Origin of the sequence: Pseudomonas sp. SL4(2022) (assembly GCF_026625725.1) — a bacterium.
Taxonomy (GTDB): Bacteria; Pseudomonadota; Gammaproteobacteria; order Pseudomonadales; family Pseudomonadaceae; genus Aquipseudomonas.
The window spans coordinates 1168838-1225039 of record NZ_CP113060.1 but is presented as its reverse complement, the minus strand read 5'-3'; the positions used below and the strand labels follow the sequence as shown (position 1 = coordinate 1225039).

General features: G+C 61.8%; 54 protein-coding genes and 2 pseudogenes (2 of these 56 only partly in view). 35 read left to right on the top strand and 21 right to left on the bottom strand.

Annotation, left to right across the window (positions count from 1 at the left end):
• The 5 genes from OU997_RS05905 to OU997_RS05885 form a co-directional block, all read left to right on the top strand.
• Positions 1-127: the final stretch of an HD-GYP domain-containing protein gene (locus OU997_RS05905; RefSeq protein ID WP_108485967.1), read on the top strand. 1100 nt of this gene lie to the left of the window's left edge; 127 of the gene's 1227 nt are visible here — the last part of the coding sequence; its start codon lies beyond the left edge, outside the window; it ends in the stop codon at positions 125-127.
• A gap of 165 nt (positions 128-292) precedes the next feature.
• Complete coding sequence (locus OU997_RS05900) at positions 293-2323, top strand: methyl-accepting chemotaxis protein (RefSeq protein WP_267809396.1); 2031 nt, start codon at positions 293-295, stop codon at positions 2321-2323.
• 139 nt (positions 2324-2462) lie between these two features.
• Positions 2463-3161 (top strand): two-component system response regulator CreB, encoded by a 699-nt coding sequence (gene creB / locus OU997_RS05895; protein WP_108485969.1) that lies wholly within the window; start codon positions 2463-2465, stop codon positions 3159-3161.
• Between the two features lies 1 nt (position 3162).
• Entirely contained in the window at positions 3163-4596 is a 1434-nt protein-coding gene (creC, locus tag OU997_RS05890) for a two-component system sensor histidine kinase CreC (RefSeq protein WP_267809395.1), read from the top strand.
• 147 nt (positions 4597-4743) lie between these two features.
• Entirely contained in the window at positions 4744-5181 is a 438-nt protein-coding gene (locus OU997_RS05885; RefSeq protein WP_108485971.1) for a CBS domain-containing protein, read from the top strand.
• Positions 5182-5191: 10 nt separating this feature from the next.
• Here the strand turns inward: OU997_RS05885 and OU997_RS05880 are convergent, their stop codons facing one another.
• The 4 genes from OU997_RS05880 to OU997_RS05865 are packed head-to-tail and all read right to left on the bottom strand — an operon-like array spanning position 5192 to position 7260.
• The gene (locus OU997_RS05880; protein WP_267809393.1) at positions 5192-5701 is read right to left on the bottom strand and encodes a DinB family protein; all 510 of its coding nucleotides are present in this window, start codon (positions 5699-5701) and stop codon (positions 5192-5194) included.
• Entirely contained in the window at positions 5698-5955 is a 258-nt protein-coding gene (locus OU997_RS05875) for a DUF2834 domain-containing protein (protein WP_267809392.1), read from the bottom strand. The genes OU997_RS05880 and OU997_RS05875 overlap by 4 nt, the downstream gene beginning before the upstream one ends.
• Before the next feature lie 20 nt (positions 5956-5975).
• Positions 5976-6809, bottom strand: coding sequence for an alpha/beta fold hydrolase (locus OU997_RS05870; protein ID WP_267809391.1), 834 nt, complete (start codon positions 6807-6809; stop codon positions 5976-5978).
• 10 nt (positions 6810-6819) lie between these two features.
• Positions 6820-7260, bottom strand: a complete 441-nt coding sequence (locus OU997_RS05865; RefSeq protein ID WP_108485975.1) for a DUF2628 domain-containing protein — start codon at positions 7258-7260, stop codon at positions 6820-6822.
• A 175-nt stretch (positions 7261-7435) separates the two neighbouring features.
• Here OU997_RS05865 and creD point away from each other — a divergent pair, with 175 nt between their 5' ends.
• Genes creD through OU997_RS05840 form a run of 5 tightly spaced genes read left to right on the top strand, consistent with a single transcriptional unit; the run spans position 7436 to position 10084 of the window.
• Complete coding sequence (gene creD, locus OU997_RS05860; RefSeq protein WP_108485976.1) at positions 7436-8785, top strand: cell envelope integrity protein CreD; 1350 nt, start codon at positions 7436-7438, stop codon at positions 8783-8785.
• A 46-nt stretch (positions 8786-8831) separates the two neighbouring features.
• Entirely contained in the window at positions 8832-9134 is a 303-nt protein-coding gene (locus tag OU997_RS05855; RefSeq protein ID WP_420713246.1) for a hypothetical protein, read from the top strand.
• The gene (locus OU997_RS05850) at positions 9131-9274 is read left to right on the top strand and encodes a hypothetical protein (protein WP_158271578.1); all 144 of its coding nucleotides are present in this window, start codon (positions 9131-9133) and stop codon (positions 9272-9274) included. Before OU997_RS05855 ends, OU997_RS05850 begins: the two co-directional genes overlap by 4 nt.
• Complete coding sequence (locus tag OU997_RS05845) at positions 9271-9537, top strand: hypothetical protein (protein ID WP_267809390.1); 267 nt, start codon at positions 9271-9273, stop codon at positions 9535-9537. The genes OU997_RS05850 and OU997_RS05845 overlap by 4 nt, the downstream gene beginning before the upstream one ends.
• 22 nt (positions 9538-9559) lie before the next feature.
• Positions 9560-10084, top strand: coding sequence for a hypothetical protein (locus OU997_RS05840; protein ID WP_267809389.1), 525 nt, complete (start codon positions 9560-9562; stop codon positions 10082-10084).
• A gap of 11 nt (positions 10085-10095) precedes the next feature.
• On the opposite strand, the gene OU997_RS05835 is transcribed toward OU997_RS05840, so the two are convergent.
• From OU997_RS05835 to OU997_RS20960, 5 genes and pseudogenes are all read right to left on the bottom strand, one after another.
• Positions 10096-10725, bottom strand: a complete 630-nt coding sequence (locus OU997_RS05835) for a glutathione S-transferase N-terminal domain-containing protein (protein ID WP_108485979.1) — start codon at positions 10723-10725, stop codon at positions 10096-10098.
• A 134-nt stretch (positions 10726-10859) separates the two neighbouring features.
• Complete coding sequence (locus tag OU997_RS05830) at positions 10860-12518, bottom strand: cation acetate symporter (RefSeq protein WP_108485980.1); 1659 nt, start codon at positions 12516-12518, stop codon at positions 10860-10862.
• Entirely contained in the window at positions 12515-12826 is a 312-nt protein-coding gene (locus OU997_RS05825; protein ID WP_108485981.1) for a DUF485 domain-containing protein, read from the bottom strand. The genes OU997_RS05830 and OU997_RS05825 overlap by 4 nt, the downstream gene beginning before the upstream one ends.
• A gap of 151 nt (positions 12827-12977) precedes the next feature.
• A complete protein-coding gene (locus tag OU997_RS05820; RefSeq protein ID WP_177480023.1) occupies positions 12978-13115 on the bottom strand; it encodes a hypothetical protein in 138 nt (45 codons plus the stop codon).
• Positions 13076-13309, bottom strand: a pseudogene (locus OU997_RS20960) (hypothetical protein); the annotation flags it as partial. The pseudogene OU997_RS20960 and the gene OU997_RS05820, both read right to left, overlap by 40 nt.
• Before the next feature lie 316 nt (positions 13310-13625).
• On the opposite strand from OU997_RS20960, the gene yegQ reads away from it, so the two are divergent.
• Positions 13626-14942, top strand: a complete 1317-nt coding sequence (gene yegQ / locus OU997_RS05805; RefSeq protein ID WP_267809388.1) for a tRNA 5-hydroxyuridine modification protein YegQ — start codon at positions 13626-13628, stop codon at positions 14940-14942.
• 9 nt (positions 14943-14951) lie between these two features.
• Here yegQ and OU997_RS05800 read toward each other — a convergent pair whose 3' ends face one another.
• The 3 genes from OU997_RS05800 to OU997_RS05790 all read right to left on the bottom strand — a co-directional run bounded on the left by OU997_RS05800 (position 14952) and on the right by OU997_RS05790 (position 19935).
• Positions 14952-15659, bottom strand: coding sequence for a PolC-type DNA polymerase III (locus OU997_RS05800; RefSeq protein ID WP_108490103.1), 708 nt, complete (start codon positions 15657-15659; stop codon positions 14952-14954).
• Positions 15656-17587 carry a putative nucleotidyltransferase substrate binding domain-containing protein gene (locus OU997_RS05795; protein ID WP_267809387.1) on the bottom strand — a complete coding sequence of 644 codons (1932 nt, stop codon included), beginning with the start codon at positions 17585-17587 and terminating at the stop codon, positions 15656-15658. Before OU997_RS05795 ends, OU997_RS05800 begins: the two co-directional genes overlap by 4 nt.
• A 170-nt stretch (positions 17588-17757) precedes the next feature.
• Positions 17758-19935 carry a malate synthase G gene (locus OU997_RS05790; protein WP_267809386.1) on the bottom strand — a complete coding sequence of 726 codons (2178 nt, stop codon included), beginning with the start codon at positions 19933-19935 and terminating at the stop codon, positions 17758-17760.
• 296 nt (positions 19936-20231) lie between these two features.
• On the opposite strand from OU997_RS05790, the gene OU997_RS05785 reads away from it, so the two are divergent.
• Both OU997_RS05785 and OU997_RS05780 read left to right on the top strand, forming a co-directional pair.
• Positions 20232-20678, top strand: a complete 447-nt coding sequence (locus OU997_RS05785) for a GNAT family N-acetyltransferase (protein ID WP_108490106.1) — start codon at positions 20232-20234, stop codon at positions 20676-20678.
• Positions 20679-20699: 21 nt separating this feature from the next.
• A complete protein-coding gene (locus OU997_RS05780) occupies positions 20700-21218 on the top strand; it encodes a glycine cleavage system protein R (protein ID WP_267809385.1) in 519 nt (172 codons plus the stop codon).
• A gap of 356 nt (positions 21219-21574) precedes the next feature.
• On the opposite strand, the gene rarD is transcribed toward OU997_RS05780, so the two are convergent.
• From rarD to OU997_RS05765, 3 genes are all read right to left on the bottom strand, one after another.
• Positions 21575-22468 (bottom strand): EamA family transporter RarD, encoded by an 894-nt coding sequence (rarD, locus tag OU997_RS05775; RefSeq protein WP_267809384.1) that lies wholly within the window; start codon positions 22466-22468, stop codon positions 21575-21577.
• A gap of 190 nt (positions 22469-22658) precedes the next feature.
• On the bottom strand, positions 22659-23633 hold the full coding sequence (locus OU997_RS05770; RefSeq protein WP_267809383.1) for a serine/threonine protein kinase: 975 nt from the start codon (positions 23631-23633) through the stop codon (positions 22659-22661).
• 222 nt (positions 23634-23855) lie between these two features.
• Positions 23856-24590, bottom strand: a complete 735-nt coding sequence (locus tag OU997_RS05765; RefSeq protein ID WP_267809382.1) for a ComF family protein — start codon at positions 24588-24590, stop codon at positions 23856-23858.
• A gap of 80 nt (positions 24591-24670) precedes the next feature.
• Here OU997_RS05765 and bioB point away from each other — a divergent pair, with 80 nt between their 5' ends.
• The 16 genes and pseudogenes from bioB to hutC all read left to right on the top strand — a co-directional run bounded on the left by bioB (position 24671) and on the right by hutC (position 44394).
• On the top strand, positions 24671-25726 hold the full coding sequence (bioB, locus tag OU997_RS05760; RefSeq protein ID WP_108490111.1) for a biotin synthase BioB: 1056 nt from the start codon (positions 24671-24673) through the stop codon (positions 25724-25726).
• Positions 25727-25848: 122 nt separating this feature from the next.
• A complete protein-coding gene (gene bioF / locus OU997_RS05755; RefSeq protein WP_108490112.1) occupies positions 25849-27030 on the top strand; it encodes an 8-amino-7-oxononanoate synthase in 1182 nt (393 codons plus the stop codon).
• A complete protein-coding gene (locus tag OU997_RS05750; RefSeq protein WP_108490113.1) occupies positions 27023-27754 on the top strand; it encodes an alpha/beta fold hydrolase in 732 nt (243 codons plus the stop codon). The genes bioF and OU997_RS05750 overlap by 8 nt, the downstream gene beginning before the upstream one ends.
• Positions 27747-28553, top strand: coding sequence for a malonyl-ACP O-methyltransferase BioC (bioC, locus tag OU997_RS05745; protein WP_108490114.1), 807 nt, complete (start codon positions 27747-27749; stop codon positions 28551-28553). The genes OU997_RS05750 and bioC overlap by 8 nt, the downstream gene beginning before the upstream one ends.
• Positions 28554-28616: 63 nt before the next feature.
• Positions 28617-29306, top strand: a complete 690-nt coding sequence (gene bioD, locus OU997_RS05740) for a dethiobiotin synthase (protein WP_108490115.1) — start codon at positions 28617-28619, stop codon at positions 29304-29306.
• Positions 29307-29402: 96 nt separating this feature from the next.
• A complete protein-coding gene (locus OU997_RS05735; protein ID WP_108490116.1) occupies positions 29403-29702 on the top strand; it encodes a hypothetical protein in 300 nt (99 codons plus the stop codon).
• 153 nt (positions 29703-29855) lie between these two features.
• Positions 29856-30545, top strand: coding sequence for a putative metalloprotease CJM1_0395 family protein (locus OU997_RS05730; RefSeq protein WP_324288934.1), 690 nt, complete (start codon positions 29856-29858; stop codon positions 30543-30545).
• 165 nt (positions 30546-30710) lie between these two features.
• Positions 30711-32516, top strand: a complete 1806-nt coding sequence (locus OU997_RS05725) for a phenylacyl-CoA dehydrogenase (protein WP_267809381.1) — start codon at positions 30711-30713, stop codon at positions 32514-32516.
• A 184-nt stretch (positions 32517-32700) separates the two neighbouring features.
• A complete protein-coding gene (locus tag OU997_RS05720) occupies positions 32701-33993 on the top strand; it encodes a sensor domain-containing diguanylate cyclase (protein ID WP_267809380.1) in 1293 nt (430 codons plus the stop codon).
• 113 nt (positions 33994-34106) lie between these two features.
• On the top strand, positions 34107-35903 hold the full coding sequence (locus OU997_RS05715) for an acyl-CoA dehydrogenase C-terminal domain-containing protein (RefSeq protein WP_108538068.1): 1797 nt from the start codon (positions 34107-34109) through the stop codon (positions 35901-35903).
• A 170-nt stretch (positions 35904-36073) separates the two neighbouring features.
• The gene (locus tag OU997_RS05710; protein WP_267809379.1) at positions 36074-37852 is read left to right on the top strand and encodes an acyl-CoA dehydrogenase C-terminal domain-containing protein; all 1779 of its coding nucleotides are present in this window, start codon (positions 36074-36076) and stop codon (positions 37850-37852) included.
• 190 nt (positions 37853-38042) lie between these two features.
• Complete coding sequence (gene hutI / locus OU997_RS05705; RefSeq protein WP_267809378.1) at positions 38043-39278, top strand: imidazolonepropionase; 1236 nt, start codon at positions 38043-38045, stop codon at positions 39276-39278.
• Positions 39268-40266 carry a formimidoylglutamase gene (hutG, locus tag OU997_RS05700; RefSeq protein WP_267809377.1) on the top strand — a complete coding sequence of 333 codons (999 nt, stop codon included), beginning with the start codon at positions 39268-39270 and terminating at the stop codon, positions 40264-40266. The genes hutI and hutG overlap by 11 nt, the downstream gene beginning before the upstream one ends.
• Positions 40263-41924: pseudogene (gene hutU, locus OU997_RS05695) on the top strand (urocanate hydratase); the annotation flags it as partial. The gene hutG and the pseudogene hutU, both read left to right, overlap by 4 nt.
• Before the next feature lie 18 nt (positions 41925-41942).
• Positions 41943-43478: a histidine ammonia-lyase gene (gene hutH / locus OU997_RS05690; RefSeq protein WP_267809866.1), complete on the top strand. Its 1536-nt coding sequence runs from the start codon at positions 41943-41945 to the stop codon at positions 43476-43478.
• Positions 43479-43680: 202 nt separating this feature from the next.
• Positions 43681-44394: a histidine utilization repressor gene (gene hutC / locus OU997_RS05685; RefSeq protein ID WP_267809376.1), complete on the top strand. Its 714-nt coding sequence runs from the start codon at positions 43681-43683 to the stop codon at positions 44392-44394.
• Positions 44395-44400: 6 nt separating this feature from the next.
• Here the strand turns inward: hutC and OU997_RS05680 are convergent, their stop codons facing one another.
• The 4 genes from OU997_RS05680 to OU997_RS05665 all read right to left on the bottom strand — a co-directional run bounded on the left by OU997_RS05680 (position 44401) and on the right by OU997_RS05665 (position 47365).
• Positions 44401-45057, bottom strand: a complete 657-nt coding sequence (locus OU997_RS05680; protein WP_267809375.1) for an endonuclease I family protein — start codon at positions 45055-45057, stop codon at positions 44401-44403.
• Between the two features lie 401 nt (positions 45058-45458).
• Complete coding sequence (locus OU997_RS05675) at positions 45459-45866, bottom strand: PaaI family thioesterase (protein ID WP_108488528.1); 408 nt, start codon at positions 45864-45866, stop codon at positions 45459-45461.
• A gap of 27 nt (positions 45867-45893) precedes the next feature.
• Complete coding sequence (locus OU997_RS05670; protein WP_108488529.1) at positions 45894-46778, bottom strand: alpha/beta fold hydrolase; 885 nt, start codon at positions 46776-46778, stop codon at positions 45894-45896.
• The gene (locus tag OU997_RS05665; protein ID WP_108488530.1) at positions 46775-47365 is read right to left on the bottom strand and encodes a TetR/AcrR family transcriptional regulator; all 591 of its coding nucleotides are present in this window, start codon (positions 47363-47365) and stop codon (positions 46775-46777) included. The genes OU997_RS05670 and OU997_RS05665 overlap by 4 nt, the downstream gene beginning before the upstream one ends.
• Positions 47366-47562: 197 nt before the next feature.
• Here OU997_RS05665 and OU997_RS05660 point away from each other — a divergent pair, with 197 nt between their 5' ends.
• The 3 genes from OU997_RS05660 (at position 47563) to OU997_RS05650 (ending at position 50490) form a co-directional block, all read left to right on the top strand.
• Positions 47563-48159: a LemA family protein gene (locus tag OU997_RS05660; protein WP_108488531.1), complete on the top strand. Its 597-nt coding sequence runs from the start codon at positions 47563-47565 to the stop codon at positions 48157-48159.
• Between the two features lie 12 nt (positions 48160-48171).
• The gene (locus OU997_RS05655) at positions 48172-50109 is read left to right on the top strand and encodes a M48 family metallopeptidase (protein ID WP_108488532.1); all 1938 of its coding nucleotides are present in this window, start codon (positions 48172-48174) and stop codon (positions 50107-50109) included.
• A gap of 177 nt (positions 50110-50286) precedes the next feature.
• On the top strand, positions 50287-50490 hold the full coding sequence (locus tag OU997_RS05650; RefSeq protein ID WP_108488533.1) for a hypothetical protein: 204 nt from the start codon (positions 50287-50289) through the stop codon (positions 50488-50490).
• Here the strand turns inward: OU997_RS05650 and OU997_RS05645 are convergent.
• Positions 50487-51401, bottom strand: coding sequence for a LysR family transcriptional regulator (locus OU997_RS05645; protein ID WP_267809373.1), 915 nt, complete (start codon positions 51399-51401; stop codon positions 50487-50489). The two genes, OU997_RS05650 and OU997_RS05645, sit on opposite strands and share 4 nt — an antisense overlap.
• Positions 51402-51514: 113 nt before the next feature.
• Here OU997_RS05645 and OU997_RS05640 point away from each other — a divergent pair, with 113 nt between their 5' ends.
• Positions 51515-52594: a polyamine ABC transporter substrate-binding protein gene (locus tag OU997_RS05640; RefSeq protein WP_108488534.1), complete on the top strand. Its 1080-nt coding sequence runs from the start codon at positions 51515-51517 to the stop codon at positions 52592-52594.
• A 10-nt stretch (positions 52595-52604) separates the two neighbouring features.
• A complete protein-coding gene (gene speB / locus OU997_RS05635; protein WP_108488535.1) occupies positions 52605-53576 on the top strand; it encodes an agmatinase in 972 nt (323 codons plus the stop codon).
• Between the two features lie 209 nt (positions 53577-53785).
• On the opposite strand, the gene tyrS is transcribed toward speB, so the two are convergent.
• Entirely contained in the window at positions 53786-55027 is a 1242-nt protein-coding gene (tyrS, locus tag OU997_RS05630) for a tyrosine--tRNA ligase (protein WP_267809372.1), read from the bottom strand.
• 297 nt (positions 55028-55324) lie between these two features.
• Here tyrS and OU997_RS05625 point away from each other — a divergent pair, with 297 nt between their 5' ends.
• Positions 55325-56202 carry the 5' portion of a GGDEF domain-containing protein gene (locus OU997_RS05625; RefSeq protein WP_108488537.1) on the top strand. 220 nt of this gene lie beyond the right edge of the window, so only the first 878 of its 1098 coding nucleotides appear in the window; its start codon is at positions 55325-55327; its stop codon lies off the right edge, out of view.

The window sequence follows — 56202 nt, the reverse complement described above, 5'->3', positions numbered from 1 at the left end:
CCCGATCCCCCAGGAAGTGCTCGACCTCAACAAGCTGGTGGGCCGCGACAAAATTGTCGGGCGTGAGTCAGCCGAGAACTGGGGGTTTCGCAACGTCGATGAATTGTGGAGCGGCATCACGGGCTGATACCTCGGGGTGCCAGGCATGTTGTCATCAGCTGTGAGCCCCCGGTCACTCAACTATGCTCACCGCAGCATGAGATTTTATTGCCAGGTAATCAGGCGTGTTTTTGCCTTGTGTATGCAATTGGCACGCTATTGACGCTGGCGTGCTCTACAGGCTGAGGTGTGTATGACTGGAGTACTCAAACCCGGTATGCGTTTGCTGGAACGGTTCAGCTTCGCCCGCAAATTTCAGTTGGTGTTTGTCTTGTTTGCCTTGCCACTGATGTTCTCCCTTTGGGTGATCAGCAGCAACTTCAAGTCTCGGCTCACGTTTATCGACAGTGAGCTGGAAGGGATCAGTGCGTTGCAGCTGATGGCCGGTGTGCAGCAGGAGTTGATTGATCAGCGCACCTTGCTGTCACGCTGGAAGGGCACCGATAAACCGGCCGAAGCCCTGTTGCGTGCTCGCACCGATGAACTGGACAATGCCTTGTTGAAGCTCGATGAGCCGCTCAAGTCTGCCTTGTACGGGGATCATGCCCGCCAGCGCTTGCAGAGTCTTAATAACGAAAAGGCCGGGCTTTCCGTGGATGTGTTGGGCAAATTGGCATTACCCGATGCGCTGGAGAGTTATCAGAAGGGGTTGCTAAATCTGTTGGCCCTGCGTGAACAGGTGGCCACTGACAGCGGCCTGATTCTCGATCCGCATATCGACACGTACCTGATGATGGAGCAACTCACCTACACCTTGCCGCGCCTGCTTGAGCAATTGGGCAGCTTTGCCAGCCAAGGCTATGGTGCGGTGGTGTCAAAGCATTTCACGCTGCAGAGTCGGGTATTGATTCGCGATTTGCGTCGCAATCTGGATGAGTCACGCAGCCAGTTGCGCAAGGCCCAGTCGACCCTGGGTATTGAAGCGCCCCAGGCGATGCGCCAGATGAAAGCTCCTTATGACGAAGCGCTGCAAGGCTACGAAGCCTTCCTGGCAGGCATTGACCGTGACATGTTCGAGTCCAGCCCGATGGCGCTGACCCCAGAGCAGTTTGTGCAACGCGTCAGTGAACTCGAAACGCAGCTACGTGATCTGCAACGTGCGCTTTATACGCAGTTCGCGCTGAGCCTGGGCGAGTACCGGCACAAAGCGTTGGTCGGCATGATTGAAGTGATCATTGTGTTCAGCCTGCTGACCCTGCTGGCGCTCTATGTGCTGTTCTGTCTCAACGCTTCGATTCGGCGCGGCACCGCCGGCATTATCGAGGCGGCTGAAGGTTTGCGTGATGGTGATCTGCGTGTACGCATGCAGGTGTATGGTTTAGACGACCTGGCCAACATTGCCCAGGCCCTGAATACCGCGGTTGGCCAGTTGCGTGGATCCATGCTCGGGGTCAATCAACAGAGCCAGCAGCTGGGAAGCACCGTGCAGGTGCTTAATGGTGAGGCGCGCAACGCTTTGCAGTCGGTTGAGCAGCAGCGTTCGCAAATGAGCCAGATTGCCGCCGCCGCCACGCAGATGGCGGCTACCGCGCAAAGTGTGGCGCAGAGTTGTGAGCAGGCGGCGGTTGAGGCCAGCCAGACCCGCGAAATCGCCAGCCAGAGCAACCAACGCAGCGCCCGTACCAGCCAGAGCATGCGCCAGCTCAGCATTCGTCTGGGCGACAGCGCCACCACGCTGCAACAGTTGCGTAGCCAGACCGAGCAGATCACCCGGGTGGTGGATGTGATCAAGGGGATTGCCGAGCAAACCAACCTGCTGGCGCTCAATGCGGCGATCGAGGCTGCGCGTGCCGGTGATCAAGGGCGTGGTTTTGCCGTGGTCGCCGATGAAGTGCGCTCACTGTCGCAGCGCACGCAGAACTCCACCGCCGAAATTGCCGATACCGTGGCTAATCTGCACCGTGTGGTGGGGCAGTCGGTCACCCAGATGGAAGATGCCGTGCGTCAGGCTGAAGGCGATGTCGGCAGCGTGCTGGCCATGGGCGAGGATCTCAGTGCGATTGTTGAATCGGTGCAGCTGGTGACCGATCGCCTGGCCCAGATTGCTACGGCGGCGGAACAACAAGCGGCCACGGCCGATGAAGTCAACGACAGCATTCAGCAGGTCGATCAGGCCGCCAACGTGTTGCTTGAGGGGGCCCAGGCTGTCAGCACGGCGGCCGAGCAGTTGGGGCAGGGTAGCCGGGTGTTGGCACAGAACACGGCACGCTTCAAGCTGGACTAAAGCAGATCGGCCCATGTTCGCGCTGCACTTGTCTATTTAGGTGCGCGTATGGGCCTGCAGCGCGCCCAGCCTAGGCTGCCCTTGACGCTTTGCACAGCCTGCCGCAGGCTCCCCGCCGAGTTGTCACGAGCAGGACGCCATGCCGCATATTCTGATTGTCGAAGACGAAGCCGCGATCGCCGACACCCTGATCTTTGCCCTGCAAAGCGAAGGCTTCACCACCACCTGGCTGAGCCTCGCCGAGCTGGCGCTGGCCGAGCAACAGCGCAACCCTGCGGATTTGCTGATTCTCGATGTCGGCCTGCCGGATATCAGCGGTTTTGAGGCTTGCAAGCGCCTGCGCCGGTTCTCCGAGGTGCCGGTGATGTTTCTCACCGCGCGCAGTGAAGAGATTGATCGTGTGGTCGGTTTGGAAATCGGCGCGGATGATTACGTGGTCAAACCCTTCAGCCCGCGCGAGGTGGCCGCAAGGGTTAAGGCCATCCTCAAACGCATGGCCCCGCGTGAAGCGCCGGCCGTCAGCCCGGTTGTGAACGTGATCAGTGGGCCGTTTCAGGTGGACAGCGAACGGGTACAGATTCATTACCATGGCCAGTTACTGAGCCTGACGCGCCATGAGTTTCGCCTGCTACAAAGCCTGCTGGCGCAGCCTGAACGGGTGTTCTCCCGCGAGCAATTGCTTGATGGCCTGGGCGTGGCCGCCGATGTTGGCTACGAGCGCACCATCGACAGCCACATCAAGAGTCTGCGCGCCAAATTGCGTCAGGTGGCCGCTGCGGCCGAGCCGATCCAAACTCATCGTGGCCTGGGTTACAGCTATTCGCCGAGGCACGCCTGAGATGCCCTTGGGGATTCGCATCTTTCTCGTCTACTTCCTCTTTGTTGGCCTGGCCGGTTGGTTTGTGCTGAGCACGGTGATGGACGAAATCCGCCCCGGCGTAAGGCAAAGCACCGAAGAAACCCTGGTCGATACCGCCAACCTGTTGGCGGAGATTCTGCGTGATGAGGTTAAGGCAGGCAGCCTGCAACAGAGCCGCTTGCCTGCCTTGTTGCAGGCCTACGGCCAACGTCAGCCCAAGGCGCAGATCTGGGGCGTGGAGAAAACCCAGGTCAACCACCGCATCTATGTCACCGACGCCAAGGGCATCGTCCTGCTCGACTCCAGCGGTGCGGCGGTGGGCCAGGATTATTCGCGCTGGAACGATGTGTTGCTGACCCTGCGCGGTGAATACGGCGCACGCTCGACCAAGGAAGACCCGAACGACCCCGACTCCTCGGTGATGTACGTCGCCGCGCCGATCAAGGATGGCGAGCGCATCATCGGCGTGGTCTCGGTGGCCAAGCCCAACCGCACCCTGCAGCCCTATATCGAACGCTCCGAACAGCGCCTGGCCTGGCTCGGCGGCGGCCTGATTGTGCTCGGTCTGCTGGTCGGTGCACTGCTGTCCTGGTGGCTCAGTGGTGCATTGCGCAAGCTGACTCGCTACGCCCAGGCGGTCAGCGCCGGGCAACGTGCCGAACTGCCCAGCGTGCGCGGTGGCGAGCTGGCGCAACTGGCTGAGGCCATCGAGCGTATGCGCACCGAGTTGGAAGGCAAAGCCTACGTCGAACGTTACGTGCACACCCTGACCCACGAGCTGAAAAGCCCGCTGGCTGCGATTCGTGGCGCAGCCGAGTTGCTCGACAGCGAGATGCCGACGGCGCAACGGCAGCGTTTCGTGGCCAATATCGAGCAGGAAAGCGCGCGTATGCAGCAACTGATCGAGCGCCTGCTGCACCTGGCTCAAGTCGAACAACGCCAGGGCCTCGAAGAGCAAGTGGCAGTGCCTTTGCGCGCGCTGGTCGAGTCGCTGTTGCAGGCACAAATGGCGCGCATCGCAGCCGCCGGTCTGCAGATTGAAAACACCATCGGCGCTCAATTAAGCGCCTGCGGCGAGGCCTTTTTGCTGCGCCAGGCACTGGCCAATCTGCTGGATAACGCGCTGGATTTCACCCCGTCGGGCGGGCTGATTCGCTTTAGCGCTCAAGCCCTTGGCGGGCAGGTCGAGTTATGCCTGTTCAACCAGGGCGAGGCGATTCCCGATTACGCCCTGGCGCGCCTGAGCGAGCGGTTCTACTCGCTGCCGCGCCCCGGCAACGGTCGCAAGAGCACCGGTTTGGGGCTGAACTTTGTTGAGGAAGTTATGCAGCTGCATGGCGGCACGCTGCACATTGGCAATGTCGCGGGAGGGGTTGAAGCACGTCTGCGACTGCCGGCATCATCGGGCAACTGACGTACAGCTTGGCACTGACTTTGCTCGTTTGTAATGGTTGCGCTGAGCGCACACAGATGCTCTGATCGGGCTGTCGGGTTGCCAGGCAACACTCGCCCCGCGCACTATCCTCAGAGTCTCAATAAGAAACAGAGCAGGAGCCGCCGCATGAGAACAGTTGCCGAGATTCTTCGTAACAAACCCCAGGCTGCCGTCTACAGCGTGACCCCCAGTACCTCGGTTTTGGACGCGGTTAAGCTGATGGCCGAGAAGGGCATTGGTGCGTTGGTGGTGCTGGATGAGAAAGGCCGTTTGGCCGGTATCGTCAGTGAGCGCGACTATGCGCGCAAAGTCGCGTTGCTGGAGCGTTCTTCGTTTGATGTGGCGATCAGCGAAATCATGACCGCCGATGTGCTGACCGTCACCCCGCGTGACACATCAAGTTACTGCATGCAACTGATGACCGACCGCCACCTGCGGCATCTGCCTGTACTGGCTGACGGCGAGCTGATTGGTCTGTTGTCGATTGGTGACCTGGTCAAACACACCATTGCTGACCAGGCCAGCCTGATTCAGCAGCTGGAGCAGTACATTCGTGGCGGTTGATTCTCCCGTCTCATTGCTGTTTCCGCCGCTGCGGCTGGTCCTCATGCAGAAAGCGCGTGTAGATATCGCGCGGCGGCGCCAGTTGCAGCTGCGCCATGATCCGGCCGACCGCGCCACGGTGGTAGCCGCCATGGGTGACGATATGCGCGAGCATTTCCTCGCGGCTCATGCAGCCGGCATCGCCATCAACAAACGTGAAGCTCAGGCGTTCGGCCAACTGTTCGGCGCTTAGTCCTGCGGCATAGTCCAGATACCAGCGATCAGTTTCCTCCACCGCCTGTTGCAGTGCTGCCAGCGTGGGCGTTTCGTGGGTGTTGGTAGCGCTGTAGCGGTGCTCGATGCCCTGCAGATTGGCGACAAAGATCCGTTCGACCACATGGATGTGGTTGAGAATGCGCAGGGCCGCGTGCAGTTCGCTGTGCTGGGTAATGGGGTCAAGGCGTTGTAGTTCCGCAAAGAGTTCCTGGTCGGCCCAGGCCTTGTAGCGCAGCAAGGAGCTGAGCAGTGCGTGGCTACTCACTGGCATTCTCCGTTTGCTGTATCAGTGTGCGGCCAGGCGCGGAGCACCAAGTAAAGTAAGAGACCGACTGACACAAAAACTGCCGTCAGGGTGAAGAATGGCGCCAGGTAGGCCAACGATTTGCCCCGCGCGCGACCGTCGCGGTACATCCACACACCGGCCAGCGCCGCAAGGATATACAGATCGATCACCCCCTGAACGGTGTCGGCGCTGAGTGTCAGCAGGTTGATCAGCGGCAGTGCGAGTGTGCTCATGCTCCATCCTTGGCGGGTGTTCAGCGGGGTAGAGGGTGGTCTGCTCGGCCTTGCACGCAGGCCATCGCGGCTGCGGCGTTTTCCAACAGGCACGTGTAATGAGCTTGGCCGGCGCAGCGGGTAAAGGCTGTGACCACAGGCAACTGCTGCTGCAGGTAAATGGACATGGCAATCGGTGCCCAGTTGTCAGCTTCGCCATGCCACAGGTTGACTGCGGCCGTGACGTTACGCAACTCGGCGGCCCAGGGCTCGACATACAGGTGGATGTCCCGTGCGTAAGAGTGGATGCCGTGTCGGAAGCAGTCGCGCTGGATTGTTTTCAGCCAGTCCACTGTCGCGCTCTGGCGCAGCAGCTCGCGGTCTTTGCCGCCGGCACCGGCGAACAGCAGATTGAGCAACAAGCGCGGGCTGACATTCGCCAGCAGTGCCTGGTAGCTGGCAAAGGCGCGAAAGAGTCGTGGGGAATGCTGCGCCCAGCCAAAGGTGTAACGCCCGGCGCCCATGCCGACGCGGTTGCTGGCCACTTCCCAGGGTGCGGCGGCGGAGAGCAGGTGAACGGCGGCCACCTGCTCGCCCAGGCGTGTAGCGACACGCAACGCCAGGCAGGCGCCGATGGAGAAGCCGAGCAGGTGAATCGGCTGGCCTGCCGCGTGCTGCATGACCTGTTGCGCCAGCTGTTGCAGGTAGTCCTCGCGGTCGAGTTCGCCCGGCAGGTTGCGCGCCACCACCAGCAGCTTGATGCCCTGCGTCAAGGCGGCTTGATGCAGCATCGCCGCTTCGACCGCTGCGCCTGGCACACCATGAAAATAGAACAGTGGTCGCCCATGAGGACTGCCATATACCCTGGGGATCATGCGCGGACCTCTACCACCAGCCGTTATCGTTTAGCAGCATCTTCTTGTAGTAATCGATATTGGCGCGTACGGCGAATACCGCACCAATGCCATAGCCCAGCGCGTTGGCGATCTTGCTGTAACCGAGGTAGTCCAGGCCGATGCCGAGGGTGATCACCACCACTGCGCAGACCAGGAACAGTGCCAGGCCCTTTTTCCACATGCCCTTGATGGCGTAGTAGATCGGCCCAAAGAAGAACGCCAGAAAGTTGAAGCTGAAGGCCATGCGCCGCTCCTCGGCGGGCAGCTGCTTGAACTTGGGCATCTTGATGCCACCGGCATGGTGGATCGCGCTAAAGCGCTGTTTCCATTTATCCGAGATGGGGAGTGCGGCGATCTGCTCGTCGGATACCCGTGATTCTGCGTCGACGACGCTGGCTTGCGGGCTGGCGTAGGGGTTGTGCTGGGTCATGGCCGTTCATCCTTACTTGGCGATCAGCGGCACGCTACGCATTTCCCTGACGGCTGTCTATTGGCCTGCTTTGCAGCTGTGCGGTATCTCCACACACTCTCCATCTGCTCTCCATAAAGCCACCATTTGCGCCGCCCAGACTCTGCCTACCTTAACCGTCGCGGAGAGTTGCACCATGAGCCGTATCCTGGGTTTCAAGCTGGGCGCCATTGCCCTGCTGATTTTGTTGTTGCTGGTGCCGTTGTCGATGATCGGCGGGCTGGTGAGCGAGCGGCAGTACCAACGCGCCGAGGTGCTGCAGGACATCGCGCGCAGTTCCAGCTACCGCCAGCAGCTCACCGGGCCGATTCTGGTGATGCCTTACACCAAGGTATGGAACCAGTGGAAGACCCACGCCAAGACCGGCGAGCGTTACCTGGAAGAGCAGAAGAGCCGGGGGCGCCTGTACTTCCTGCCGGAGCGTTTTGTGCTCAATGGTCAGGTCAGCACCGAGGAGCGTGCGCGCGGTATCTACAAGGCGCTGTTGTACCGCAGCGACAACCAGATCAATGGCGCCTTCAAGTTGCCGGCGCGTCTGGGGCTGGGCGATGAGCTGGGTCTGTATCAGTTCGATCAGCCGTTTCTCTCGGTCGGCATCAGCGATATCCGCGGGATCAGCAATGACCTGCAGCTGCGCTTCAACGGCATGACCCTGAGCTTCGCCCCCGGCAGCGCCGAGGAGCGTTTCGGTGCCGGTGTGCATGCGCCGCTGCCGCCGCTGGATACCCAGGGCGGGCAAACCCTGGAGTTCGCCTTCGACCTGAAATTGCAGGGCACTGAGCAGTTGAGCATCACCCCGGTGGGGCGCGATAGCCGAGTCGAGCTGACCTCCGGCTGGCCTCACCCGAGCTTTGTCGGCGAATACCTGCCGAGCAGCCGTGAAGTGACAGACAAGGGCTTCAAGGCGCACTGGCAGACCAGTTTCTTCGCCACCAACCTGGAGGAAGCACTGGCCGACTGTGTTCGCGGTGACAGCTGCAATGCCCTGACCGCACGCCACTTCGGCGTGAGCTTTGTCGACCCGGTGGACCAGTACCTGAAAACCGAGCGGGCGATCAAATACGCGCTGCTGTTTATCGGCCTGACCTTCGCCGTGTTCTTCCTCTTTGAAGTGCTCAAACGTATGGCGGTGCACCCGGTGCAATACGCCCTGGTCGGCATGTCGTTGGCGTTGTTCTACCTGCTGCTGTTGTCGTTGTCCGAGCACCTGAGTTTCGCCACTGCCTACGGTATTTCGGCGCTGGCCTGTGTGGCGCTGATCGGTTTCTACGTCAGCCATGTGTTGCACAGCGCTGTGCGTGGCGGTGCCTTCGGCCTGTTGCTGGCGGCGTTGTACGGCTTGCTGTTCGCCCTGTTGAGTGCCGAGGACTACGCGCTGCTGATGGGCTCGATCCTGGTGTTCGGCGTGCTGACCGGCGTGATGGTGCTGACCCGCAAACTCGACTGGTACGGCGTAGGCAAAGCCAGCCCGGCTAGCAGCCTTTGATCAACCCGGGCGCAGTCCAGGCTGCGCCCATCTTGGAGAGCCAATCATGATGCGTTTACTGGTGCAGTTTGCCGCATGCAGCACCCTCGGCCTGGCGGTCGCGTTACTGGTGCTGTTGGGTTTGATGTTCTGTGGTCAATTTGGCGTGATCGATACGCTGATACTCAGCGGCAAGCCGCTGGCGCTGCTCAGCCTGCAACTGCCGCAAGGCTTCTGGTTCGAACTGACCGGCCTGAGCGATGCGGCGCAGAACGCTACGCTGCAATCCTTTCTCAGCCTGTGTGCGGGGCTCGGGCAAATCGGCCTGCTGCTGGCCGCCGGGTTTTTTCGCCTGTGGTACGTACGATGAGCGGGCATATTGGTTTGCGCGAAGAGTCGCGCGCCGGGCACCTGCTGGCGCGGCGGATTGCCCGCTTGTTTGCCCCGGCGGTGTCGACACGACGTTCATGCGTGCGTCTGCCAGTGTTGCCTGCAGGTTCGCCGCGATGAGCCGGCGCTGGGGCGTTCTGCAAGGGCTGCTGATGGGGCAGCAGGCGGGTTATCTGTTGGCGCTGTTGCTCGGGGCTTTGCTGCCGTCCTGGCCGTTCAATACGCTGTTCACCCCGCTGGCGCTGCTTGGCTTGTGGTTGCAGCGGTTGTCTTACCGCTGGCTGGCTACGGCTGATCGTGAGGCTTACGTCGGCGCCGCGGGCCTGGGTGGGCTAAGCATGGCTGGCCTGTGGCTGTTCTATTTCTATGCGGGAGCCTGGTGAGGTGACGACGCATCGGTTATCCATGGAGTCGAGCAAACGTGGGTTGAAGGCCCTGTATCGCGGCACGGTGTATGGCTTACAGCTGTTGATCTGGCTACTGCTGGGGCTGTACCTGGCCTATAAGCTGTTTGAGCGACAGCACATGGTCGATGTACTGCCGGCATCGCTGGAGCCGACTTCGGTGTTATTGATCGATGGTGAAAGTGGCGTGCGCGAAGGTTGTGGGGTCGCAGTGTGGCGCATGTCGGCGCACACCCGTTTGGCCTTGCACCAGGACGCGCTGGGGTTTCTCGCTCAGGCCCGGCAGGCCCGTGGCTATAGCGAGCCTTATTACCGCTTCGATCCCTGGCAGCCGAGCCCGGTGCCGGACGAGCTAAATGCTGATGGCGGCTGGCTGTCCTTGGCCTGCGCCTCACCCAGTGAGCGCCTGGAGCAGCTGATCAATGTGGCGATGCAGAGCCCAGGCAGTTTCTACAGCATCAAGCCCGAGGGCATCCTGCTGTTGATTCCGGCCCAGGGCCTGATCGTTTTTGGCTACTACGGTTGAGCCGACGTGGCTCATTGCTGAGGTACGGTCGCCTGCATCGACGGCAACTGACTGACGTCGGCATACCAGCCGGCCAGTTGTGGGTAGCGTTCACGCCAGTTCAGCTCGGGCTGGCGCAGGTCGAGGTAGCCGAAGACGCAGGCCAGGGTGATGGCGGCGATATCGAAGTGGCTGGCCAGCTCGGCAACCGCCTCGCTTTCAAACTGCTGCAGGGCGCGTTCGATTTTCTCCTGCTGCGCGGCCTGCCATTGATCCCAGCGTTTTTCTTCGGGGCGCAGAAAGGTTTCGTAGCGGATCAGCACGGCGGCATCGAGGACTGCATCGGCCAGTGAGGCCAGGGTCAGGCGCCGCCAGCGGGCCGGGCCATCGTGCGGGATCAGGGGTTCGCCGACATGCTGGCGGTCGAGGTAGTCGAGTATCACCCGGCTGTCGTGCAGCACCGAGCCGTCAGCCAGACGCAGGGCGGGAATCTTGCCGGCCGGGTTGCCGGCATTAACCACACTGCTGGGGCTGGTTGGGCTGAGTTGCACTTCTTCTAGTTGCACGCGGCCCAGCTGGCCAGTCTCGTGCAGCAGCACCATGACTTTGCGCACAAAGGGCGAGGTGGCGGTGTAGAACAGGGTCATGCTCGGGTTGGACATTGTGGGTTCCTGAAGTGTGGGGTGGCTGCGCATGGTAATGATCGTAGAAGTTGTAGCCTGGAGTGAACCACGTACGGCGCGCAATAAAAAAGGGCAGCCCTGAGGCTGCCCTTTTTGTACTGCATCACCCCTGTTTAGTGGGCGCTGGCACCGCTGGCACCCAGGCCCGTTTGCGAGCGTACGAACTGTGGGATAAAGCGGGCACGGGCATCGCCGGCCGCCACAGATTTATCCGTCACCGAGAAGAACCAGATACCGATGAAGGCGATGGCCATCGAGAACAGCGCTGGGTACTCGTAAGGGAAGATCGCCTGAGCATTACCCAGCACCTGCACCCAGACGGTTGGGCCGAGGATCATCAGGGTCACTGCGGTGACCAGGCCCATCCAGCCGCCGATCATGGCACCACGGGTCGTCAGGTTCTTCCAGTACATGGAGAGAATCAGCACCGGGAAGTTGCAACTGGCCGCGATGGAGAAGGCCAGACCGACCATGAAGGCAATGTTCTGCTTCTCGAAGGCGATGCCCAGGCCGATGGCCAGGACGCCGAGGGCCACAGTGGTGATCTTCGATACGCGCAGCTCATCCTTCTCGTTGGCTTTGCCTTTCTTCAGCACGCTGGCGTACAGGTCGTGGGACACCGCCGAGGCACCGGCCAGGGTCAGACCGGCTACCACCGCGAGGATGGTGGCGAAGGCCACGGCCGAGATAAAGCCGAGGAACCAGCTGCCGCCCACGGCGTTGGCCAGGTGCACCGCCGCCATGTTGTTACCGCCGAGCAGAGCGCCGGTGGCGTCCTTGAAGTCCGGGTTGGTGCTGACCAGCAGGATCGCGCCGAAGCCGATGATGAAGGTCAGGATGTAGAAGTAGCCGATAAAGCCCGTGGCGTAGAACACCGACTTACGCGCTTCCTTGGCATCGCTCACGGTGAAGAAGCGCATGAGGATGTGCGGCAGGCCAGCGGTACCGAACATCAGCGCCAAGCCGAGGGAGATTGCCGAAATCGGGTCTTTCACCAGGCCGCCGGGGCTCATGATCGCCTCGCCTTTGGGGTGCACGGCGATGGCTTCGCTGAACAGCCGGGCGAAGTCGAAGTCGACGTGTTTCATCACCATCAGGGCCATGAATGAGGCACCGGAAAGCAGCAGTACGGCCTTGATGATCTGTACCCAGGTGGTCGCCAGCATGCCGCCGAACAGCACGTACAGCACCATCAGGATGCCGACCAGGATCACCGCCACGTGGTATTCCAGGCCGAACAACAGTTCGATCAGCTTGCCGGCACCGACCATCTGTGCGATCAGGTAGAACGCGACGACTACCAGCGAGCCGCTGGCGGACAGGGTACGAATCTGCGTTTGCCCGAGGCGGTAGGAGGCGACGTCGGCAAAGGTGTACTTGCCAAGGTTGCGCAGGCGTTCGGCGATCAGGAACAGGATCACCGGCCAGCCGACCAGGAAACCGATCGAGTAGATCAGGCCGTCATAGCCAGAGGTGAATACCAGCGCGGAAATACCCAGGAACGAGGCCGCCGACATGTAGTCGCCGGCGATCGCCAGGCCGTTCTGGAAGCCGGTAATGCTGCCGCCCGCAGTATAGAAGTCGGAAGTCGAGGTGTTGCGCTTGGACGCCCAGTAGGTGATGTACAGCGTTGCGCCAACAAAGGCGAGGAACATCACAATGGCCGAGGTGTTCAGTGGCTGGCGCTGGACATCGCCTTCCAGCGCCCCAGCGGCCCACAGAGCAGGGGCCAGCGCCATCAGACCGATGGCCGTGAGAATGCGTGCGATCATTTCTGCACCTCGTCGAGTACGGCCTGGTTGAGGGTGTCGAATTCACCATTGGCGCGTTGCACGTAGATACCGGTCAGCACGAAGGCCGAGAGGATCAAACCGACACCCATGGGAATACCCCAGGTAATCGGTGAGTCGGCACTGATACGCGTGCCGAGCAATTGCGGCTCGAAGGCGATCAGCAGGATAAAGGCCACGTACAGGCCGAGCATGATGGCTGAGAGTGTCCAGGCAAAGCGTTCGCGCTTGGCGACCAGTTCCTGGAAGCGCGGATTTGATTGAATCCGCGCGTAGCTGTCGTCGTGCATTATTGTTGTCCTCCGACGTTGGGGTGATGAGCCTACTCTAGGCTCACGCCGGCGGAGTGACAGACGACCTTAGTCGTAGCTTTCAGTGTTCTAGACCAAGGTCGTAGCCCACAGAACATGGGCCTCAGCGTCGCAGCCGTGGCCAACCCCCTCATACGGCGGGCAAGCCGAGGCCCCGCCAGGCCGCAGCATCCCAGCCGCTATCACCCAGCCGCGCACTGATCAGGCCGATGGCGCCAAGCAGGACAATCAGCAGTGGCAGGGCCAAGGTCGACTGACGCCAGTGCATGCTGTGGCCTGCGCGTGCTCAGGTTGTGTGGATGGAGTTTGCCGGCGAACCCAGCAGCGTTACAGGCCGCTGCCGAGCCCGATGATGGTCCGCATATCCAGCACCGCCCTGAGAATTTCCATTGGCATGTCGCCGTAGTCGCCCAAATGCAGCGGCTGCGACATCGACAGCGCATCCATGTACCAGGGCCGTTGGTCGCTGGCATTTCAACCGCCCCGCCGCTGCGCGCATCGAGCATCAACGTGTGCGAGGCATTCGGCTCGGTGCCGGCGGTAATCGCCAGCACACCGTTGGGTTCGTCGTCCTCATAAAGCGAAATGCTGCACTACTTCCTCCGGCCGATGATGCTCAACAGCTTCGACCCACTCTGCAGGCTCAGGTGTGGCGTCTGGGTGGTCAGCTCAGGCACGTCACCGAACAGGTGTGCCCGTTCATGACATAGATGCAGATCAATAGCCGTTAACCGCCCGCGCGCTAGAGTGGGCGGCCCCGTTGGCTGAGCGTTTTCCCATGGCATCGATTCCGCGTTACCCCGAGCTGCTCTCGCCAGCCGGCACCCTGAAAAACATGCGTTATGCCTTCGCCTATGGCGCGGATGCGGTGTACGCCGGGCAGCCGCGCTACAGCCTGCGGGTGCGCAACAATGAGTTCGACCACGCCAACCTGGAGGCGGGTATCCGTGAGGCGCATGCCCAGGGCAAGCAGTTCTATGTGGTGGTCAACATCGCGCCGCATAACGCCAAGCTGAAGACCTTTCTGCGTGACCTGCTGCCGGTGGTGCTGATGGGCCCGGATGCGCTGATCATGTCCGACCCCGGCTTGATCATGCTGGTGCGCGAACACTTCCCGCAAATGCCGATTCATCTGTCGGTGCAAGCCAATGCGGTGAACTGGGCCAGCGTGAGGTTCTGGCAACAGCAGGGCTTGAGCCGGGTGATTCTGTCGCGCGAGCTGTCGCTGGAGGAGATTGCCGAGATTCGCAGTGAAGTGCCGGGCATGGAGCTGGAGGTGTTTGTCCACGGCGCGCTGTGCATGGCCTATTCCGGGCGCTGCCTGCTGTCGGGCTATATCAATAAGCGCGACCCCAACCAGGGCAGCTGCACCAATGCCTGTCGTTGGCAGTACCAGGCCACTCCTGCCGGCGAGAACGAGCTGGGTGAGGTGGTGCAGATTGTCGAACCGACCTTAGGCGTGGGGGCGCCGACCGAGCAGCTGTTTCTGCTGGAAGATGCCAGCCGCCCTGGCGAGCAAATGGCTGCCTTTGAGGATGAGCACGGCACCTACATCATGAATTCCAAGGACCTGCGCGCGGTACAGCATGTTGAGCGCCTGGTGCAGATGGGCGTGCATTCGCTGAAGATCGAGGGCCGAACCAAATCCCACTATTACGTGGCGCGCACCGCTCAGGTGTACCGCAAGGCCATTGATGATGCGGTGGCCGGCAGGCCCTTCGACAAATCCCTGATGACGACCCTGGAGTCCCTGGCCCATCGCGGCTACACCGAGGGTTTTCTGCGCCGCCATGTGCACGATGAATATCAGAACTATGAGCGCGGCAGTTCGGTGTCGGAACAGCAGCAGTTTGTCGGTGAGCTGACCGGCGAGCGGCGTGGTGAGCTGGCTGAAGTGCGGGTGAAAAACCGCTTTGCCGTGGGCGATGGGCTGGAGCTGATGACGCCCCAGGGCAATCTGCGCTTTACCCTGGACCAGCTGGAAAACCGTCAGGGCCAAGCCATGTCAGTCGCTCCGGGCGACGGTCACATGCTGTACCTGCCGGTGCCGTCTGAGGTGCAGCTGGAGTACGCGTTGCTGATGCGCGATCTGTAGGGTGCGCCACTACAGCGAGTGCGCGTGCTGCCGTCGACGGTAACCCGTGAGCTGCTGTTCCAGCGCGTGCAGGCTGTCGAGCTGCTGGCTGCGTGCCTTGCTGAACAGAATCAGCGCCAGCTCGGCGGTGGCCAGGGCGTCGGCGCTGGCGTGGTGGCGTTGATGCACCTGCAGGCCGAAATAGCGGGTCCAGTCATCGAGCCCGCCGTGGCGGATGTCGGCCTGTGGGCAGAGCATCGGCGCCAGTTCAGCGACATCGAAGAACCGGTGCTGTAAGCGGTAGTCCAGCGTCTGCTTCAGTGCACGGGCCAACATGCCTTGGTCGAACCCAGCATGAAAGGCCAGCAGCGGGCTGTTACCGACAAACTCCATAAACGTCAGCAAGGCTTGTGCGGGGTCTTCGCCATTGGCGATTTCGCTGGGGGCGATGCCGTGGATCAATGTACTGGCGCTGGCCTGGTGGCCTTCACGGAGCAAGGTGCATTCGAACTGCTGGCTGAGGTCAATTGCGCCGTTGTCGATCACCACCGCGCCAATCGACAGCACCTGATCGCGGCGCATATTCAGACCGCTGGTTTCCAGGTCGAGAACCACGAAGCGCTGCTGCTGCAGCGGACGCTCATCGTGTGTGCGGGGGGCGGCCAGGTTGCCGCGCCGCTCCAGTTGCGCCTGAGTCAGCGCGGGGCCACGCCCGCTAAACCAGGTGAACTTGCTCATAGTTGGTACCTCACAGCCAGGCTGCTCTGCAGCCGCTGCGCCTGGCGGAAAGACTCACGCAGGATGCGCCGGTCGAGGTGGTTGAGGTGGTCAGGGTCAACCCGGTTGGAGTAGGGCTGGCTATTGCGTGCCTGCAGCTGGTGCTGCTGCATCCGTGCCTGCTGAATATAGTGATAAGCCTCTTCATAGGCCGCGCCATCCTGAGTCTCGATCACCCCTTGCTGAATCAGCGCGCGCAGCCGTTCCAGGGTGTTGCAGACGGTCACGCCATGGGCCAGGGCCAGCAGGCGCGCGCCGTCAACGAAGGGCGTCAGGCCCTGCACCTTGAGGTCCAGGGTGTCCTTTTCGGCCCCCTTGCGGGCCACCACGAAATCCCGAAACACGCCCACCGGCGGGCGTTGGCGCAGGGCATTCTCCGCCATCATGCGCTGGAACAGACTATTGTCGGCCACCTGTTGCAGCAGGCCCTGGCGCAGCTGCTCGCAACCCTCGGTTTCGCCCCATACCGCGCGCAGGTCGAAATAGATGCTCGAAGCTAGCAGGTTCTCCGGGGTGGCTTCCTGGACAAAACTGCTGAAACGCCGCGACCACTCCTGACGTGACAGGCACAGCTCGGGGTTGCCGGCCATGATGTTGCCCTTGCACAGGGTAAAGCCACACTGCGCCAGGCGGTGGTTGATCTCCTGGGCCAGCGGTAGCAGGCGCTCGCGAATGGCTGCGGCTTCGGTTGCATCGGCGGCTTCGAACAAAATGCCGTTGTCTTGGTCGGTGTGCAGGGTTTGCTCGCTGCGGCCTTCGCTGCCGAACACCAGCCAGGTGAATGGCACACCGGGGGTGCCCATGTCTTCGAGGGTCAGTTCGATCACCCGGCAGACGGTGTGATCGTTGAACAGGGTGATCAGCTGGGTGATCTGCGTCGAGCTGGCACCGTGGGCGAGCATGCTGTCGACCAGTTGGCGTACATCGCTGCGCAGCGACGCCAGGGTTTCCACCCGCCCGGCATGGCGAATGGTGCGCGCCAGATGCACCAGATCGACCCGCTGCAGGCTGAACAGATCCCGCTCGGAAATCACCCCGCACAGCTGGTCATGCTCAACCAGGCAAACGTGGGCGATATGCCGTTCGGTCATCGCCATCGCCGCATCGAAGGCACTGGCATCCGGGGGGAGATGGAAGGGTGCCTGGGTCATCAGGTCGGCGATAGGTTGTGACAGATCAACACCGTCGGCCACCACGCGGCGCAGGTCGCGCAGGGTGAAAATGCCGAGCGGTTTCAGGGCTGGGTCGGCAATCACGATGCTGCCGACCTGCCGCTCGTGCATCAGTTTGACCGCGTCGCGCAGTGGCATGTCCGGGGCGCAGCTGATCGGGGCGCGCATGGCCAGCTGGCCGAGGCGGGTGTCGAGCGAATACTGCGCACCGAGGGTTTCCACCGCGCGCATCTGCACCTGTTGGTTGACCTGATCGAGCAGGCTGCTGACCCCACGCAGAGCAAAGTCGCGCAACGGGTTAGACAACGAGAACAGCTTGATAAAGGCCGGCTTGTTCAGTAGCAGGCAGAAGGTGTCTTCGGCGGCCAGGTGCTCGGTACGGGTGGCGCGTTCGCCGATCAGCGCGGCCAGCGGGAAGCATTCGCCGCTGGTGATCTCGAAGGTGGTTTCTGTGCCGCGCCGCGCTGAATGCGGGCGCTCGCCATGCACGCGGCCCTGTTTGACGATGTAGAAGTGCTCAACCGGGCCGTCGCTTGGCTTGATGATGGTTTCACCTTCGCCATAGAACCGCAGCTGGCAGTTCTCCACCAGATAGGCCAAGTGCGCAGTATCCATTTGGTTGAACGGCGGGAATTTCTGCAAAAAGGCTATGGTGCCATGGATGTTCTGCAACACCGCCGTCTTGCCTGCCAGGGCGATTGCGTCTGCGCGGCTCATGGGCGGCCTCGGGAGTTAGCTGTACAGGCATGATCGGCCCTTGCTGTCGCCGTGGCCATTGGACGTAAGTCTAGAGCGCAGTCGCCACCTGTCGTCGAGTTCTGCTCGGTTAATTGCCAACAATAAAAAACCGCCCAGAAGGGCGGTTTTTATGGGGCTGCAGCTGCGGGTTACAGGCCGTTGGCGGCCTTGAACTCGCGACGACGGCGGTGCAGAACGGGCTCGGTGTAGCCATTCGGCTGCTTGGTGCCTTCGACGACCAACTCCAGCGCCGCCTGGAAGGCGATGTTGCTGTCGAAGTTCGGCGCCAGCGGACGGTACAGCGGGTCGCTGGCGTTCTGACGGTCAACCACGGGTGCCATACGCTTGAGGCTGGCCACGATCTGCTCTTCAGTGGCGATGCCGTGACGCAGCCAGTTGGCCAGCAGTTGGCTGGAGATACGCAGGGTCGCGCGATCTTCCATCAGGCCGACATCGTTGATATCCGGCACCTTGGAGCAGCCCACGCCCTGGTCGATCCAGCGCACCACGTAGCCGAGGATGCCCTGCGAGTTGTTGTCCAGTTCGTTCTGGATTTCCTCGGGTGTCCAGTTGGTGTCTTTGGCCAGCGGAATGCTCAGGATGTCGTCCAGCGACGCGCGCTCACGCGTGGCCAATTCGGCCTGACGGGCGAACACGTCAACCTTGTGGTAGTGCAAGGCGTGCAAGGCAGCGGCGGTCGGCGACGGTACCCAGGCGGTGTTGGCACCGGCCAGTGGGTGCATGATTTTCTGCTCGACCATCGCGGCCATCAGATCAGGCATGGCCCACATGCCTTTACCAATCTGCGCACGACCTTGCAGGCCGGTGGCCAGGCCGATGTCGACGTTCCAGTTTTCGTAGGCGCTGATCCACTTCTCAGCTTTCATGGCCGCTTTACGCACGACAGCGCCGGCTTCCATGGAGGTGTGGATTTCGTCACCAGTACGGTCGAGGAAGCCGGTGTTGATGAACACCACGCGCTCGCTGGCGGCCTTGATGCAGGCTTTCAGGTTGACGGTGGTGCGGCGCTCTTCGTCCATGATGCCGACTTTGAGTGTGTTGCGCGGCAGGCCAAGAACGTCTTCAACGCGGCCGAAAATTTCGCTGGTGAAAGCGACTTCTTCCGGGCCGTGCATCTTTGGCTTCACGATGTACACCGAGCCAGTGCGGGTGTTCTTGCGGCGGGTGTTGCCATTCAGGTTGTGGATGGCGATGAGGCTGGTGAACAGGGCGTCCTGAATGCCTTCCGGGAGCTCGTTGCCGGCGGCGTCGAGGATGGCCGGGTTGGTCATCAGGTGGCCGACGTTACGCACGAACAGCAGGCTGCGGCCGTGCAGGGTCAGTTCACTGCCGTCGGCCTTGGTGTAGACGCGGTCCGGGTTCATGGTGCGGGTGAAGGTCTTGCCGCCTTTGGCGACTTCTTCAGCCAGGTCGCCCTTCATCAGGCCGAGCCAGTTCTTGTAGACCACGACTTTATCGTCGGCATCCACGGCGGCAACGGAATCTTCGCAGTCCATGATGGTGGTCAGCGCGGCTTCCATCAGCACGTCTTTGACGCCGGCGGCGTCGGTTTGGCCGACTGGAGTGCTGGCGTCGATCTGGATTTCGAAATGCAGACCGTTGTGCTTGAGCAATACAGCGGTCGGCGCAGCAGCATCGCCCTGGAAGGCGATGAACTGGGCGACGTTTGTCAGGCCGGTGCGGCTGCCGTTTTTCAGTGCAACAGCGAGTTGGCCGTCAACCACGGTGTAGGCGGTGGCATCGACGTGGGAGGCACCTTCCAGCGGTGCGGCTTCATCAAGGAAGGCGCGGGCAAAGGCGATGACCTTGTCACCACGGACTTTGTTGTAACCCTTGCCTTTTTCAGCGCCGCCTTCTTCGCTGATCACGTCAGTGCCGTATAGCGCGTCGTACAGCGAGCCCCAGCGGGCGTTGGAGGCGTTCAGGGCGAAGCGCGCGTTCATCACTGGTACAACCAGCTGCGGACCGGCCAGACGGGCGATTTCTTCGTCGACGTTTTGCGTGGTGACGTGGAAGTCGGCAGGCTCCGGCAGCAGGTAGCCGATTTCTTCGAGGAAGGCTTTGTAGGCTGCCGCGTCATGGGCCTGGCCCGCACGAGCCTGGTGCCAGCCGTCGATCTGCGCCTGAATCGCATCGCGTTTGGCGAGCAGCGCACGGTTTTTCGGGGCCAGGTCATTGATCACCGCTTCGGCACCCGCCCAGAACGTCTCGGCAGCAATGCCGGTACCGGGGATGGCTTCGTTATTCACGAAGTCGAACAGCACTTTGGCAACCTGCAGGCTGCCTACTTGAACGCGTTCAGTCATCACTTGCCTCACTCTGCTCAGCTCTACTCAATAGCCGCGTCGTACATGGGAAATAAATCATGTAGTCCGAGGCGCGGCATACTACATCAAGATCAGGGGAAAATCAGTGGGTGCGCGTCGCTATGCGACCAAGAAGTGCTTTGCAGTCACTACATGTGGCTTTTTGTCGCGATAAATTTTGAATATTGTTTCATATAAATTTTAAAACAGTACACAGTTTATTGTCTGTGTTACTCGCTAACCGGCAGTAGGCTTCTGCCTATACTGCCTCGGCATCGTTATGGAGGGTGTGACTCATGCACATACGGACTGCTACGGCTGCGGATCTGCCGGCGCTTAGCGAGTTGTTTGGCGCTTATCTGGTGTTTTACGAGGTGGCCAAACCGCCGGTAGAGGTTGAGGCGTTTCTCGCTGCGCGCCTGCACCAGGGGGACTCGGTCATTCTGCTGGCCCGCGATGACCAGGGTGTTGCGCTGGGTTTTGTCCAGCTCTACGCCTTCTTCTCCTCGCTGGCTCTGCAGCCGGCCTGGCTGCTCAGTGATCTCTACGTCAGCCCGCAGGTACGCCGGCAGGGCGTCGGCGAGGCGTTGATGAACGCTGCGCGTACGCACGCCGAGGCCACTGGTGCCTGCGGTTTGCAGTTGGAGACGGCAAAGAGCAATCTGCCAGGCCAAGCCCTCTACGAACGCCTGGGCTATGTGCGTGATGAGGTGTTCTATACCTACTGGCTGGCGTTGAAGTGAGCCACGGATAAGGAGTTACATATGGATCATCTGGTATTGACGGTTATTGCCCAGGATCAGCCGGGTCTGGTCGAGCGCATCGCCCAGTGCATCAGTGAACACGGTGGTAACTGGCTGGAGAGTCGTATGTCACGTATGGCCGGGCAGTTCGCCGGGATCCTGCGGGTCGATGTACCGCTGGCTGCACATTCCGGCCTGGTCGCGGCGCTGGAGCAATTGCAGGCCCATGGCATTCGTGTGCAGGTTGCTGCTGGTGGCGCCGAGCCGGCAGTTGTCTGGCAGGCTATTCGCCTGGAGTTGGTGGGCAATGATCGGCCAGGCATCGTGCGTGATATCACTCGTCTGCTGAGCCGTCACGGGGTCAACGTCGAGAGCCTGAACACCGAAGTGGTGCCGACGCCCATGAGTGGTGAGTTGCTGTTCCAGGCTCAGGCCCTGCTGGGCGTACCGCAGAGCCTGAGTCTGGAGCAGTTGCAAACGCATCTGGAAACCCTGGCTGATGATCTGATGGTGGAGCTAAAGCTGCAGGCTGAAGACTAGCAGGCCGTTGAAGACTACCTGCGTTGGCAATACGGCGTTAAAAACAGGCTCGGAATGCTCATTTGCACCAGCAAACTCCGCTTCCTCGCCAGTTTTTGCCTTGTCTTGCCTGCCTCGCCTACGCTTCAACATCCCGCTAGAGCCACTGCTTATCCACGATCGATGTGGATAACTCTGTGCGTAGCATGAGGAGCCCCGGAGCGCCGCCTAGTGCCCCGGGGCTTTTTGCTAAGTGCTTATTTTTTAAGCACTTAGTGGCGTGTTGTGCACAAAGGCCGGGGATGCTTCTGTGGATAAGCCGGGGGCAACTGGCTGCAGACCAGCGGCTGCGGGCGCTACAGCTGGCTGGTTGTTTTTTACTCAGTCGGACGTTTGCGCAGGCTTAGCCAGGCATCCACGCTGTAGATCGCCAGCCCCGCCCAGATGCAGATAAACGCCAGCAGCTTGCTCGGGTCGAAATGCTCCCCGAACAGAAAAATCGCCTGCAGCAGCACCAGGGTCGGCGCCAGGTACTGGAGAAAGCCCAGGGTGGTGTAGGGCAGATGGCGGGCGGCTGCGTTGAAACACACCAGCGGCACCAGGGTGATCGGGCCGGCGGCGATCAGCCACAGCGCTTCCGGGGTGCTCCAGAAGTCAGCTTGAGTGCTCATTGCTGCGGGGTGCAGCAACAACCAGCCCAATGCCAGTGGCAGCAGCAACCAGGTTTCCACCACCAGGCCGGGCAGCGCGGCAACCGGCGCCTGTTTGCGGATAATCCCGTAGAAGCCAAAGGTCAGCGCCAGCACCAGGGATACCCAGGGAATACTGCCGACCTGCCACAGCTGCTGCAATACACCCAGCGTGGCCAGGGCCACGGCCAGCCACTGCAGGCGGCGCAAGCGTTCACCGAGAATCAGCATGCCCAGCAGCACGTTCACCAGCGGGTTGATGTAGTAGCCCAGGCTGGCTTCGAGCATGCGCTCGTTATTCACCGCCCACACATACACCAGCCAGTTGCTGGCGATCAGCACACCGCTCAAGGCCAGTACGGCAAAGCGTTTGGGGTTGTTGAGCAGCTCGCGCAGCCAGCCGGGGTGCTTCCATACCAGCAGCAACAACGCGCCGAACAGCGCGGACCAGAGTGCACGATGGACGATGATTTCCAGTGCCGGCACGCTCTGGATGGCTTTGAAATAGAGCGGGAACAGGCCCCAGATGATGTAGGCGGTCAGGCCGAGAATATACCCGCGACGCGGGTTGGCGGTGGCCATGCTGGGTCCTTGCTTAGGCGGCTAACGAGAGGCTTGCGATTCTAGTCGGCGCGGCGCGGGCTTGTCTGGGTGGGCAGGATTTTCTTCGGCGGCTTACGCCACTTGGCTGTAACAACGATGTTACGGCTACAGGGCTAACTGTAGTGGTCAGCCCTGTAGCCCTGACTGCATTTGGGCTACGTGCGTGGCGTCAAAACAGTTTTAGCGGTTCTTCATCCAAAGCCGACAGCTGCTCACGCAGGATCAGAATCTGCTCACCCCAGTAACGTTCGCTGCCGAACCAGGGGAAACTCATGGGGAAGGCCGGGTCATCCCAGCGGCGTGCCAGCCAGGCGCTGTAATGCATCAGGCGCAAGGCGCGCAGACCCTCGATCAGCGGCAGTTCGCGGGGGTTGAAGTCGTGAAACTCCTGATAGCCGTCCATCAATTCGGACAACTGGCCGAGGCGCTCATGGCGCTCGCCGGCCAGCATCATCCACAGGTCCTGCACGGCCGGGCCCATGCGGCAGTCATCGAGGTCGACCATATGGAAGGTGTCGTCGCGGCACAGCAGGTTGCCGGGGTGGCAATCGCCGTGTAGGCGGATCGCCTGCACCGGATTGGCGGTGAACAGCACCTCCAGGCGCTTGAGCAGGTCACGCGCCACTGACTCGTAGGCCGGCAGCAAGCTGCGTGGAATAAAGTTGCCATCCAGCAGGGTGGCCAGTGAGGCATGGCCGAAGTTGCTCACTTGCAACGCTTCACGGTGAGCAAACGGCTTGAGTGAGCCGACCGCATGCAGGCGGCCAAGCAGTTGGCCGAGGCGGTACAGTTGGTCGAGGTTGCCGGGTTCCGGTGCGCGGCCGCCACGGCGGGGGAACAGGGCGAAGCGAAAGCCCTGGTAACTGAACAGGGTTGCGCCGTCGCGTACCAGGGGCGCTACAACCGGTACTTCGCATTCGGCCAGCTCGAAGCTGAAGCTGTGCTCTTCGCGAATTGCGTCATCCGTCCAGCGATCCGGACGGTAGAACTTGGCGATCAGTGGTGTCTCGTTCTCGATGCCCACCTGATAGACGCGGTTTTCATAGCTGTTCAGTGCCAGTACGCGGGCGTCGCTGAGGTAGCCGAGGCTCTCCACGGCATCCAGCACCAGGTCGGGTGTGAGTGCGGCAAATGGATGGGACATGGGTAACTCCAGCAGGTGGGCCGCAAAGTGTACCGCTTAGAGCCTGTCCAAAGTCTGCTGCGCGTCGGCCCTGCTGCGTTAAAAACAGGCTCGGAATGCTCATTTACACCCGTAAATTCTGCTTCCTCGCCGTTTTGACCAGCCGGAGGCTGTTACTACGTAGCGCCTTGCAAGGCTCTAGCTCGCGAGCCTTTGAACAGGCTCTTTCCTGCAACTAATTAGTCAGTCGCCTGGCTTTGGTGTGCGCGCCAGGCAGTACACATCAACCCGCGCCGCGCCGGCCTTCTTTAATAGCCGCGCCAGGCTTTCGGCGGTGGCTCCGGTGGTCAGCACATCATCGATCAGTGCCACATGCAGACCGCTGACTGTGCTACCCGGCGCCAGGGCGAAGGCTTTACGCAGGTTGCGTTTACGGGTGGCCGCATCCAGTTGCTGTTGCGCCGGTGTGTCGATCACCCTCTGCAGCCAGTGTGCCTGTTGCGGCAGTTGTAGGCTGGCGCTCAGCCATTCGGCGAGCAGGTCGGACTGGTTAAAGCCGCGCTGGCGTTGACGTTTGTCGGCGAGGGGCACCGGCAGCAGCAGATCGGGGCGCGGCAGCCCTTCATCAAATGCATGCTGTAGATGGTGTGACAAAAGCTCGCCGAGCAGACGTCCTAATGGCCACTTGGCCTGATGCTTGAAACGGGTAATCAGGCTGTCGACGGGGAAGGCGTAACGCCAGGGCACTTCGACTTTGCTAAAACTCGGCTGCTTCTTTAGGCAGGCCCCGCATACCAAGCCTTGGCTGGGCAGCGGCAGGGCACAGACCTGGCAATGCCCGACAAGCCACGGTAGCTCGGCTTCGCAGCAACTGCAGATGGCCTGGTCGTTGTCTGTGTGTTCATCGCACAGTAAACAGATTTGCTTGCTTTTTAACCAGTTGTAAACCTGGTGTTTTGAGTTGGGTTGACAGCGCATACGCCTTCCATAACTATGCCGAACATCCGTGTCGTGCTTGCTGACTCTAGCAAGCCGCTGCCAATAACAAGGAATATCCGATGAGCGCTACCATCGCCGCCAACCTGCGTCACGACTGGACTCTTAATGAGGTCAAGGCGCTCTTCGAGCAACCGTTCAACGACTTGCTGTTCCAGGCGCAGACCGTGCACCGCGCGCATTTCGACCCGAATCGCGTGCAGGTCTCGACCCTGCTGTCGATCAAGACCGGCGCCTGTCCGGAAGACTGCAAGTACTGCCCGCAGTCCGGCCACTACAACACCGGCCTGGAAAAGGAAAAACTGCTGGAAGTGCAGAAGGTGCTGGAGGCTGCCGCCGAGGCCAAGGCCATCGGTTCTACCCGTTTCTGCATGGGCGCGGCGTGGAAGCACCCGTCGGCCAAGGACATGCCCTATGTGCTGAAAATGGTTGAGGGTGTCAAAGCCCTGGGCCTGGAAACCTGCATGACCCTGGGCAAGCTGGATAAAGAGCAGACTCAGGCCCTGGCCGCTGCTGGCCTCGACTACTACAACCACAATCTGGACACCTCGCCGGAGTTCTACGGCAACATCATCACCACCCGCACCTACGCCGAGCGCCTGGAAACCCTGGCCTATGTGCGTGATTCGGGGATGAAGATCTGCTCCGGCGGCATTCTCGGCATGGGCGAGTCGCTGGACGACCGCGCCGGGTTGTTGATTCAACTGGCCAACCTGCCGGAGCATCCGGAGTCGGTGCCGATCAACATGCTGGTGAAAGTCAAAGGCACGCCGCTGGCCGATGAGCAGGATGTCGATCCGTTTGACTTTATCCGCATGCTCGCCGTGGCGCGGATCATGATGCCGCAGTCGCATGTGCGCCTGTCCGCCGGCCGCGAGGCGATGAATGAGCAGATGCAGGCCCTGGCGTTCTTCGCCGGCGCCAACTCGATCTTCTACGGTGAAAAACTGCTGACCACTGCCAACCCGCAAGCCAGCAAAGACATGCAACTGTTTGCCCGCCTCGGCATCAAGCCGGAAGCGCGCGAAGAGCACGCTGATGAAGTGCATCAGGCGGCCATTGAGCAGGCGCTGGTCGAACAGCGCGATTCCAAGCTGTTCTATAACGCAGCGGTCTGATAGCTGTGCTCTGAATAGGTGGGAGGGGCTTTAGCCGCGATCAGGCGCAAGGTCGGTCGCGGCTAGAGTGGATCGTCCCCGGCCTCTCCCACGGTATTGCGTCCTTACTATCCAGGTTGCCTATGTCATTCGACCTTGCCGCCCGCCTCGCCGAGCGCCGCACCGCCAATCTCTACCGTCAGCGGCCCATGCTCGAGTCACCGCAAGGGCCGCTGGTGCAGGTCGATGGTCGGCAGTTGCTGGCCTTCTGTTCCAATGACTACCTCGGTTTGGCCAATCACCCCAAAGTGATCGAAGCCTGGCGCGCCGGCGCGGAGAAATGGGGTGTGGGCGGCGGTGCCTCGCATCTGGTGATCGGTCACAGCACGCCACATCACCAGCTCGAAGAAGCGCTGGCCGAGTTCACCGGAAGACCCCGCGCCTTGCTGTTTTCCACCGGTTATATGGCCAACCTCGGTGCGGTTGCTGCACTGGTCGGGCAGGGCGACTCGGTGCTGGAAGATCGCCTTAACCATGCCTCCCTGTTGGATGCTGGTCTGCTCAGTAGTGCGCGCTTTTCCCGTTACCTGCACAACGATGGCGTCAGCCTGGCCAATCGCTTGCGCAAGGTGAGTGGCAATACCCTGATTGTCACCGACGGCGTGTTCAGTATGGACGGTGATCTGGCCAACCTGCCGTCGCTGTGTGCCGAAGCGCGCCGCGCCAATGCCTGGGTGATGGTCGATGATGCCCATGGTTTCGGCCCGCTGGGCGCCACCGGCGGCGGCATTGTCGAGCACTTCGGCCTGGGCCTGGATGATGTGCAGGTGCTGGTCGGCACCCTGGGCAAGGCCTTCGGCACGGCCGGTGCGTTTGTCGCTGGCAGTGACGATTTGATCGAGGCGCTGGTGCAGTTTGCCCGGCCCTATATCTACACCACCAGCCAGCCGCCGGCGCTGGCCTGTGCCACCCTGCAAAGCCTGGAGCTGCTGCGCAGCGAGCACTGGCGGCGCGAACACCTGAATGCCCTGATCAAGCGCTTTCGCGACGGCGCGCAGGCCATCGGCCTGGAACTGATGGACAGCGCTACGCCGATTCAGCCAATCCTGGTTGGTGACAGCGCGCGCGCTCTGCAGTTGTCGCAGCTGTTGCGTGAACGCGGTCTGTTGGTGACGGCGATTCGTCCGCCCACCGTGCCGACAGGTAGCGCGCGCTTGCGCGTCACGCTGTCCGCCGCGCACAGCCTGGAACAGCTGGAGCTGCTGCTGGAGGCCCTGGCCGAGTGCTGGCCGCTGCTGACGGGTGAGGCGGCCGTACATGCGTGATCGACTGATTCTGCTGCCCGGCTGGGGGCTCGGCACTGCACCCTTGCAGCCGCTGGCCGAGGCTTTGCGCGGCCTCGATCCGCGCCTGCATGTCGAAATAGAGCCATTGTCGCCGCTGGATTCCTGCGATCCGGCCGACTGGCTGGATGAGCTGGATGCCAATCTGCCAAAGGACGCCTGGCTCGGCGGCTGGTCCCTCGGAGGCATGCTCGCCGCCGAACTGGCGGCGCGTCGTGGCGAACGTTGCAGCGGTCTAGTGACCCTGGCCAGCAATCTGCGTTTTGTCGCCGAGCCAAGCTGGTCTGCGGCTATGCCCGCCGAGACGTTTAAGGCTTTCCGTCAGGGCTGCGCCGCTGATGTGTCCGCTACCCTGAAGCGTTTCTCCCTGCTTTGCGCCCAAGGCGCTGCGGATGCCCGTGGCCTGTCGCGGCAGTTGTTCGGCGCGGCTCCGTTGCCACAGTCCGCCACTCTGTTGGCCGGGCTGGATCTGCTGGCCAACCTGGATACGCGGGCAGCGCTGCAAGCCTTTGTCGGGCCGCAGCTGCACCTGTTCGCCGGCCAGGATGCCCTGGTCCCGGCGAGCGCTGCGCAGGCCTTGCTGGCGCTGTTGCCGGATGTCGAGATCGGCCTGATTGATCACGCCAGCCATGCCTTTGCCTTGGAGCGCCCGCATGAGATTGCGGCGGCGATTCAGGCCTTTCTGCATGAGGCCGGCGATGACTGATCTGGCGCATGACCCACTTGGCGGCCTGCCGGATAAGCGCCAGGTAGCGGCGTCGTTCTCACGTGCGGCTGAAAGCTATGACAGTGTCGCCGCCCTGCAGCGCAATGTCGGCCAGCAGTTGCTGGCGCAGCTGCCTGCAGCGATCAGCCCAGCGCGCTGGCTCGATCTGGGCTGCGGCACCGGTTACTTCAGCCGTGCTTTAGGCGCGCATTTTCCCGTCAGTCAGGGCGTGGCTGTGGACATCGCCGAAGGCATGTTGCAGCACGCTCGGCCGTTGGGCGGCGCACAGCAGTTTATTGCCGGCGATGCCGAACGCTTGCCGCTGCAAAGCGCGTCCTGCGACCTGCTGTTTTCCAGTCTGGCGCTGCAATGGTGTGCGGATTTTTCCGCGGTGCTTGCTGAGGGTGCACGGGTGCTGCGCTCTGGCGGTGTGCTGATGTTTAGCAGCCTGTGTGTTGGCACCCTGCAGGAGTTGCGTGACAGCTGGCTGGCGGTGGATGGCTTTGTGCACGTCAACCGCTTCCGCCGTTTCGAGGATTATCAGCGCCTGTGCGCTGCCAGTGGCTTGACGTGTGTGAGCTTGCAAACCACTCCAGAAGTCCTCTACTACCCGGATGTACGCAGCCTGACCCATGAACTGAAAGCCCTCGGCGCGCATAACCTCAACCCGGGTCGGCCCGGCGGTTTGACCGGACGGGCGCGCATGTTGGCGCTGCTTCAGGCCTATGAGCAATTCCGCCAGCCGCAGGGCCTGCCGGCAACCTATCAGGTGGTGTACGGCGTACTGCGTAAGGATTGAGATCAGCGCGGTTTGTTCTGAGTGCCCCCAGAGCGTCGCCCAACCCCCTCGTCAGAGACCCTTATGAGCCAAGCATTTTTCGTCACCGGCACCGATACCGAAATTGGTAAAACCACCATCGCCGCCGGCCTGCTGCATGCAGCGCGCTTGCGCGGCTGGTCCACGGCGGCTGCCAAACCGGTGGCGTCCGGCTGTGTGCGAACGGCGGATGGCCTGCGTAATGATGACGCTCTGGCGCTGCTGGGCGAATGCACCCTGGCGCTGCGTTACGAGGAGGTCAATCCGCTGGCCTTCGAACCGGCGATTGCCCCGCATCTGGCAGCGCGCGAGGTGGGTGTATTGCTGGATGTTGCCGCGTTGCAGGTGCCGGTGCAGGCGATTCTGGACAAGCAGGCAGACTTTACCCTGATTGAAGGGGCCGGCGGGTGGCGCGTGCCATTGTCCGGGCAGGAAGCCTTGTCGGACCTGGCGATTGCCCTGCAGCTGCCGGTGATTCTGGTGGTGGGTGTGCGTCTGGGCTGCATCAATCAGGCGCTGCTCACCGCCGAAGCCATCCTGCGTGACGGCCTGTCGCTGGTCGGTTGGGTGGCCAATCTGGTTGACCCGCACACCTCGCGGCTTGAGGACAATCTGGCGACCCTGGCTGAGCGCCTGCCGGCGCCCTGTCTGGGTTATCTGCCGCGCCTGGCCGAAGTCACGCCGGCTGCGGTTTCTGGCTATCTCAGTCTCGATCTATTGCACCGAGCGCTATAAGCAGGCCCAGTGCCATAGCCTTTTACTTGTACGTTTTTCGAGCAACTTCTGCTTCAATTGAAACCGTTAGAGGTTTGCCATAGTGGGAGCTTGGGCATGGAAATTTCAGGAAGCGCCTTCAAGTCGGGCATCAGCACCATTCAGTCCGGACAACGCCGGGTCGATCAGGCTGCGGCAGATATCGCCAGCAATGCGGTTACCCAGCCAAAACAGCCGACCTCCACGCCGCCGGCCAATCAGGTCAACCCTGCGCCGAGTTCGGCCGAGCAGACCCGTCCCGATCTGGCGGAAAGCCTGGTTGCTCTGCGTCAAGGTCAGAATGAGGCAGAAGCGGGTGCCAAGGTGGTGAAAACTGCCGATGAGGTGCTCGGCACCCTGATCGATACAACGGCCTGAGTCGCCCGCCCCGAGCGTACTCATGCCTGGCAATGAGGCAGTAATTGCGGGGCGAGGAGTCATTGCATGCAGATTGGCGGCGCAACGTCTTATCCTGCGCCTGCAGCAACTCTACTGCCGGCTCGGCTTCTCGCGTCCAATGTTTCCCCAGATGTGTCCCCCGATATCACCCGCGCCGCGCAGGCACCTATAACCGCTGCCCAGCCGCTGGCCGATGGGCAGTCGGCCTCGTCGCGTGAAGAGGCGGATAAACCTGCTGATTCCTCGGCTAATCCCGATAAAGCCAAAAGCCGCGAAGGCGAATCCAATCCGCAGCAGCAACGTCTTGAGCAACTGGAAATCGCCAAGCTGGTCAGCCGTGACCAAGAGGTGCGCACCCACGAGCAGGCGCATGCGGCTGTCGGTGGTCGTTATGCTGGAGCGCCGAGCTACACCTATGAACGCGGGCCGGATGGCAAGCGCTATGCAGTGGGTGGTGAAGTGAGCATCGACACCAGCCCGATCCCTAATGATCCGGAAGCCACCCTGCGCAAGATGGAAGTTGTCATCCGTGCTGCATTGGCGCCCGCTGAGCCCTCTGCGCAGGACCGGCAGATTGCCGCGCAAGCCCAGCTGCAGATGGCCGAAGCCCGTGTCGAACTGGCGCAACAGCAGCGTGGCGATGTTCAAGCTGCCAGTGAGGCGCGTGCGGAAAAGCGCAAAGCCGATGAGCAAGACGATGAGGGTGAGGATAAATCCAAGGCACCTGTGCAGCAGGATCGACCGCCACCACCTAGTCTTGATCTTTACCAGCAACTGAGCGATCTGCGGGAGCCGGTTTCAGTTATCGATCTGGTGGCTTGATCAGTGTTTGGGGTGCTTGACTTTAAATAGGCATAAACGTATGTTTCAAACGCTTGTTTGATTGACTCGACTGCCAAGGGGCAGGCGAGCGCCGGGATTGCTCCCGAAAACGACCGAATATCCGGTCACCTACACACTAAGAATCCACCGCAGAGGTTAACCGCTATGCCTGATTACAAGGCCCCCTTGCGTGATATCCGTTTCGTACGCGACGAACTGCTCGGCTACGAAGCGCATTATCAAAGCCTGCCTGGCTGCCAGGACGCTACTCCGGACATGGTCGACGCCATCCTTGAAGAAGGCGCCAAGTTCTGTGAGCAAGTGCTGTCCCCGTTGAACCGTGTAGGTGACACCGAAGGTTGCACCTGGTCCCCGGAAGGCGTGAAAACCCCCGCCGGCTTCAAAGAGGCCTACCAGCAATACGTTGAAGGCGGCTGGCCGAGCCTGGCGCATGATGTTGACCATGGCGGTCAAGGTCTGCCTGAGTCGCTGGGCCTGGTACTCAGCGAAATGGTGGGTTCTTCCAACTGGTCGTGGGGCATGTACCCAGGCCTGTCGCACGGCGCGATGAACACCATCTCCGAGCACGGCACCGACGAGCAGAAGCACACCTACCTGACCAAGCTGGTATCGGGCGAGTGGACCGGCACCATGTGCCTGACCGAGCCACATTGCGGTACCGACCTGGGCATGCTGCGCACCAAGGCCGAGCCGCAAGCTGATGGCACCTACAAAGTGTCCGGCACCAAGATCTTCATCTCCGCTGGCGAACACGACATGGCCGATAACATCGTCCACATCGTACTGGCTCGCCTTCCGGACGCGCCGCAAGGCACCAAAGGTATTTCGCTGTTCATCGTGCCGAAGTTCTCGGTTAACGCTGACGGCTCTGTTGGCGCGCGCAACGCCGTTTCCTGTGGCTCGATCGAGCACAAGATGGGCATCCACGGCAACGCCACCTGCGTGATGAACTTTGACGGCGCCACCGGTTTCCTGATCGGCCCAGCCAACAAAGGCCTGAACTGCATGTTCACCTTCATGAACACGGCCCGTCTGGGTACCGCTCTGCAAGGCCTGGCTCACGCTGAAGTCGGTTTCCAGGGCGGCCTGAAGTACGCTCGCGAGCGTCTGCAGATGCGTTCTTTGACTGGCCCGAAAGCGCCAGAAAAAGCCGCTGACCCGATCATCGTCCACCCGGACGTGCGTCGCATGCTGCTGACCATGAAAGCCTTCGCTGAAGGTAACCGTGCGATGGTGTATTTCACTGCCAAGCAAGTGGACATCGTCAAATACAGCAAAGACGAAGCCGAGAAGAAAGCGGCCGACGAACTGCTGGCCTTCCTGACGCCAATCGCCAAAGCCTTCATGACCGAAGTCGGCTTCGAAGCCGCCAACCACGGCATGCAGATCTACGGTGGTCACGGCTTTATCGCTGAGTGGGGCATGGAGCAGAACGTTCGCGACTGCCGTATTTCCATGATGTACGAAGGCACCACCGGTATTCAGGCCCTCGACCTGTTGGGTCGTAAGATCCTGATGACCCAGGGCGGCGCACTGAAGAACTTCACCAAGATCGTGCACAAGTTCTGCCAGACCAACGAGTCCAACGACGCCATCAAAGGCCTCGTCGAGCCGCTGGCCAAGCTGAACAAGGAGTGGGGCGACATCACCATGAAAGTGGGCATGGCCGCTATGAAAGACCGCGAAGAAGTCGGTGCCGCTTCGGTGGACTACCTGATGTACTCCGGTTATGCCTGCCTGGCTTACTTCTGGGCTGACATGGCTCGCCTGGCTGCCGAGAAGATTGCTGCCGGTGCTGAAGACGAGGCGTTCTACAAAGCCAAGCTGCAGACCGCCAACTTCTACTTCGCGCGCATCCTGCCGCGTACCCGTGCGCACGTTGAAGCCATGCTGTCTGGCGCCAACAACCTGATGGACATGGCCGAAGAAGACTTCGCCCTGGGCTACTAAGCCTCCGTCCTTTTCAGGTCAAAGAAACCGCTGCCCCTGGGGTGGCGGTTTTTTTATGTGCGCTATTCAGGCTGGGGTAAAAACTTTACCGGTCGCTTTTTAGCCGCCGGGCTCCGTGCGAAATTCTGCTTTTACAGGCAAACTGCAAGGCGTTGTCTACTTTTGCCGTCGTGTGGGGCTTGCCTTGTCGCGTTTTGCTGCTGTGCGCTTCAGTCACTTTCTGCCTTCGTTGCTGCTTCTGCTTGGCGGGGTGTTTCTAGCGCGCTTGGCGGTGCTGAGTGAGTTCTTTGCTTCATTGTTCAATGTATTGCCGACGCTGCTATTGCTGCTCGGCGGGGCGTTCTGTCTGGTTTACGGGCGTCAGCGCGAAGTGTTTTTGCTGCTGACGCTGTACCTCGGCTATTTCCTGCTTGATACCCAGGTTGATCATTTTCGTGCCACCGGCCAGGTGCGTACCGATGCCGCATTGATCTTCCATCTGTGCAGCCTGTTGCTACCTTTGCTCTACAGCCTGTATGCAGCCTGGCAAGAGCGTACGCATTTGCTGCAGGACATGGTCGCGCGTGCGGCGGTGTTGCTTGCCTTCGGGGCGGTGACAGTGGGGCTGGCGCAGCGCTTTCCCGAGGCGCTGCTGCATTGGTTGTCGCGGGTACGTTGGCCGGCATTGCAGGCCGACTGGCTGGCGTTGGTGCAGCTGGCCTACCCGGTGTTTGTCCTTGGGCTGATTGTGCTGCTGGTGCAGTACCTGCGTGCACCGCGTCCCCTGCACGCAGCCCAGTTGCTCGGTCTAGGCGGGCTGCTGTGGATGTTGCCGAATACCTTCACCCTGCCCAATGCGCTGAATGTGATGAGCAGCCAGATCATGCTGGTGCTGGTGGCGGCATTGGCCCATGAGGCCTATCAGATGGCCTTCCGCGACGAACTGACCGGCCTGCCTGGGCGGCGTGCACTGAATGAGCGGCTGCAGCGTCTGGGACGCATCTATGTGATTGCCATGGCCGACGTGGATCATTTCAAGAAATTCAACGACACCCATGGCCACGATGTCGGCGACCAGGTGCTGCGTCTGGTCGCCAGCCAGCTGCGTAAGATCGGCGGGGGCGGCAAGGCCTACCGCTATGGCGGTGAGGAGTTCACCTTGGTGTTCCCCGGCAAGACGCTGGAGGAGTGTCTGCCGCATCTCGAACAGGTGCGTCAGGCTATCGAGCACTATCGCCTGCAGCTGCGTGATCAGCAGCAGCGTCCACAGGACGACAAGCAGGGGCGTCAGCGTCGGGCGGGTAAGGCAGCGTCCCAGGTGGCTGTGACCATTAGCATGGGCGTTGCCGAGCGTGGTGCGGAGCAGGCCAGCCCGGATGAGGTGATCAAGGCTGCTGACCAGGCGCTGTACAGCGCGAAAAGTGCCGGGCGCAATTGCATTCGTAGCCACGGTCAGCGACGAGGGGCGGTCAAGCTGTCGCCCGGTACGCGCCAGTAAGGCGGCGCGCTTATGGCGCTGTATTCAGCAGTTCTACGGTCGTTGTTGGCGCGGCCCGCTACGCCGTAGCGTGGTGGGCTGAAGCGACCCCATGAATCTGCTGGAGCCTCACCATGCCTGACTACAAAGCCCCGCTGCGCGACATGCGTTTTCTGATCGATGATGTCTTCGACTTCCATGGCAGTTACGCCGCACTGGGGGCCAGTGATGCCAGCCCGGACATGGTCAGCGCGATTCTCGAAGAAGGCGCGAAATTCTGTGAGCAGGTGCTAGCGCCGCTGAACCGCAGCGGTGACGAAGAAGAGTGCCAATTCAACAATGGCAACGTGACCACGCCCAAGGGCTTCAAGGAAGCCTTCACCCAGTATGTTGAAGGAGGCTGGAATGGCCTGGCGGCTGATTCAGCATACGGTGGTCAGGGCCTGCCGCAATCGTTGGGCTTGATGATCAGCGAGATGGTCGGCGCCAGTAACCTGTCATGGGGCATGTACCCGGGCCTGACCCACGGCGCGATGTCAGCGATTCACGCCCACGGCAGTGAGGCGCAGAAGCAGACCTACCTGAGCAAGCTCACCGAAGGTCGCTGGACCGGCACCATGTGCCTGACCGAAGCCCATTGCGGCACCGACCTTGGCCTGATCAAGACCCGCGCCGTGCCCCAGGCCGACGGCAGCTATGCGCTCACCGGCAGCAAAATCTTCATCTCCGCCGGTGAGCACGACATGAGCGAGAACATCGTGCACCTGGTGCTGGCCAAGTTGCCCGATGCCCCGGCGGGCACCAAGGGCATTTCGCTGTTTATCGTGCCCAAGTTCCTGCCGGATGCGGCAGGTGAAGCGGGCGCGCGCAATGGCGTGAGCTGTGGCTCGATTGAGCACAAAATGGGCATCAAGGCCTCGGCCACCTGCGTGATGAACTTCGACGGTGCCACTGGCTACCTGATCGGTGAGCTGAACAAAGGCCTGAACTGCATGTTCACCATGATGAACCATGCCCGCCTGGGCACGGGCATGCAGGGCTTGTGTCTGGGTGAGGCGAGCTATCAGGGTGCGCTCAAATACGCCAACGATCGTTTGCAGATGCGCGCCCTCAGCGGCCCGAAAGCCCCGGAGAAAGCCGCCGACCCGATCATCGTGCACCCCGATGTGCGGCGCATGCTCTTGACCATGAAAGCCTTCAACGAAGGCAACCGCGCGCTGGCTTACTTCACCGCACAGTTGCTTGATCAAGCACACCTGGCCGGCAGTGCCGAACAACGTGAAGAAGCGGAAAACCTGCTCGCCTTCCTCACGCCGATCTGCAAAGCCTTTATGACTGAGACCGGTTTGGAAGTGACCAACCATGGCATGCAGGTGTATGGCGGCCACGGATTTATCCGCGAGTGGGGCATGGAGCAGCTGGTGCGTGACTGCCGCATTGCGCTCATTTACGAAGGCACCAATGGCATTCAGGCCCTCGACCTGCTCGGGCGCAAAGTATTGGGCAGCCAGGGCAAGTTGCTGCGTGGCTTTAGCAAAATCATCCATAAATTCTGTGAGGCGCAGGCTGAGCAAGCACCGTTCGCCGCATATGTCAGCCAGTTGGCGGGCCTTAACAAGCAGTGGGGGGAACTGACCCAGCAGATCGGTATGGCCGCCATGAAGAACCCGGACGAAGTCGGTGCTGCTTCGATGGATTACCTGATGTATTCCGGATACGTCATTCTGGGCTACTTCTGGTTGCGCATGGCACTGGTGGCACAGGCCAAACTGGCGGCCGGGGAAGGCGATGCGGCCTTCTACCAAACCAAACTGGCCACTTGCGAGTTTTACTTCAAGCGCCTGCTGCCGCGCACGGCGGCGCACCTTGCCGCCGCACAGGCGGGCAGTGCCTGCATGATGGATTTGCCTGCCGCCAGTTTCGCCCTCTGACGAGCGGCAAGCACAGCTAAGAACCCGCCAGTAGGCGGGTTTTTGCTGTGGGGTGCCGATCAAACGTTTTGTGGATTATTGGTCACGACGCGACCCTATGTGTCTGAAATAGTGTTCGGTTAGACTTCAAACACTTCCGTATACCTGTTGGTTTGTTCGAGGATTGCTCCATGGCTGACTACAAAGCTCCCCTGCGCGATATGCGCTTCGTGCTCAATGAAGTGTTTGAAGTGTCCAAGCTGTGGGCCCAATTGCCGGGCCTGGCCGAGGTGGTGGATGAAGACACCGCCGCAGCGATTCTCGAAGAAGCCGGCAAAGTCATGGCGGGCACCATTGCACCGCTTAACCGCAGTGGCGATGAAGAGGGCTGCTCGTGGAACAACGGCGTGGTGAAAACCCCAGCCGGTTTCCCTGAGGCTTATCAGACCTATGCCGAAGGTGGCTGGGTTGGCGTCGGTGGTGACCCGGTGTTCGGCGGCATGGGCATGCCCAAGGTGATCTCCGCGCAGGTCGAAGAAATGGTCAACTCGGCCAACCTGTCGTTCGGCCTGTACCCGATGCTGACCGCTGGTGCTTGCTTGTCGATCAACGCGCACGCCAGCGAAGAGCTGAAAGAAAAATACCTGCCGAACATGTACTCCGGCGTTTGGGCCGGTTCCATGTGCCTGACCGAGCCGCATGCCGGCACCGACCTGGGCATCATCCGCACCAAGGCCGAGCCGCAAGCCGACGGCAGCTTCAAGATCAGTGGCACCAAGATTTTCATCACCGGCGGTGAGCACGACCTGACCGAGAACATCATCCACCTGGTGCTGGCCAAACTGCCGGACGCACCGGCTGGTCCGAAAGGCATCTCGCTGTTCCTGGTGCCGAAAGTCATGCTCAATGACGACGGTTCGCTGGGTGAGAAGAACTCGCTGTCCTGCGGCTCGATCGAACACAAAATGGGTATCAAGGCTTCGGCCACCTGCGTGATGAACTTCGACGGCGCCACCGGCTGGATCGTCGATGCGCCGAACAAAGGCCTCGCCGCCATGTTCACCATGATGAACTACGAGCGTCTGGGCGTCGGCATTCAGGGCCTGTCCCTGGGTGAGCGCAGCTACCAGAACGCCGTGGAATACGCCCGCGACCGTATCCAGAGCCGTGCGCCGACCGGCCCGGTGGCTAAAGACAAAGCCGCCGACCCGATCATCGTGCACCCGGACGTGCGCCGCATGCTGCTGACCATGAAAGCCCTGAACGAAGGCGGCCGTGCCTTCTCCAGCTATGTGGCCATGCAGTTGGACACCGCCAAGTACAGCGAAGACGCCACCACCCGCAAGCGCGCCGAAGAATTGGTTGCTCTGCTGACGCCGGTGGCCAAAGCCTTCCTCACCGACATGGCGCTGGAAACCACCGTGCACGGCCAGCAGATCTTTGGCGGCCACGGCTTTATCCGCGAGTGGGGCCAAGAGCAACTGATCCGCGACTGCCGCATCACCCAGATCTACGAAGGCACCAACGGCATCCAGGCACTCGACCTGGTCGGCCGTAAAGTGGTCGGCAGCGGCGGTGCGTTCTATAAGCACTTCGCTGAAGAGATCAAAGCCTTCACCGACAGCGCCGACGCCTCGCTGACCGAGTTCGTCAACCCGCTGAAAGACGCCATCGCCAACCTGGAACTGATGACCAGCGACCTGCTGGAGCGCGCCAAGGCCAACCCGAATGAAGTCGGTGCCGCTTCGGTCGAGTACCTGCAAGTGTTCGGTTACACCGCCTACGCCTACATGTGGGCGTTGATGGCCCGTACCGCACTGGCCAAGCAGGATCAGGACGAGTTCTACGTCAGCAAGCTGGGCACCGCGCGCTTCTTCTTCGCCCGCCTGCTGCCGCGTATCCACTCCCTGACTGCGTCGGTCAAGGCCGGTAGCGAGTCGCTCTACCTGCTGGACGCGGCGCAGTTCTAAACGCTGTCTGGTAACCGCAAAACCCCGGCCTCGTGCTGGGGTTTTGCGTTTTGGCGGCCTGAAAAGCGCGGTGACGGTTTTAAAGTCGGAAGCCATTACGGTCTATTTGTATAGTCATTTATTGGTCTTTTGGTTGATAAAAAGGTTTTTTAGGTTTATTTGTATATACAAATAAAGCGGAAGCCTGACCATGCCACGTGCATCCTCCATTCAGTTATGGCGTGACCTTGTGTTGTTTGATGGCGAGCAAACCTGTCCGCAACCCATGGCCGTGTGGGTGCAAGACGGTCGCATCGCCGGGCTGTGCCCGGAGGCTGAGTTCGACGCGGCGGCGCTCAGCGATGCGCGTGAGGTGGGGCGCGGCGGGGTGATGACGCCGGGTCTGGTCGATTGCCACACCCATCTGGTGTACGCCGGTAATCGCGCCCGTGAATTCGAGCAGCGTCTTGAGGGTGTCAGTTACGCCGATATTGCCCGGGCCGGCGGCGGTATCCTCAGCACCGTGCGCGCCACCCGTGCAGCCAGTGAAGACGAGCTGATCGCCGCCAGCCTGCCGCGCCTGGATGCCTTGCTCGCGGATGGCGTGACCACGCTGGAGATCAAATCCGGTTATGGCCTGAGCCTCGATGACGAGCTGAAGCTGTTGCGCGCGGCGTGTCGACTGGGCCAGTTGCGCCCTGTGCGTGTGTTGACCACGCTGTTGGGCGCACATGCACTGCCGCCGGAATACCACAAGCGCGCGGATGAGTACGTGACGTTGGTGTGCGAGAGCATGATCCCTGCCGTGGCCGCGCAAGGGCTGGCCGATGCGGTGGATGTGTTCTGTGAGCACATCGCCTTCAGCCCGGCGCAGTGCGAGCGGATTTTTCAAGCGGCGCAGCGTCATGGCTTGCCGATTAAGGCGCATGCCGAGCAATTGTCCAATCAAGGCGCTAGCGCGCTGACGGCGCGTTATCAGGGCTTGTCAGCCGACCATATCGAATACCTCGACGAGGCCGGCGTACAGGCCATGGCCGCCGCTGGCACGGTCGCCACCTTATTGCCGGGGGCGTTTTACACCCTGCGCGAAACCCAGTTACCGCCCATCGAGTTGCTGCGCCAATACGGCGTCCCCATGGCCCTGGCCAGCGATGCCAACCCCGGCACTGCGCCTATTTGCTTCCCAACCCTGACCCTCAACCTGGCCTGCACCCTGTTTCGCCTGACCCCACGCGAGGCGCTGGCCGGCATGACGGCGCACGCGGCCCGCGCGCTAGGTCGGCCGGATTTGGGGCGGATTGCCGTGGGCGCGCCTGCCGATCTGTGCCTGTGGGCTGTGCAGCAGCCTGCCGAACTGGCGTATGCCGTGCAACCGGGGCGCTTACGCCAGCGCATCGTCAACGGCGTTATCTGCCACCCCATCGAGGTTGATCATCATGCACGCTGATCGTCACTGCATGTCGCTTTGGCAGGGTCGGATTGACCCCGAAGCGGACAGCCCGCGCTGGCATCAGCGCATTCAGCCGCTCGCCGCAGACAGTGCGCCGGGCTTGGCGTTGCTGGGGTTTGCCAGCGATGAAGGCGTGCGCCGCAATCAGGGGCGCGTCGGGGCAGTAAATGGCCCGCCGGCCATGCGCAAGGCGTTGGCCAATTTGGCCTGGCACCGTCAGGGCGCGGCCTATGACGCTGGCGATGTGCTGTGCGCCGATGGCGATCTGGACGCCGCCCAGGTGCGTCTGGGCCATAACGTCTGTGCACTGTTGAATGCCGGGCATTTGCCCATTGTGCTCGGCGGCGGCCATGAAGTGGCCTTTGGCAGTTGGCTGGGCCTGGCCGGGCACATGGCGGATAGCTCTTCACAAATAGCCGCCCCACGGATGGCCGCACCACGTATTGGCATTATCAATTTCGATGCGCATTTCGACCTGCGCGACCCGGCGCATGCCCACTCCTCGGGAACGCCCTTTGCGCAAATCGCCGACGATTGCGCTGCCCGTGGTTGGCCGTTCGCCTATGCCTGCCTGGGCATCAGCCGCGCCAGTAACACCCGCGCCCTGTTCCAGCGTGCCGCGGAGTTGAACGTGCTGGTGCGCGAAGACCGCGAGATTCGCGAGTCCAGTTTGCAGGCCATCAGCGCCGAACTCTCAGGCTTTATGGCCGGCTGCGATGCGGTTTACCTGACCATCGATATCGACGTACTGCCCGCCTGCGAAGCGCCGGGCGTCAGTGCGCCGGCCGCGCGTGGCGTGCCGCTGGTGCTGCTCGAGCCGCTGCTGGAAGTGGTGCGCGACAGCGGCAAGCTGCGCCTGATTGATCTGGCCGAACTCAACCCGGAGTACGACATCGACAGCCGCACCGCCAAGGTCGCGGCTCGTCTCATCCATTTGCTGAGCCTGACTGGCTTACCTCACCCCTCAACTAGGAGCGCGCCATGAACCGTTATCGCGACACCACCATTCGTGCCGCCCGTGGCACCACGTTGACCGCCAAGAGTTGGCTGACCGAAGCGCCGCTGCGCATGTTGATGAACAACCTCGATCCGGACGTGGCCGAAAACCCAAATGAATTGGTGGTGTACGGCGGCATCGGCCGCGCCGCGCGCGATTGGGCGTGCTACGACAAAATCGTCGAGGTGCTCACCCGCCTTGAAGACAACCAGACGCTGTTGATCCAGTCCGGCAAGCCGGTCGGCGTGTTTGAAACGCACAAAGACGCGCCGCGTGTGCTGCTGGCCAACTCCAACCTGGTGCCGCATTGGGCCACCTGGAAACACTTCAACGAACTGGACGCCAAGGGCCTGGCCATGTACGGGCAGATGACTGCCGGCAGCTGGATCTATATCGGCAGCCAGGGCATCGTTCAGGGCACGTATGAAACCTTCGTTGAAGCCGGTCGCCAGCATTACGGCGGCAACCTCAAGGGCCGCTGGGTACTCACCGCAGGACTCGGTGGCATGGGCGGCGCGCAGCCGTTGGCGGCAACCCTGGCCGGTGCCTGCTCGCTGAACATCGAATGCCAGCAGTCGCGCATCGATTTCCGGTTGAAGACCCGCTACGTCGATGAGCAAGCCAGCGATCTGGACGACGCCCTGGCGCGTATCGACCGTTACTGCCGTGCAGGCCAAGCGGTGTCCATCGCCCTGTGCGGCAACGCCGCTGAAATCCTCCCGGAATTGGTGCGCCGTGGCGTGCGTCCGGACATGGTCACCGACCAGACCAGCGCCCACGACCCCCGCCACGGTTACCTGCCGGCCGGCTGGAGCTGGGACGAATACGTGGCCCGTGGCAAAACCGAGGAAACGCGGGTGGTCAACGCCGCCAAGCAGTCCATGGCCGTGCACGTGCGCGCCATGCTGGCCTTCCAGCAGATGGGCGTGCCGACCTTTGATTACGGCAACAACATCCGCCAGATGGCGCTGGAGGAGGGCGTCGATAACGCCTTCGATTTCCCCGGCTTCGTCCCGGCCTATATCCGTCCGCTGTTCTGTCAGGGCATCGGCCCGTTCCGCTGGGTGGCGCTGTCGGGTGATCCGGAAGACATCTACAAAACCGACGCCAAGGTCAAAGCGCTGATCCCGGACGACGCCCACCTGCACAACTGGCTGGACATGGCCCGCGAGCGCATCAGTTTCCAGGGGTTACCCGCACGTATCTGCTGGGTCGGCCTGAAAGATCGCGCGCGTCTGGCGCAAGCCTTCAACGACATGGTCGCCAGCGGCGAGCTGAAGGCACCGATCGTCATCGGCCGCGACCACCTGGACTCCGGCTCGGTGGCCAGCCCCAACCGCGAAACCGAAGCCATGCAGGACGGCTCCGACGCGGTGTCTGACTGGCCATTGCTTAACGCCCTGTTGAATACTGCGGGCGGCGCGACCTGGGTGTCGTTGCACCACGGCGGCGGGGTGGGCATGGGCTTTTCGCAGCATTCCGGGGTGGTGATCGTCGCTGACGGCAGCGCCGACGCCCGCGCCCGTCTGGGCCGAGTATTGAGAAATGATCCGGGCACCGGGGTGATGCGCCACGCCGATGCCGGTTATGAAATGGCTGTCGATTGCGCCCGCGAACAGGGCCTCGACCTGCCCATGATTGCCGCCACCCAAGGAGCCCCCCGCATGAGCCTGTTTACCTTGCACCCCGGTCAGCTGAGCCTGGCCGATGTGCGTGCCGCCTATCAAGCCCCGCTGCAGGTGCGTCTGGACCCTAGCGCTCACGCTGCCATCGAGGCCAGCGTGGCCTGCGTCAACGGCATCATCGCCGAGGGCCGCACGGCCTATGGCATCAACACCGGTTTTGGCTTGCTGGCCTCGACCCGTATCGCCAATGAGGATCTGGAAAAGCTGCAGCGTTCGCTGGTGCTGTCGCATGCCGCCGGCGTCGGCGAGCCGCTGGACGACGCCATGGTGCGGCTGATCATGCTGCTCAAGGTCAACAGCCTGGCGCGTGGTTTTTCCGGTATTCGCCTGCAGGTGATCGACGCCCTGATCGCCCTGATCAATGCCGAGGTCTACCCGCATATTCCGCTCAAGGGGTCGGTCGGCGCATCTGGCGATCTGGCTCCCTTGGCGCACATGTCGCTGGTGCTGTTGGGGGAAAGTCAGGCGCGCTATAAGGGGCAATGGCTGCCCGCCACAGAGGCATTGGCCATCGCCGGTTTACAGCCCATGACCCTGGCCGCCAAAGAAGGCTTGGCGCTGCTTAACGGTACGCAGGTGTCCACCGCCTACGCGCTGCGCGGCTTGTTTGAGGCTGAGGATCTGTTTGCCGCCGCCACTGTTTGCGGCGCACTGACGGTGGAGGCTGCGCTGGGCTCGCGTGCACCGTTCGACCCGCGCATTCATGCGGCGCGTGGCCAGCGCGGGCAAATCGATGCAGCGGCCCTCTATCGCCACCTGCTCGGCGACAGCAGCGAGGTCGGCCGCTCCCATGAAGCCTGCGACAAGGTGCAGGACCCGTATTCGCTGCGCTGCCAGCCGCAGGTGATGGGTGCCTGCCTGACCCAGCTGCGCCAAGCCGCTGAGGTGCTGGCGGTGGAAACCAACGCCGTGTCGGATAATCCGCTGGTGTTCGCCGCTGAGGGCGATGTGATTTCCGGCGGCAATTTCCACGCCGAGCCCGTGGCCATGGCCGCCGACAATATCGCCCTGGCGATTGCCGAAATCGGCGCACTGAGCGAGCGCCGAACCTCGCTGATGATGGACAAACATATGTCGCAATTGCCGCCGTTTCTGGTGGCCAATGGCGGGGTCAACTCCGGTTTTATGATCGCTCAGGTCACCGCTGCTGCCCTGGCCAGCGAGAACAAGGCGCTGGCCCATCCGCACAGCGTCGACAGCCTGCCGACGTCGGCGAATCAGGAAGACCATGTGTCCATGGCTCCGGCCGCTGGCAAACGCCTGTGGGAAATGGCCGCCAACACCCGTGGCGTGCTGGCCATCGAATGGCTGGGTGCCTGCCAGGGCCTGGACTTCCGCCAGGGGCTGCACAGCTCGCCGCTGCTCGAGCAAGCGCGCCACGCCTTGCGTGCGCAGGTTCCGTATTATGTGGAAGACCGCTTCTTTGCTCCGGATATCGAGGCCGCCAATCAACTGCTGGCGAGCCGCGTGCTGACTCCGTTACTGCCGAGCGGCCTGTTGCCGTCGCTGGCGTAGGTTGGGTTGAGGAGCAACGCGACGAAGCCCAACGGCTGCCTGGCAGGCTACGCGGTTGCCAGAGCCTCCGCCTGTTGGGCTTCGCTGCGCTCAACCCAACCTACATCCGACTCCTGACCATCCAAGGCATCAGGCGGGGCTGCCCGTCGTCTGTGGCGGGCGTTATCATCCGCGCACCGGGTAGCATCCCCAAGGAGCCGCTGTGAGCAGTACCACCCCGCGTTATAAAGCCATCGAAGCGTTCCTGCTGGAGCGCATCCATAGCGGCGCTTATCCGGTTCATCATCAGATTCCGCCGGAAGAGCAACTGGCGCGGGATTTTGGGGTGAGCCGCATGACCGCCAATAAAGCCATTCGCGATCTGGTGCAAAAAGGCTATCTGCTGCGCCAAGCGGGCTTGGGTACCTTTGTCACCGACCGTAAGGCCGAATCCTCACTGCATGAAGTGCTGAACATTGCCAATGAAGTGCGCGGCCGTGGGCATGCCTACAGCAATGACATCATTCGTTGTGAAGCGTTGGCGGCGGATGATGAAGTGGCGCTGCGCCTGGGGTTACGTGTGGGCGCTGAGGTGTTTCACAGCATGCTGGTGCACCGCGAAGACGGTGTGCCGATTCAGCTGGAAGACCGCTTCGTTAACCCGCGTTGGGTTCCGCATTATCTGCAAAGCGATTTTGCCAAGCAGACGCCCAACGAGGTGTTGGTCAACAGCTGCCCGATTTCCGATGTCGAACATGTGGTTGAGGCGGTGCGGGTGGATCAGGCTGTGGCGCGCTGGCTGGATATCGACGTGGCCACGCCGTGCCTGAGCGTGACCCGCCGGACCTGGTCGGGCGATCACTTGATCAGCTACGCCCGGCTGATTCATCCGGGTGACCGCTATAAATTACGCTCCCTGCACACGCTGCACCGCTAGTGCCTATCAGTTTTTGATCTGCTGCTCGACCAGTTCGGGATTATCGATAAAGCGGTTGCGCGTGCCCTGTAGGCCGGCAATCTTGTCGTTGCGCGCTTTTTCTTCGGCATCCGGTGGGTCTATCTGGTGCCACTTCTTGTACATCTGCACTTGGCCGACGATGGGCAAGTCGTATTCGACGTGCATGTAGAAGATCGCCCGGGCGATATTGCCCTTGGCTTCATCGCGTGGCTCTATGAGCTGGAAACTGGTTTTCAGGTCACAGCCGATGTCGGCGAACTTGCTCGGTACGCTGTCATCCAGATCACCGAACTGTGCATTGCGCCGCACCAGTTCGACGCGGGTCATGGCGGGGTAGAGGTTGTGCAGGTCCGATGCCATGTAGACATAACGCGGGTTCATGATTCCGCACTGGCGATCGGTCACGCAGCGCAGCGCGCTTTTCAGCTGTTTGCTGCTGTAGATCGGACTGGCCTTGAACTGACCGTTCTCTTCACTGAACGCCTTGCCGCAATACAGCGACGTCCCGCCCTGGCCATAGACTTGGCTCCAGAACAGTTGCACGGCGGCTTTGGGATCGGAAAGCTGATTTTGCCCATTGGCGAATGCAAGTGGGCTGATGCTGGCTGTCAGGCAGCCGATGGCAAGAAGCAATGAGCGCATGGATGGCCCCAGTGACCACCGTTGACGGGGTCTGTTGTTTTTGTAAGACAGGATCGAGTCTAACAAGACCTGCGTCACAAAATAAAGCCGAGCAGTTGCTTGGTTGTCCGTGTTTACGTGTGTAAGCCATGGCTTACACGGCGTGCTGGCGATTGCCACTATGCCCGCTGCCGGGTGATGGCTAATCTGCCCCACATGGACGTCGCGCAGGAAGCGCACTTTAGCAACAGGGAAACGTGGGACAGCTGCCAGGAAGGCAAGCAGATCAAGGATGTCAGCAAACAGTCTGCAAAGGCCCCGCAATGCGGGGTTTTCTTTTTTCTGCCCCATGTATTTTTGCGTTTATCCTTCAGGCCCTTTCTGGCCGCCATCAGCGTGCACTGTCTATCCTGTGTGCGCTTTCAACGCGAGAGCACGCTGAATACCGCGCTCGCCCGAGCAATTCGCACCGATTCGACGACAAAGTAGCAATTGGCAAACGCCAGGCTCTTTCCGACCTTTTGCACATCGGTTTCGATGGTTATCCAGTCGCCGAGTTTGGCGGTACCGACGTAGTCGATGGTCAGGCTGCTGGTGACCAGCGGGGTTGGCGGCTCTTCGGCGAAGGCGCTGTTATAGCCCAGGGCAACATCCGCCAGGCTGCTGAGTACGCCGCCGTGTACCAAGCCGCGGGCATTGCAGTGTTTGGCCTCAGCGCGCAGGCCGATCACCAGGCCTGTATCGCTGCGCTGGTTGTAGATCGGCCCGAGCAGATCCAGAAAGGGGCTGCTGCGAAACAGCGGTGTAAAGCCTGCGGGGATCATGCTCATCCGCGACACCTCTCTGGCTGGGGCTGTTCAGGCAGCCTGGCGCTGCGCCTGCAGGTCAGCAAACCAGTTCAGCGTGTCATCCCACAACGTCTGTGCGGCTGGGCGAAAGTAGCCCATATGGCCGATGGCGCCAATGCTGGCGGTTGAGTCGATGGTGCGCGCTTGATAGGGCGCGGAACTGTAAGCTGCCATAAAGGCATCGCGCGAGGCGGGCGGGGCCCACAGGTCGTCCAGCGCATTGGCGGCAATGATCGGCGTGCTGACCTGAGCGAAACGCTCGGCGAGGCCTGGCATCTGCGGATCTTCGAAGAAGTAGCGCGGGTAGCTGCACCAGCGTTTCCACTGGGTGTAAACCCCGAGCGGCAAGTCCTCGCCCATGCCCAGCCTGCTCCAGGCCAGGTAACCTTTGTAACGGGTCATCAGTGGGCCGATCAGTCGCCACATGGTCAGCACACGCAGCTGCTCGGTCTTGGGCATCCAGCCGTGCCAGCCGGCACCTGTGCCGAAGGTGTAGAAGCCCTGAACCTGATCGTGGTTCGGCAACAGGCCGAAGGCATGCCCGCCAAAGGAGTGGCCCACCATATACAGCGGCCGCTGCGGATGACGGTGCTGATCGACGGCAGCGGCCAGGTCAAGGTGGGCCCAATCCAGGTAGTCCATCTTGAAGCCACGCAGGCTGGCCGGCTTCGACTGGCCGATGCCGCGATAGTCGAGGGTCAGGGTGCTGTAGCCGCGCTGCGCCGCGTACTCGGCAAAGCGTCGATAGAAGCCCTGCGGCACGCCAGTGGCACCGGCAATCACCAGCTGCGCGACCGGCTCTGGGGCGTGATACAGGGTAGCGGTGAGCGGATAACCGTCGAGTGCCGGCAACTGCACGGTTTCACTAAGGATGGCAGGGGTATTGAGGCTCATGGGTAGGCTCCTCCCGGAAACTGTTCGCGGGTCAGGTTGAACAGGGCAGTCGCGGCACGCTTGAGCGGCTCGCTGCTGCCAGCAACGCGGGCTTGCAGCAGCCCGCCTTCATACAGCGCGACAAACAGTGCAGCGAGGTTATCCGCCTGCTCGCGGGGATAGCCGTAGGCATGCAGCTGCACACTCAACGCCTGGCGCACGGCGGTAAAACTGCGCTGCAGTGCGGCGCGAATCTCCACATCTTCCGGGCCGCTTTCCAGGGCGATGGTGGCCAGCGGGCAACCACGCTCGAACTGGCTGTTTTCCAGCTGCTGCAGTGCACCCTGCAGCCAGTTATGCAGCGCCTTGAGCGGGTCTGGCTGCTGGGTAAAGAGCTGGCTGAACAGGCTGTCGATATGCCGGCTGATATGGTCAATAGCCGCCACCGCCAGCTCACTCTTGCCGCCGGGGAAGTGGTGATAAAGGCTGCCCTTGGGCGCGCCGGCTACCTCCAGCAGTTCATTCAGGCCAACACCGTGCAGGCCTTTGCGCTGCAGGGCGTCGGCCATGGCGTGGATCAGTTTGTCGCGGGTCGAGATCTTTTTCATAGGTGAATATATAGACCGGTCGGTCTATTTTGCCAAGGGATTTATCCACCATGCGGCATCTGGATACCACCGCATAAGCCAAGCACCAGGTTGGCCACGCCTAGGTTCAGGGGGTGTAGTTTTGTGCCGTTGAGCATTCGCTGCGACACTTTTCCGCTACCATCTGCTTTTTCTCGCATGCTGATAAGGATTTCCCCATGTCCATTTCCACGCTGATTTTCCTGGCTGTTGTCGCGGCGCTGATCTTTTACGTGATTGGCATCTACAACCAGTTGGTGACCCTGCGTAATCGTTTTCAAAACGCCTTTGCGCAGATCGAGGTGCAGCTCAAACGCCGTTATGACCTGATCCCCAACCTGGTGGAAACCGCCAAGGGCTACATGGCGCATGAGCGCGAGACGCTGGAGGCGGTGATTGCCGCGCGCAACAATGCCGTGACCGGGCTCAAGGCTGCTTCTGCGCAGCCGGGCAACGCGCAGAGCATGGCGCAGCTGGGCGGCGCGGAAGGGCTGCTGAACAGTGCCCTGGGTCGCCTGAACGTGACCCTGGAGGCTTACCCGGACCTCAAGGCGTCGACCAATATGCAGCAGCTCAGTGAAGAGCTGAGCAGCACCGAGAACAAGGTGGCCTTTGCCCGCCAGGCGTTCAACGATGCAGTTATGGCCTACAACACCTACAAGCAGGCGTTTCCACCGGTATTGCTGGCTGCCAGCTTTGGCCACGCCCAGGACGCCAGCCTGCTGGAGTTCGCCGACAGCGCGGCGATTCAGGAAGCGCCGAAGGTATCGTTCTAAGGACTCTCAGGGATGAATTTCTTCGAGCAACAGGATCGCGCCCGGCGTAACAGCGGCCGCCTGCTGATCCTGATGGTGCTGGCGGTACTCAGCTTGATCAGTTTGACCAGCCTGGCGTTGGGCGTGGTCTGGCAGGTATTCGGTCCTGACCCGCAGTCTCTCGGCTTGCTGGATGGACCGCGCACGTTACTGCCCAGTTGGCCGCAGGTGGCGATGGTCGCGCTGGTCGTAATCGGCGTGGTGCTGCTGGGCAGTGTCTACAAGGGGTTGCAGCTCAGTCGCGGCGGCAAGGCAGTGGCCGAAAGGCTGGGTGGGCGGTTGATCAACCTCGCGCCACAGAGCCTGGAAGAACAGCGCCTGCTCAATGTTGTGGAGGAGATGGCCCTGGCCTCGGGCACGCCAGTGCCTCCGGTGTATGTGCTGGATGATGCGGGCATTAACGCCTTTGCCGCTGGCCTCACGCCGCAGGATGCGGTGATCGGAATTACCCGTGGGGCGGTTAGCCTGCTCTCGCGTGAAGAGCTGCAGGGGGTGATTGCCCATGAGTTCAGCCATATCTTCCACGGCGATATGCGCCTCAACACACGCCTGGTGGCGGTGCTGCACGGCATTCTGTTGCTGGGGCTGATCGGTGGGTTTCTGCTGCGTAGCAGCTCCCGCAGCAGTTCGCGCTCCAGTCGTGACAATTCGGCGGCGGCGATCATCGCGGTGGGCGCTACCTTGTGGCTGCTCGGTTATGCCGGGACGTTCTTCGGCAGCCTGATCAAGGCTGCCGTGAGCCGGCAGCGCGAGTTTCTCGCCGATGCCTCGGCGGTGCAGTTCACCCGCAATCCACAGAGCATTGCCGGGGCGCTGCAGAAGATCGGCGGCAACCAGTATGGCTCGCAATTGCGCGCCGGACATGCGGCCGAGTTCAGTCATATGTACTTCGCCGCCGGTATCAGCCGGGCGCTGGAGGGCATGCTGGCGACCCATCCGCCATTGGATGAGCGGATTCGTCGCGTCACGCCGGAGTGGGATGGGCGCTACCCGGATGTCTCGATCCTCAGTCTGCTGCCTGCCGATGCCACGGCAGACCAACGTGCTGTGGCCCAGGGCTGGGATCAGGCCTTGACCGGCTTTAGCGCCGCCTCGGCCACGGCGGCCATCGCCAGCATTGGGGAGCCACGTGCGGCCCACCTGCAGCAGGCGCATAAAGTGCTGGATGAGCTGCACCCGGCGCTGCGTCAGGCCGCGCACCATGGCAGCGGCGCACAGGCCTTGGTCTATGGCTTGTTGCTGGCGCCTGTGACGCCCTTGCGTGACCAGCAACTGCAGATGCTCAAGCCACTGCTCAGCGCCGAGTTGATGGAACATGTGCAGGCGCTGGAACAACCGCTGCGCCAGTTGCCAGGCAACCAACGGTTGACCCTGCTGGACCTGGCCATGCCGGCGCTCAAGCAGCTGGGCGCCGAGCAGGCGGCCGCGTTGTGTGCGGTGATGGCACGGCTGATCCGTGCCGATGGCCAGGTTGAGCTGCTGGAATGGACCTTGCTGCGCATCGTCGAGCGCAACCTGGCCCCCAGTCGGCGGCTCAGTGGGCATTTTCACCTGCTGGAAGTGCTGGATGACGCTCAGGTGTTGCTGTCGTTTCTGGCCCATGCCGGCAATGTGCCGCCGGACCAGGCGCAAGCAGCGTTGGCAAAGGCGGCGGGCGAACTGCCGTATAACGCGCTTAACCTGCTACCGGCAGCGCAGTGCGATCTGAAAGCCTTGGAGGCCGCCCTCAAACGGCTTAACCAGCTGCAGCCCTTGCAGAAACCACGGCTGCTCAAGGCCATGGCGCGCTGCATTGAGCATGATGGGCGTATCGAGGTGGCCGAGGCCGAGTTGCTGCGCGCGGTGGCTGACCTGCTGGACTGTCCGATCCCGCCACTGCTGCATGCGACCAATGGCGCGCAGGTGGGTTGACGCCGCTGGCTTCGCGGCGGAGTCTGAACAGGCAGGCTCCGCGCGGTCATCAACCTGTCACTTCGGGCGCCGATGCTTGGGCCATAGCAACAAGACTTGCCGCTAGGCCGATTGGCCACTTGTTTACTGCCTCCTGACCTTAACCGTCACGCCGGGTTGTCCGGCAAGGAGTCTGTCATGCACCTGCTTCCCCTGACCCACGATCTCTTCGACCCACAGCTGCAACTGGAGGCCGAGCCGCTATCGGCTGACGCATCGCCCTGGCCGTGCCTGGGCGTGCCGAGCATCCACCGCGACATCAGCCAGACGATTGCCGCCATTGACCGCCTGAGTAAGCAGTTGCGGCAGGCGCCTGTGCATGAGCCTGTGCAGCGGCGTTAAGGGCTGGCCGATGGGCTGGCGCTGAACGCCCGTAGCAGGTCTTCGACAAACGCCCGCTGCGCATCGCCAGGATACTGGCCGCGGTGGCTGGCCAGGTGGAACTGCACGTCGAAGCCCAGGCTGTCGGCTTCGATCGCGCGCAGGCGCCCGGCGGCCTGCCAGGGGGCGGCGATGTGCACGGGCAGGTAGCCGATGTGCCTGCCGGACAGGATAAAGGCCAGGGCGCCGTCGACCTGTTCGGTCTGTGCCGAACTGGTACTGCTCTGCAACGGCTCGCGCGCCTTCACAAAGCGGTAGGGGTGGCGCACGCTGTCCGCCTGCTGCAGGTCGGCCTGGCTGATCTGTCGGCGGCTGAACAGCGGATGCTCAGCGGCGCAGTAGAGCACCTGACGTTCGTGAAACAGTGGGTGATAGTCCAGTGCATTCTGGTTGCCGGAGAAGTAGCCGATGGCCAGGTGCAGCTGGTTCTGCAACAGGCGGCGCTCCAGTTCGGCGGGCATGGCAGTCAGCAGTTCGATCTGCACCGCCTGGTTGCGTGCGCGAAAGCGCTGGATGGCCTCGGCCACCTGTTCCAGCACCTGCGCGGCCAGCCCTTCGGACAGGCCGATGCGCAGCTCACCGAGCAGCTTGTCGGCCATGCCCTGGGCCTCGTCCTTGAAGGTGTCGATGGCGCTGAACAGTCGGCGTGTGGCGCTCAGCACCTGCTCACCCTTGGGCGTCAGGCGAAAGCCCGCCTTGCCGCGCTCGCACAGGCGAAAGCCCAGGCGGGTTTCCAGTTTGGCCATCTGCGTGCTGATGGTCGATTGGCCAATCCCCAGTTCGCCCTGGGCGGCACTGAAACCGCCGCACTCCACCACGGTGACGAACAGGCGTAGCAACTGCAGGTCGAGGTCGCGTAACTGGCTGAGCATGGCAGGGCCTAACATTGATGTATGTCGATGCCAGAGTAGAACACTTCATATTTAAGCTAAGCAAACCGGCAGGCAGGATGTGCTCAGCTCACCCCTTTACCGAGGTCATTCCCATGCGTCAGGCCCTTGCTCCGTTGCTGCTGTGTTGCGCCTTCGCCGCTCAGGCCGAAGAAAAAGCCCTGAACCTGTACAGTTGGTCCGCCTACCTGCCGGAGCAAGCCCTGCAGCGCTTCAAGGATGAAACCGGGATCACGGTCAAATACGACATCTTCGACAGTGCCGAAGCCCTGGACAGCAAACTGCTCACCGGCGGCAGCGGTTATGACGTCGTCTTCCCGGCTTCCAGCGGCCTGGCTCGGGCGATTCAGGCCAAGGCCGTGCAACCGCTGGATCGCACGCAACTGCCGCATCTGCAGAACCTCGACTCGGCGCTGCTGAGCAAGCTCGCCAGTGCCGACCCCGGCAACCAGTTCGGCCTGCCGTACACCTGGGGCACGGTTGGCGTGGGTTTCAACCTTCAGGCGCTCGAAAAGCGTTTGCCCGGCGTGCCGCTGAACAGCCTGGATCTGCTGTTCAAGCCCGAGTACGCCAGCAAGCTCAAGGACTGCGGCATCGCGGTGATCGACTCGCCGCAGGAAGTAATCAGCATTGCCCTCAACTACCTCGGCAAAGACCCTTACAGCAGCGACCGCGCCGACCTCGATGCGGTGGCGCAGCTGCTCACCCAGCTGCAACCGAACCTGCGTTACGTCGGCGCCGGCCGGCATATCAATGACCTGGCCAAGGGCGAAATCTGCCTGGCGCTGACCTACAACGGCGACGCCTACATGGCCGCGGCCAACGCCGCTGAGGCCAAGCAGCCGTTCGAGGTGCAGTACCGCATCCCGCGTGAAGGCACGCTGCTGTGGTTCGACACCATGGCCATCCCGGCCGATGCGCCGCACCCCAAGGCCGCCCACGCCTTTATCGATTACATGCTGCGCCCCGAGGCCATCGCCGAGCTGACCAACAACGTGTTCTTCGCCAACGCCAACCAGGCTGCCACGGCGCTGGTTGACCCGGCGATCAGCGGCGATGCCGATATCTACCCCGGTGAAGCGGTGCGCGCACGCCTGTTTGCCGAGCAATTGATGCCGCTGCGCCAACAACGTGAACGCACGCGCATCTGGACCACTTTCCGCAGTCAGTATTGAGGACAAGGCAATGGAAGCATTCAACGGCAACGACCTGGCCTTCACCCGCGACAGCCTCTACGGCACCTTCTCCGAGCCGACCTATGCGGGCGTCACCAGTTTTATGCGCCGGCGTTACAGTCGCGACCTAGCCGGCGTGGATCTGGTGGTCAGCGGCGTGCCCTTCGACACCGCCACCACCAACCGCCCCGGCACCCGCTTCGGTCCGCGGGCGATTCGCGCGGCATCGATCACCAGCGCCTGGGAGCGGCATTACCCCTGGGAGTTCGACCCCTTCGATCACCTGGCGGTGATCGACTACGGCGACTGCAATTTCGATCACGCCCTGCCGCACAAGATTCCGGCGGCCATCGAGGCGCACGCCGAGCATATCGTGCAGGCCGGTTGCGCCATGCTCACCTTGGGCGGCGATCACTTCATCAGCTACCCGCTGCTCAAGGCCCATGCGCGTAAACACGGCACGCTGTCATTGGTGCACTTCGATGCCCACAGCGACACCTGGCCGGACAGTGATGACAGCGAGCAAGGCGTCAGCCACGGCACTATGTTCTACCACGCGGCCCGTGAAGGGCTGGTCGATCCTTCGCGCTCGGTGCAAATTGGCCTGCGTACCACCAATGACGACGTGATGGGCTTTCAGGTGCTGGATGCGCGTCAGGTGCACCGCAGCACGCCGGAGCAGATCGCCGCGCAAATCCGCGCGCGGGTCGGTGATCACCCGGTGTACCTGACCTTTGATATCGACTGCCTCGACCCAGCCTTCGCCCCGGGCACCGGCACGCCGGTGTGCGGCGGCCTGAGCACGCATCAGGCGTTGGAAATTCTCCGCGCCCTGCGCGGGATCAATCTGGTCGGCATGGATGTGGTGGAAGTGTCGCCGCCCTACGACCACGCCGAAGTTACCGCACTGGCGGGCGCCACCGTGGCGATGGAGTTGGTATGCCTGTATGCCGCGCGGCATAAGTTGGGTGAAAAAACCTAGCGGGCGTTGGCTGGAAATCGCGTTTTATTTCCACCCTGGGCGTCCGCACGGTTGCCCTTGGTGGACCGGTGCAGCGGGGTCCACCCTACGCTAACGCTGTCCTGTGTCGTGTGTGGGAGGCGCTTTAGCAGCGAGCTTTTAACGGCTGTTATCGCGGCTAAAGCGGAATGCCGCCCAGCCCCTCCCGCGATAAAACCATGACCGGTGCATCACCGCGCCTGCAACAGGTAATGACGCTTCTTGCCCAGGCTCAGCCGCCGGCCCAGTTGCCAGGCCTGCAGTGGTTGGTCCGGGTTGCTCTGACGTTCGCCATCCAGCAGCAGGCCGCCGCCGCTCGCCAGGCGGCGTACTGCGCTGCGTGAGGGCTGCACGTTATGGCGTAGCAGCAGATCGGTGAGGCTCAAACCGCTAGCAAGGTCTTCCGGGCTGACGCTTAGCTGCGGCAGCTCGGCAGCCGTGTCTTTTGCGCTAAATAACGCCAGAGCGGTGGCTGCGGCGTCGCGGGCAGCTTGTTCACCGTGGGCCAGGGCTGTGGCAGCGTTGGCCAGGATGATCTTCGCCTGGTTCAGTTCGGCGCCCTTGAGGGCGCTCAAGCGCACCACCTCATCCAGCGGCAGTTCGCTGAACAGGGCGAGAAAGCGCCCGACATCGGCATCATCGCAATCCCGCCAGAACTGCCAGAAGTCGTACGGCGCGAGCTTGTCGCCATTCAGCCACACCGCGCCGCTGGCGGATTTGCCCATCTTGCGCCCGTCACGGGTGGTCAGCAGCGGCATGGTCAGGCCGAACAGCGGCTGACAGTCCTGGCGCCGGCCCAACTCCACACCATTGATGATATTCGCCCACTGGTCGGCTCCGCCCAGTTGCAGGGTGCAATTGTGTCGGCGCGCCAACTCAGTGAAGTCATGGGCCTGCAGCAGGGTGTAGCCGAACGCCTGAACGCTCAGCGAATGCCCACGCTCCAGGCGGTTGCGCACGGCGTCGAAGGTCAACAGGCGGTTGATGGAAAAGTGCCGGCCGACCTGATCGAGAAACTGCAGGTAGCCGATGCCGTCCAGCCAGTCGGCGTTGTCCACCACCAAACCGTCGCAGGGGCCATCGCCGAGCTGGATGTAGCGGGCAAAGCAGCCGGTAATTCCGGCAATGTTGTGCTGGATCTGCGCTTCCGTCAGCACTGGTCGGCTGCTGTCGCGAAAGCTCGGGTCGCCGATGCGCGTGGTCGCGCCGCCAATCAGCAGGATCGGCTTGTGCCCGGCGCGTTGCAGGTGGCGCACCAGCATCAACGCCTGCAAATGGCCGACGTGCAGGCTGTCCGCCGTGGCATCAAAGCCAAGGTAGAAGGTGAGCGGGCCTTGGTTGAGCGCCAGGCGCAGGCCATCGAGGTCGGTGCTCTGGTGGATAAAACCACGGGCATCAAGCTGGTCGAGCAGATCAAAGGTGTTGCTGGACATAGGTGTCTCCTGGTGAAGGCAAAGGCCTGAGGAGACTGGAGTGAGGGTGTGCTATCCGGGCCGCCTCAGGCGGATCGGACATGCAACAACGCATCTACCGCCTGGTGAGAGGGAGCAGGGCGTAATAAAACGCAGCGATGGGGCAGAGATGACGTGTGTGCATGGGCCGGCACTTTACCGGCTGTGGCGAGCACGTCAACCGCCCGTGGTTGACTGCGGTGCAGCAACCATCTGGTATTGAGGGCGCGAGTTGAGGCACAGTGAGCCATCACTCCGCCATCCGGGCAGGGCCGAGCCATGTTCTTCCGATCGCGAGCCAAGCGGGGCGCTGACAAAAGTGCTGCTGTCGACGATATGCAGGACATTGGCCAGCGTTCCTTGATCCGCATGATCTTTGCTGCCACCGGGCTGACCCTCGGCGTGTTCTGCATGTTGCAGTTCATGGCTGGCAATTACCTGTTTGCCAGTTTCGAGTTACTGGTCACCGGGATTTTGCTGTGGGGCGCCTGGCGAATTATCCGGGTGCGAAATTTGTTGCCCTGGGTGTACCTCTACCTGCTGCCGACCTTCAGTTTTCTGCTGTATATCATCGTCATTCCCAATGCCTCCAAGACGGCTTTCGTCTGGGTATACAGCATCCCCGTGCTCTCCTATCTACTGCTTGGGCGCACGCGCGGCAGCTTGCTGGCGCTACCCTTTGTACTCGGCGCCTGCCTGCTTTACCTCTACACCTATCCGCTACGCTGGGATGCCGAAGGCCTGATCGACTTGGGTAATGCCGTGTTCTGCGGGGTGATGATCATCATCTTCGTGCACCTCTACGAAACCCGGCGTGCCCTGGCCCACCAGCAGTTGCAGCAAATGGCTCGAACCGATGCGCTGACGGGGGTGGCCAGCCGTGGCAGCTTCCAGCAGAGCCTGGAACAGAGTGTGCGCGAAGTCCGGCGTAGCCAGGGGCGTCTGGTGCTGGTGATCCTCGATGTTGACCACTTTAAGGCGGTCAATGACCAGTACGGCCACGATGCGGGCGATCAGGCCTTGCGCCACATCTGCAACAGCCTCAGCCAGCGCCTGCGCAACACCGACAGCCTGGGTCGCCTGGGCGGTGAAGAATTTGGTCTGCTGCTGCGCAACACGGATCAGCAAGCCGCCGTGCCGCTGGTGGAAATGCTGCG

Bases quoted from the DNA above. Each gene is read 5' to 3' on its own strand.
- OU997_RS05900 (WP_267809396.1), top strand. From the start codon at position 293: ATGACTGGAGTACTCAAACCCGGTATGCGTTTGCTGGAACGGTTCAGC.
- creB (WP_108485969.1), top strand. From the start codon at position 2,463: ATGCCGCATATTCTGATTGTCGAAGACGAAGCCGCGATCGCCGACACC.
- creC (WP_267809395.1), top strand. From the start codon at position 3,163: ATGCCCTTGGGGATTCGCATCTTTCTCGTCTACTTCCTCTTTGTTGGC.
- OU997_RS05885 (WP_108485971.1), top strand. From the start codon at position 4,744: ATGAGAACAGTTGCCGAGATTCTTCGTAACAAACCCCAGGCTGCCGTC.
- OU997_RS05875 (WP_267809392.1), bottom strand. From the start codon at position 5,955: ATGAGCACACTCGCACTGCCGCTGATCAACCTGCTGACACTCAGCGCC.
- OU997_RS05870 (WP_267809391.1), bottom strand. From the start codon at position 6,809: ATGATCCCCAGGGTATATGGCAGTCCTCATGGGCGACCACTGTTCTAT.
- OU997_RS05865 (WP_108485975.1), bottom strand. From the start codon at position 7,260: ATGACCCAGCACAACCCCTACGCCAGCCCGCAAGCCAGCGTCGTCGAC.
- creD (WP_108485976.1), top strand. From the start codon at position 7,436: ATGAGCCGTATCCTGGGTTTCAAGCTGGGCGCCATTGCCCTGCTGATT.
- OU997_RS05855 (WP_420713246.1), top strand. From the start codon at position 8,832: ATGATGCGTTTACTGGTGCAGTTTGCCGCATGCAGCACCCTCGGCCTG.
- OU997_RS05850 (WP_158271578.1), top strand. From the start codon at position 9,131: ATGAGCGGGCATATTGGTTTGCGCGAAGAGTCGCGCGCCGGGCACCTG.
- OU997_RS05845 (WP_267809390.1), top strand. From the start codon at position 9,271: ATGAGCCGGCGCTGGGGCGTTCTGCAAGGGCTGCTGATGGGGCAGCAG.
- OU997_RS05840 (WP_267809389.1), top strand. From the start codon at position 9,560: ATGGAGTCGAGCAAACGTGGGTTGAAGGCCCTGTATCGCGGCACGGTG.
- OU997_RS05835 (WP_108485979.1), bottom strand. From the start codon at position 10,725: ATGTCCAACCCGAGCATGACCCTGTTCTACACCGCCACCTCGCCCTTT.
- OU997_RS05830 (WP_108485980.1), bottom strand. From the start codon at position 12,518: ATGATCGCACGCATTCTCACGGCCATCGGTCTGATGGCGCTGGCCCCT.
- OU997_RS05825 (WP_108485981.1), bottom strand. From the start codon at position 12,826: ATGCACGACGACAGCTACGCGCGGATTCAATCAAATCCGCGCTTCCAG.
- OU997_RS05820 (WP_177480023.1), bottom strand. From the start codon at position 13,115: ATGCACTGGCGTCAGTCGACCTTGGCCCTGCCACTGCTGATTGTCCTG.
- yegQ (WP_267809388.1), top strand. From the start codon at position 13,626: ATGGCATCGATTCCGCGTTACCCCGAGCTGCTCTCGCCAGCCGGCACC.
- OU997_RS05800 (WP_108490103.1), bottom strand. From the start codon at position 15,659: ATGAGCAAGTTCACCTGGTTTAGCGGGCGTGGCCCCGCGCTGACTCAG.
- OU997_RS05795 (WP_267809387.1), bottom strand. From the start codon at position 17,587: ATGAGCCGCGCAGACGCAATCGCCCTGGCAGGCAAGACGGCGGTGTTG.
- OU997_RS05790 (WP_267809386.1), bottom strand. From the start codon at position 19,935: ATGACTGAACGCGTTCAAGTAGGCAGCCTGCAGGTTGCCAAAGTGCTG.
- OU997_RS05785 (WP_108490106.1), top strand. From the start codon at position 20,232: ATGCACATACGGACTGCTACGGCTGCGGATCTGCCGGCGCTTAGCGAG.
- OU997_RS05780 (WP_267809385.1), top strand. From the start codon at position 20,700: ATGGATCATCTGGTATTGACGGTTATTGCCCAGGATCAGCCGGGTCTG.
- rarD (WP_267809384.1), bottom strand. From the start codon at position 22,468: ATGGCCACCGCCAACCCGCGTCGCGGGTATATTCTCGGCCTGACCGCC.
- OU997_RS05770 (WP_267809383.1), bottom strand. From the start codon at position 23,633: ATGTCCCATCCATTTGCCGCACTCACACCCGACCTGGTGCTGGATGCC.
- OU997_RS05765 (WP_267809382.1), bottom strand. From the start codon at position 24,590: ATGCGCTGTCAACCCAACTCAAAACACCAGGTTTACAACTGGTTAAAA.
- bioB (WP_108490111.1), top strand. From the start codon at position 24,671: ATGAGCGCTACCATCGCCGCCAACCTGCGTCACGACTGGACTCTTAAT.
- bioF (WP_108490112.1), top strand. From the start codon at position 25,849: ATGTCATTCGACCTTGCCGCCCGCCTCGCCGAGCGCCGCACCGCCAAT.
- OU997_RS05750 (WP_108490113.1), top strand. From the start codon at position 27,023: ATGCGTGATCGACTGATTCTGCTGCCCGGCTGGGGGCTCGGCACTGCA.
- bioC (WP_108490114.1), top strand. From the start codon at position 27,747: ATGACTGATCTGGCGCATGACCCACTTGGCGGCCTGCCGGATAAGCGC.
- bioD (WP_108490115.1), top strand. From the start codon at position 28,617: ATGAGCCAAGCATTTTTCGTCACCGGCACCGATACCGAAATTGGTAAA.
- OU997_RS05735 (WP_108490116.1), top strand. From the start codon at position 29,403: ATGGAAATTTCAGGAAGCGCCTTCAAGTCGGGCATCAGCACCATTCAG.
- OU997_RS05725 (WP_267809381.1), top strand. From the start codon at position 30,711: ATGCCTGATTACAAGGCCCCCTTGCGTGATATCCGTTTCGTACGCGAC.
- OU997_RS05715 (WP_108538068.1), top strand. From the start codon at position 34,107: ATGCCTGACTACAAAGCCCCGCTGCGCGACATGCGTTTTCTGATCGAT.
- OU997_RS05710 (WP_267809379.1), top strand. From the start codon at position 36,074: ATGGCTGACTACAAAGCTCCCCTGCGCGATATGCGCTTCGTGCTCAAT.
- hutI (WP_267809378.1), top strand. From the start codon at position 38,043: ATGCCACGTGCATCCTCCATTCAGTTATGGCGTGACCTTGTGTTGTTT.
- hutG (WP_267809377.1), top strand. From the start codon at position 39,268: ATGCACGCTGATCGTCACTGCATGTCGCTTTGGCAGGGTCGGATTGAC.
- hutH (WP_267809866.1), top strand. From the start codon at position 41,943: ATGAGCCTGTTTACCTTGCACCCCGGTCAGCTGAGCCTGGCCGATGTG.
- OU997_RS05680 (WP_267809375.1), bottom strand. From the start codon at position 45,057: ATGCGCTCATTGCTTCTTGCCATCGGCTGCCTGACAGCCAGCATCAGC.
- OU997_RS05675 (WP_108488528.1), bottom strand. From the start codon at position 45,866: ATGAGCATGATCCCCGCAGGCTTTACACCGCTGTTTCGCAGCAGCCCC.
- OU997_RS05670 (WP_108488529.1), bottom strand. From the start codon at position 46,778: ATGAGCCTCAATACCCCTGCCATCCTTAGTGAAACCGTGCAGTTGCCG.
- OU997_RS05665 (WP_108488530.1), bottom strand. From the start codon at position 47,365: ATGAAAAAGATCTCGACCCGCGACAAACTGATCCACGCCATGGCCGAC.
- OU997_RS05660 (WP_108488531.1), top strand. From the start codon at position 47,563: ATGTCCATTTCCACGCTGATTTTCCTGGCTGTTGTCGCGGCGCTGATC.
- OU997_RS05655 (WP_108488532.1), top strand. From the start codon at position 48,172: ATGAATTTCTTCGAGCAACAGGATCGCGCCCGGCGTAACAGCGGCCGC.
- OU997_RS05650 (WP_108488533.1), top strand. From the start codon at position 50,287: ATGCACCTGCTTCCCCTGACCCACGATCTCTTCGACCCACAGCTGCAA.
- OU997_RS05645 (WP_267809373.1), bottom strand. From the start codon at position 51,401: ATGCTCAGCCAGTTACGCGACCTCGACCTGCAGTTGCTACGCCTGTTC.
- OU997_RS05640 (WP_108488534.1), top strand. From the start codon at position 51,515: ATGCGTCAGGCCCTTGCTCCGTTGCTGCTGTGTTGCGCCTTCGCCGCT.
- speB (WP_108488535.1), top strand. From the start codon at position 52,605: ATGGAAGCATTCAACGGCAACGACCTGGCCTTCACCCGCGACAGCCTC.
- tyrS (WP_267809372.1), bottom strand. From the start codon at position 55,027: ATGTCCAGCAACACCTTTGATCTGCTCGACCAGCTTGATGCCCGTGGT.